General features: G+C 55.3%; 47 protein-coding genes (2 of these 47 running past the window's edge). 34 read left to right on the top strand and 13 right to left on the bottom strand.

Annotated elements, in window-relative coordinates:
- The 3 genes from KF752_15215 to KF752_15205 all read left to right on the top strand — a co-directional run.
- Nucleotides 1–73 carry the 3' portion of a DUF1080 domain-containing protein gene (locus tag KF752_15215; protein ID MBX3422902.1) on the top strand. It extends 581 nt beyond the left edge of the window, so 73 of the gene's 654 nt are visible here — the last part of the coding sequence; its start codon lies beyond the left edge, outside the window; its stop codon occupies nucleotides 71–73.
- 147 nt (nucleotides 74–220) lie between these two features.
- Entirely contained in the window at nucleotides 221–2,434 is a 2,214-nt protein-coding gene (locus KF752_15210; GenBank protein ID MBX3422901.1) for a hypothetical protein, read from the top strand.
- A gap of 102 nt (nucleotides 2,435–2,536) precedes the next feature.
- A complete protein-coding gene (locus tag KF752_15205; protein MBX3422900.1) occupies nucleotides 2,537–3,475 on the top strand; it encodes an ABC transporter ATP-binding protein in 939 nt (312 codons plus the stop codon).
- A gap of 83 nt (nucleotides 3,476–3,558) precedes the next feature.
- On the opposite strand, the gene KF752_15200 is transcribed toward KF752_15205, so the two are convergent.
- The 5 genes from KF752_15200 to KF752_15180 form a co-directional block, all read right to left on the bottom strand.
- Entirely contained in the window at nucleotides 3,559–4,617 is a 1,059-nt protein-coding gene (locus tag KF752_15200) for a PA0069 family radical SAM protein (protein MBX3422899.1), read from the bottom strand.
- A gap of 9 nt (nucleotides 4,618–4,626) precedes the next feature.
- Nucleotides 4,627–5,751, bottom strand: a complete 1,125-nt coding sequence (locus KF752_15195; GenBank protein MBX3422898.1) for a pyridoxal phosphate-dependent aminotransferase — start codon at nucleotides 5,749–5,751, stop codon at nucleotides 4,627–4,629.
- A 281-nt stretch (nucleotides 5,752–6,032) separates the two neighbouring features.
- A complete protein-coding gene (locus KF752_15190) occupies nucleotides 6,033–7,004 on the bottom strand; it encodes a hypothetical protein (protein MBX3422897.1) in 972 nt (323 codons plus the stop codon).
- 128 nt (nucleotides 7,005–7,132) lie between these two features.
- Nucleotides 7,133–9,070, bottom strand: a complete 1,938-nt coding sequence (locus tag KF752_15185) for a hypothetical protein (protein ID MBX3422896.1) — start codon at nucleotides 9,068–9,070, stop codon at nucleotides 7,133–7,135.
- Nucleotides 9,067–10,536: a MotA/TolQ/ExbB proton channel family protein gene (locus KF752_15180; GenBank protein ID MBX3422895.1), complete on the bottom strand. Its 1,470-nt coding sequence runs from the start codon at nucleotides 10,534–10,536 to the stop codon at nucleotides 9,067–9,069. The genes KF752_15185 and KF752_15180 overlap by 4 nt, the downstream gene beginning before the upstream one ends.
- Nucleotides 10,537–10,968: 432 nt before the next feature.
- Between KF752_15180 and KF752_15175 the strand changes: the two genes are divergently transcribed.
- The 6 genes from KF752_15175 to KF752_15150 all read left to right on the top strand — a co-directional run bounded on the left by KF752_15175 (nucleotide 10,969) and on the right by KF752_15150 (nucleotide 20,041).
- Nucleotides 10,969–11,304, top strand: a complete 336-nt coding sequence (locus tag KF752_15175; GenBank protein MBX3422894.1) for a hypothetical protein — start codon at nucleotides 10,969–10,971, stop codon at nucleotides 11,302–11,304.
- A 357-nt stretch (nucleotides 11,305–11,661) separates the two neighbouring features.
- Nucleotides 11,662–13,050, top strand: a complete 1,389-nt coding sequence (locus KF752_15170; protein MBX3422893.1) for a helix-turn-helix domain-containing protein — start codon at nucleotides 11,662–11,664, stop codon at nucleotides 13,048–13,050.
- A gap of 242 nt (nucleotides 13,051–13,292) precedes the next feature.
- A complete protein-coding gene (locus KF752_15165) occupies nucleotides 13,293–13,706 on the top strand; it encodes a hypothetical protein (protein ID MBX3422892.1) in 414 nt (137 codons plus the stop codon).
- A 263-nt stretch (nucleotides 13,707–13,969) separates the two neighbouring features.
- On the top strand, nucleotides 13,970–15,142 hold the full coding sequence (locus KF752_15160; GenBank protein ID MBX3422891.1) for a hypothetical protein: 1,173 nt from the start codon (nucleotides 13,970–13,972) through the stop codon (nucleotides 15,140–15,142).
- Nucleotides 15,143–15,225: 83 nt separating this feature from the next.
- Nucleotides 15,226–18,846, top strand: coding sequence for a cytochrome c biogenesis protein CcsA (gene ccsA, locus KF752_15155; protein ID MBX3422890.1), 3,621 nt, complete (start codon nucleotides 15,226–15,228; stop codon nucleotides 18,844–18,846).
- A 262-nt stretch (nucleotides 18,847–19,108) separates the two neighbouring features.
- Nucleotides 19,109–20,041 carry an EamA family transporter gene (locus KF752_15150; GenBank protein ID MBX3422889.1) on the top strand — a complete coding sequence of 311 codons (933 nt, stop codon included), beginning with the start codon at nucleotides 19,109–19,111 and terminating at the stop codon, nucleotides 20,039–20,041.
- Here KF752_15150 and KF752_15145 read toward each other — a convergent pair.
- Nucleotides 20,001–22,208, bottom strand: a complete 2,208-nt coding sequence (locus KF752_15145; GenBank protein ID MBX3422888.1) for a sodium-translocating pyrophosphatase — start codon at nucleotides 22,206–22,208, stop codon at nucleotides 20,001–20,003. The genes KF752_15150 and KF752_15145 overlap by 41 nt on opposite strands.
- 265 nt (nucleotides 22,209–22,473) lie before the next feature.
- Nucleotides 22,474–22,746: a hypothetical protein gene (locus KF752_15140; GenBank protein ID MBX3422887.1), complete on the bottom strand. Its 273-nt coding sequence runs from the start codon at nucleotides 22,744–22,746 to the stop codon at nucleotides 22,474–22,476.
- Here KF752_15140 and ispH point away from each other — a divergent pair.
- From ispH to KF752_15095, 9 genes are all read left to right on the top strand, one after another.
- The gene (gene ispH, locus KF752_15135; GenBank protein ID MBX3422886.1) at nucleotides 22,736–23,689 is read left to right on the top strand and encodes a 4-hydroxy-3-methylbut-2-enyl diphosphate reductase; all 954 of its coding nucleotides are present in this window, start codon (nucleotides 22,736–22,738) and stop codon (nucleotides 23,687–23,689) included. The genes KF752_15140 and ispH overlap by 11 nt on opposite strands.
- A gap of 120 nt (nucleotides 23,690–23,809) precedes the next feature.
- Nucleotides 23,810–24,811, top strand: coding sequence for an aspartate carbamoyltransferase catalytic subunit (locus KF752_15130; protein ID MBX3422885.1), 1,002 nt, complete (start codon nucleotides 23,810–23,812; stop codon nucleotides 24,809–24,811).
- A 38-nt stretch (nucleotides 24,812–24,849) separates the two neighbouring features.
- The gene (locus KF752_15125; GenBank protein MBX3422884.1) at nucleotides 24,850–26,136 is read left to right on the top strand and encodes a dihydroorotase; all 1,287 of its coding nucleotides are present in this window, start codon (nucleotides 24,850–24,852) and stop codon (nucleotides 26,134–26,136) included.
- Between the two features lie 515 nt (nucleotides 26,137–26,651).
- Entirely contained in the window at nucleotides 26,652–28,577 is a 1,926-nt protein-coding gene (locus KF752_15120; protein MBX3422883.1) for a hypothetical protein, read from the top strand.
- Nucleotides 28,578–28,711: 134 nt separating this feature from the next.
- Nucleotides 28,712–29,077 (top strand): TerB family tellurite resistance protein, encoded by a 366-nt coding sequence (locus KF752_15115; GenBank protein MBX3422882.1) that lies wholly within the window; start codon nucleotides 28,712–28,714, stop codon nucleotides 29,075–29,077.
- A gap of 12 nt (nucleotides 29,078–29,089) precedes the next feature.
- Nucleotides 29,090–29,740, top strand: a complete 651-nt coding sequence (locus KF752_15110; protein MBX3422881.1) for a futalosine hydrolase — start codon at nucleotides 29,090–29,092, stop codon at nucleotides 29,738–29,740.
- Nucleotides 29,741–29,787: 47 nt separating this feature from the next.
- The gene (locus KF752_15105) at nucleotides 29,788–30,645 is read left to right on the top strand and encodes a 1,4-dihydroxy-6-naphthoate synthase (protein MBX3422880.1); all 858 of its coding nucleotides are present in this window, start codon (nucleotides 29,788–29,790) and stop codon (nucleotides 30,643–30,645) included.
- A gap of 366 nt (nucleotides 30,646–31,011) precedes the next feature.
- Nucleotides 31,012–31,308, top strand: coding sequence for a flagellar biosynthesis anti-sigma factor FlgM (gene flgM, locus KF752_15100; GenBank protein MBX3422879.1), 297 nt, complete (start codon nucleotides 31,012–31,014; stop codon nucleotides 31,306–31,308).
- Between the two features lie 184 nt (nucleotides 31,309–31,492).
- A complete protein-coding gene (locus tag KF752_15095; protein MBX3422878.1) occupies nucleotides 31,493–32,014 on the top strand; it encodes a transcriptional repressor in 522 nt (173 codons plus the stop codon).
- Nucleotides 32,015–32,024: 10 nt separating this feature from the next.
- Here KF752_15095 and KF752_15090 read toward each other — a convergent pair whose 3' ends face one another.
- Entirely contained in the window at nucleotides 32,025–32,732 is a 708-nt protein-coding gene (locus KF752_15090) for a hypothetical protein (protein ID MBX3422877.1), read from the bottom strand.
- A 300-nt stretch (nucleotides 32,733–33,032) separates the two neighbouring features.
- Here KF752_15090 and KF752_15085 point away from each other — a divergent pair, with 300 nt between their 5' ends.
- Entirely contained in the window at nucleotides 33,033–34,712 is a 1,680-nt protein-coding gene (locus KF752_15085) for a transglutaminase domain-containing protein (GenBank protein MBX3422876.1), read from the top strand.
- A gap of 158 nt (nucleotides 34,713–34,870) precedes the next feature.
- On the opposite strand, the gene KF752_15080 is transcribed toward KF752_15085, so the two are convergent.
- Nucleotides 34,871–35,293, bottom strand: coding sequence for an NUDIX domain-containing protein (locus tag KF752_15080; GenBank protein MBX3422875.1), 423 nt, complete (start codon nucleotides 35,291–35,293; stop codon nucleotides 34,871–34,873).
- A gap of 163 nt (nucleotides 35,294–35,456) precedes the next feature.
- Here KF752_15080 and KF752_15075 point away from each other — a divergent pair, with 163 nt between their 5' ends.
- From KF752_15075 to KF752_15055, 5 genes are all read left to right on the top strand, one after another.
- Nucleotides 35,457–36,035 (top strand): cob(I)yrinic acid a,c-diamide adenosyltransferase, encoded by a 579-nt coding sequence (locus tag KF752_15075; protein MBX3422874.1) that lies wholly within the window; start codon nucleotides 35,457–35,459, stop codon nucleotides 36,033–36,035.
- Between the two features lie 111 nt (nucleotides 36,036–36,146).
- A complete protein-coding gene (locus KF752_15070; protein ID MBX3422873.1) occupies nucleotides 36,147–36,485 on the top strand; it encodes a P-II family nitrogen regulator in 339 nt (112 codons plus the stop codon).
- A 20-nt stretch (nucleotides 36,486–36,505) separates the two neighbouring features.
- Nucleotides 36,506–39,133: a [protein-PII] uridylyltransferase gene (glnD, locus tag KF752_15065; protein ID MBX3422872.1), complete on the top strand. Its 2,628-nt coding sequence runs from the start codon at nucleotides 36,506–36,508 to the stop codon at nucleotides 39,131–39,133.
- Nucleotides 39,134–39,171: 38 nt separating this feature from the next.
- Entirely contained in the window at nucleotides 39,172–39,804 is a 633-nt protein-coding gene (locus KF752_15060) for an NAD(P)H-dependent oxidoreductase (protein ID MBX3422871.1), read from the top strand.
- An 8-nt stretch (nucleotides 39,805–39,812) separates the two neighbouring features.
- Entirely contained in the window at nucleotides 39,813–41,738 is a 1,926-nt protein-coding gene (locus KF752_15055) for an ABC transporter ATP-binding protein (GenBank protein MBX3422870.1), read from the top strand.
- A gap of 44 nt (nucleotides 41,739–41,782) precedes the next feature.
- On the opposite strand, the gene KF752_15050 is transcribed toward KF752_15055, so the two are convergent.
- Nucleotides 41,783–42,556, bottom strand: coding sequence for an NIPSNAP family protein (locus tag KF752_15050; GenBank protein MBX3422869.1), 774 nt, complete (start codon nucleotides 42,554–42,556; stop codon nucleotides 41,783–41,785).
- Between the two features lie 242 nt (nucleotides 42,557–42,798).
- Here KF752_15050 and KF752_15045 point away from each other — a divergent pair, with 242 nt between their 5' ends.
- The 3 genes from KF752_15045 (at nucleotide 42,799) to KF752_15035 (ending at nucleotide 46,329) form a co-directional block, all read left to right on the top strand.
- Nucleotides 42,799–43,923 carry an exo-alpha-sialidase gene (locus KF752_15045; protein MBX3422868.1) on the top strand — a complete coding sequence of 375 codons (1,125 nt, stop codon included), beginning with the start codon at nucleotides 42,799–42,801 and terminating at the stop codon, nucleotides 43,921–43,923.
- Between the two features lie 557 nt (nucleotides 43,924–44,480).
- Complete coding sequence (gene radC, locus KF752_15040; GenBank protein MBX3422867.1) at nucleotides 44,481–45,428, top strand: DNA repair protein RadC; 948 nt, start codon at nucleotides 44,481–44,483, stop codon at nucleotides 45,426–45,428.
- Nucleotides 45,429–45,615: 187 nt separating this feature from the next.
- Nucleotides 45,616–46,329, top strand: coding sequence for a hypothetical protein (locus tag KF752_15035; protein ID MBX3422866.1), 714 nt, complete (start codon nucleotides 45,616–45,618; stop codon nucleotides 46,327–46,329).
- Nucleotides 46,330–46,594: 265 nt separating this feature from the next.
- Here the strand turns inward: KF752_15035 and KF752_15030 are convergent, their stop codons facing one another.
- Entirely contained in the window at nucleotides 46,595–46,777 is a 183-nt protein-coding gene (locus KF752_15030) for a hypothetical protein (GenBank protein ID MBX3422865.1), read from the bottom strand.
- A 246-nt stretch (nucleotides 46,778–47,023) separates the two neighbouring features.
- On the opposite strand from KF752_15030, the gene KF752_15025 reads away from it, so the two are divergent.
- From KF752_15025 to KF752_15010, 4 genes are read left to right on the top strand one after another with little or no spacing between them, the layout of a single operon-like run.
- Entirely contained in the window at nucleotides 47,024–48,688 is a 1,665-nt protein-coding gene (locus KF752_15025) for an isochorismatase family protein (GenBank protein ID MBX3422864.1), read from the top strand.
- 33 nt (nucleotides 48,689–48,721) lie between these two features.
- The gene (locus KF752_15020; protein MBX3422863.1) at nucleotides 48,722–49,906 is read left to right on the top strand and encodes a molybdopterin molybdotransferase MoeA; all 1,185 of its coding nucleotides are present in this window, start codon (nucleotides 48,722–48,724) and stop codon (nucleotides 49,904–49,906) included.
- Nucleotides 49,907–49,928: 22 nt separating this feature from the next.
- Nucleotides 49,929–50,987, top strand: a complete 1,059-nt coding sequence (locus KF752_15015; GenBank protein MBX3422862.1) for a hypothetical protein — start codon at nucleotides 49,929–49,931, stop codon at nucleotides 50,985–50,987.
- Nucleotides 50,930–51,382, top strand: coding sequence for a hypothetical protein (locus tag KF752_15010; GenBank protein MBX3422861.1), 453 nt, complete (start codon nucleotides 50,930–50,932; stop codon nucleotides 51,380–51,382). Before KF752_15015 ends, KF752_15010 begins: the two co-directional genes overlap by 58 nt.
- A gap of 19 nt (nucleotides 51,383–51,401) precedes the next feature.
- Here the strand turns inward: KF752_15010 and purB are convergent, their stop codons facing one another.
- The gene (gene purB, locus KF752_15005) at nucleotides 51,402–52,823 is read right to left on the bottom strand and encodes an adenylosuccinate lyase (GenBank protein MBX3422860.1); all 1,422 of its coding nucleotides are present in this window, start codon (nucleotides 52,821–52,823) and stop codon (nucleotides 51,402–51,404) included.
- A gap of 509 nt (nucleotides 52,824–53,332) precedes the next feature.
- Here purB and KF752_15000 point away from each other — a divergent pair.
- The 3 genes from KF752_15000 (at nucleotide 53,333) to KF752_14990 (ending at nucleotide 56,880) form a co-directional block, all read left to right on the top strand.
- Nucleotides 53,333–55,288, top strand: coding sequence for a hypothetical protein (locus tag KF752_15000; GenBank protein ID MBX3422859.1), 1,956 nt, complete (start codon nucleotides 53,333–53,335; stop codon nucleotides 55,286–55,288).
- Nucleotides 55,289–55,722: 434 nt separating this feature from the next.
- Nucleotides 55,723–56,112, top strand: a complete 390-nt coding sequence (locus KF752_14995) for a hypothetical protein (GenBank protein ID MBX3422858.1) — start codon at nucleotides 55,723–55,725, stop codon at nucleotides 56,110–56,112.
- Between the two features lie 210 nt (nucleotides 56,113–56,322).
- Nucleotides 56,323–56,880, top strand: a complete 558-nt coding sequence (locus KF752_14990; GenBank protein MBX3422857.1) for a sigma-70 family RNA polymerase sigma factor — start codon at nucleotides 56,323–56,325, stop codon at nucleotides 56,878–56,880.
- A 32-nt stretch (nucleotides 56,881–56,912) separates the two neighbouring features.
- Here KF752_14990 and KF752_14985 read toward each other — a convergent pair whose 3' ends face one another.
- Nucleotides 56,913–57,671, bottom strand: partial view of an ATP-dependent 6-phosphofructokinase gene (locus KF752_14985; GenBank protein ID MBX3422856.1) — the 3' portion only. Its footprint extends 471 nt past the window's final position; the window shows 759 of its 1,230 coding nt (coding positions 472–1,230); its start codon lies off the right edge, out of view — the gene reads right to left on this strand; it ends in the stop codon at nucleotides 56,913–56,915.

The raw sequence follows: 57,671 nt of genomic DNA, 5'->3' as shown, positions 1-57,671 counted from the left end.
GCTACAAGCACACGATCCCAAGAGCGTGGTCTCCTTCCGCAACCTCAAGGTCAAACGGCTGGAAGACCAGTAGCATGCTTGAAATCTGTTATAGTTCAACGATTCAACCGTGAACTACGGACCGCCTACGCCCGCTTCACACACTCGACGAGAACGGTTATCCATCGCTTTCCGCATCGCTAAATCAACGGCTTTCTGGTCGGCGCTTTGTTGCGCCGCGATGTACACCTCTCATCCCACTCTCGCCCGAACCAGCGAGTTGGAGGGCAATCCGTCGCCGACGATTCTGCGCCACCATGTTCCCGCAGACGCGGGGCAGAAACCGACGACAGTCGCAGGCAAACTGCTTGCCATAGAAAGTCTCGGTGTGCATGGAACCTGGAAGCTGGGGCAACCGTGTACAGCTCAGCTGGGATTATCCGATAGCCTGCGAACCCAGGTGGCAACGCTGGAGGTGTCGACTCTCGATGGAAATGGTGTCGAAGTTGTTTATCGGAATGCTGCGGCGGCTGACGCATCGCAACCGATGTCGGTCCCAATCAAAATTGGCCGCCGACCATCAATGCTACGTGCCGTCGTCCGCAGTGCTGATGGCCAACCGCTGGCCAGCGATGAATTGGCGATATCCGAAACAGATGGATTGGAGGCAACTCAGCCACTGGTTTTCGCGATTGGCTCGTCTATGGGGCTAGACCAATTGGTGCGGGCTCAATTGTCAGGGACACACAGCAATTTCACGATTGTCGAAGTTCAACAAGCATCCCATTTGCCCGCCAGTTGGTTGGACTATAGTGCCTGTGATTTGCTCGTGATTGCGGCTGCGTCCACTTCGCTGTTGGCCGAGATTCAAGTTTCTCAGTGGCAAGCCATCGACCAGTGGATCAGGCGCGGTGGCGGTTGTTTGATTTCGCTGGGTGGTGAGATAGAGTGGTGGCAATCAGATCATCCGCTCAATCGTTTTTTGCCGGGACCCATCGTGGATAAGGCTGAGATTCGAGATCCGGCGGCACTGGAGTCGTTGGTTTCGACCGATCAACCATTGCAGCGGCTGGATGCACTGCTGGTGGATTGCCAGCGAGGCCAAGTGCAGGTTGCGCTGACCGACAGTTTGGCCAGACGCGTTCCGTGGTGGATAACATCGACGCATGGATTAGGATCGATCAACGTCGTAGCCTCTGACCTGGATCACCCCAGCCTGGCTCAGTGGAAGCATCGTCGGCTATTGTGGGAGCGTTTGATTGCGAATAATTTTGAGCGCTCAGTATGGGATACTGCTGAATCCAACACTGCGACAACGGGCGATACAGCCTTCTTAGGCTACAGCGACATCACGGGTCAATTGCGATCGACGCTGGAACGATTCTCGGCGGTTCGCACCGTCAGCTTTAGCATGATCGCGGCCCTGCTTATTGGCATTACCATTTTACTGGGACCGCTAGACTATCTGATTTCCGTGCGCTGGCTGAAACGACCACAGTTCAGTTGGTTTCTGGCAGCCTTCGTTTTGTTGGGTTCCTGTGGTGGTCTAGTTGCCTATTACCAACGTCTGCGGCCTGGCCGTATGCTGATTAATACGGTTCGCATTGTCGATGTGGACGCTGATTCAGGACGGGTCGATGGACACCTCTGGAGCCACATCTACAGCGATCACGCCAGGCGGATCCATGTGCGAGCCAAATCGAATTGGCTGGGAGGCGATGTTCACTTGGACTGGCAGGGCTTACCCGGAACCGGCTTAGGAGGTTTGCACTCGCAATATACCCTCGATCGTGGCCTTCCGGCCTACGTGGTAGATCATCGGGCTGGTGGTGCAGAAATTCGCGACCTGGCACTGCCAGCGGCTGGCACAAAGAGCCTGTATGCCGCCTGGGCAAGTCAATTGGCACCGGGCGGACAATCAACGCTCAGCCAATTGGCTAGTGTTGATCAACTGCAAGGACGAGTCGTCAATCCACTGGATGTCGAATTGCGCGACGTTTCGCTGTTTTATCATCGTTGGTATTATCCGTTGGCCAGTCGGATGGGGCCCGGTGGCACAGTGACGATTTCGGCAAATGTGGTGCCTCGCGACTTGTCTCGGCGGCTGAATCGCCAACAAGAGCTGGATGGTAAACTGACATCGGCGCGCTGGAATCCGGCCGGTCGCGATCAACTGGATCGATTGATGGAGCTGATGATGTTTTATCGCGCCGCTTCCGGACGCAATTACGTGCTGCTGACGCATCGCTACCAGCCGATTGTAGATCATAGCCATCTACTGCGTGCTGACAGCGATCGCGCCGTGTTGGTAGGGCGATTGTCATCCGCTCCGGTTGAATTAAATGTAAAGGCCGCAGAGGATACGGATCAGACTGAGGCCCTGCAGGATATAGATCAAACTTGGTGCCGCTTGGTCATTCCAGTGGCTAATGTGCGGACGTCACACAGTAAGTAGAGTGATTTCAGGCAAATCCAGTGCCATTATGCACCAGGCGAATCCGCTAGGCCTGACGATTAGGTGTCGGATAAACAGCTTACATATTAGGAAATCGCCAGCGTGATAAAAACGGTGAACCTGACAAAGAAATATGGCGACATGTACGCCATTCGCGGGATCGAGTTGGATCTGCGACAGGGGGATCTGTTTGGCTTCATCGGACCCAATGGAGCTGGCAAGACGACGACCATGCGCATTATCGCTACGCTGCTGGCACCGACCTACGGCGAGGCCTACGTTTGCGACCATTCGATCTATACACATCCCGAAGAGATTCGACGACTGGTGGGCTTCATGCCCGACTTCTTCGGCGTCTACGACGATATGACGGTGATCGAATACTTGGAGTTTTTCGCTGCCGCCTATCGCATACATGGCCCGGCAAGACGAAAACGCTGTGACGAAATGCTCGAGATCGTCGACTTGAACTTCAAACGCGACGCCTACGCCAATACGTTGTCTCGCGGACAGACGCAACGCCTGGGGCTGGCTCGCGTATTGTTGCATGACCCACAGGTCTTGCTGCTGGACGAACCGCTCAGCGGTCTAGACCCGCGCGCGAGAATCGAAATGCGCAACCTGCTTAAACGGCTTGGTGAAATGGGCAAGACCATCATTGTCAGCAGTCACATCCTGCCCGAACTCGCAGATATTTGTAACAAGGTCGGCATCATCAATCGTGGTGAAATGGGCTTCAACGGACCCATTGCCGAACTCATCAAGGCCGTCCGGCCGCAAACGATTCTAGAGATTCAACCGAGCACTGCCGCAGGATTGTCGCCACTGATGAAATTCTTGTCGGGCAACGCCTTGGTTCAGTCAGTAGAGCAGGTCGGTGAGGTATTAGAAGTCACTCTATGTTGTGAGGTGTCGGATTACGGTCAGTTAGCACAGCAGATTGCCAGCGCAGGGCATCTGTTCAAGAGGTTTGCAGAGAAAGAAACGAATCTCGAGTCCGCGTTTATGGCCTTAACCAAAGCCACTGGCGACAAGATGTAGCTTTGGGTCGTAACGTAGCATAATTGGTCTCAATCGTTGATGTCGCCATCAACTGCAAGATGTTAGCCCCGTTTTCCCAGTCTTCAGAATAGTCTGAGCTGCCCCGACTTCGTTGGTGGCGGTTGGAACTTTGTGATATCGCGCGGGGGTAATTGTGCCTGATAGCCGAACTTGTGGCGGAACACCGAAAACGTATTGCGCAGGCTGTCTGCGATCACTCCTTGCCCTGACATGCGACGTCCGAAGGTAGCATCGTTGAGCCTTCCATCGCGCGTCGAGCGGATTTGGCTGAGCACGGCGTCGGCCTTGAGTGACTGCGTGCGCCGCAGCCACTCCTCAAACACTGGCAAGACACTCAGCGGCAATCGCAGGAGCTGGTAGCTGGCGGTCAGAGCCCCAGCTTGCCTGCCAGCTTCAAGAATTGCGGGGATCTCCGAATCGTTCAAACCCACGATGACTGGTGCCAGCATCAGATGCACGGGTATCCCAGCTTGGGTAAGCTTCTGGATAGCTTTTAGTCTCGCGGTTGGTGTACTGGTGCGCGGCTCCATGTCCGCAGCCAACTGGCGGTTCAACGTCGTGACGCTGATGGCCACATGAATGAGACTCTCCCGAGCCATCGTGGCCAATAAATCCAAATCGCGCAGCACCAGTGCGTTCTTCGTAATGATGCTGATCGGTTGACGACACTCGGCGGCTACCTCGATGCACCCCCGTGTTAGCCGAAACCGGCGCTCGGCTGGTTGAAAGCAGTCTGTGATACCGGAAAACATGATCGGCTCGCATTGCCACCGGTCTCGAGCCAGGAACTGGCGAAAAAGCTCAGCAGCTTGGCGTTTGACGATTATCTTAGTCTCAAATTCCAGGCCGGCACCCAAGCCCAGCAGTTCGTGAGTCGGCCGAGCATAGCAGTAGGCACAGCCATGGATGCAGCCTCGATAGGGGTTCAAGCTATAGCGAAACGGAATGTCCGGCGATTGATTCTCGGAGATGATGGACTGCGACTGATCATCGATGTACTCGATTGGCCGTTGCGGTCCGCCCTCCAACAGCTCGTCGTCCCACTGCAAATGCTCGTAGTCCGGTTGCTGGTGTACCGTCTGAAAGCGATTCGGCGGATCAATGTGCGAGCCATGTCGCATTGCAGCATCCTACGGTCTGGCCAATCGTCTCAGGATCTCTATACCACTCTGGATAGTGTCGTCGGGGGCGGCGTAAGAAATGCGAAAGTGGCTGTCACGCTGGCTGAAAACGTTGCCGGGGATGACAAGTAAATTGTTCTCAATCGCGAGCCGCACCAGTTCACTACCAGTCATGCCCTGAGGTGCTTGAGGGAACAGGTAAAAGGCACCGCCGGGTCGCGTGAATTGGTAATAGCCTTGCAACCCATCAATCAGCATGTCACGTTTGTGCGCGTAGTCGGCCCGATAGCTGGCCATATCGACATCTAGTGCTGCCAGTCCGGCCCACTGCGCAGGCTGCGGCGCGCAGACAAACGAATACTGTTGCATCTTGATCATCGTCTCGATAACTGCCTGCGGCCCATGTACCCACCCCACCCGCCAGCCGGTCATCGCATGGCTCTTGGAAAAGCCGTCGATGACAATTGTCTGCGAATTGAAGTCGGCGGGTGTAATGAGCTGACCGTCGTAAACAAACTGGCTGTAAATCTCATCAGACAACAGTGCGATGCCGTGCTCCCCAGCTAGTTCAGCTAGTGTTCGAGTCTCTTCCAGAGACGGAGTGACACCAGTCGGGTTGGAAGGCGAGTTGAATAGAATCAACTTCGTACGCGGCGTAATCGCCGATCGCACACGGTCGATGTCGATGCGAAAATCGGGATAGGTATCCACGATCACCGGAATGCCACCGGCAATGCGAACCAAAGCCGGATACATCACGAAGTACGGATCAAAAACGATGACTTCGTCCCCGGGATTGACCAGACTTAGCACCGCCAGTACCAATCCGCCACTGGTACCGGACGAAATGAATACTTGCCGATCCTGGTGGCCAAAGCGGTCGGTAACCTGCTGTTGCAGTCGCTCGCGCAGCGGCGCAATGCCTTGAGTCAAGGAGTAGGCGTTCTTGCGGTGTCGGATTGCGTCGATGCAGGCAGCTTTGACCGTTTCCGGCACGTCAAAATCTGGTTGTCCGATGGAAAGGTTAACTGGCTGCTTTAATTTAGCCGCCAGTTCAAAGACTTTGCGAATGCCGCTGCTGTCGAATTGCCGGCTGCGGTCAGATATCCACGATTCGGGAGTGTTGGTTGGCATTGAATGTGATCGTCAGTGTGAGTTACCGAAAAATGAATCTAAACGACGGAGTGCATTCGCCTACTTCCAGACGCTGGACTAGGTAAGTCAGGTACTAGTTCGCGCAAGCCGCACAGCCTATCACAGCTTTTTAAGTCCGCCAGTCGGTTGCACTAGAATTCAACCGGAGAAGGCTAATGAAATCTCAACCCGCTGCGCTAGCCAGGCAATACAAGAGATCTCCGGCTGACACGCAGGGCTGCCAAGGCTCCGATCGCGCAATCTGCCGCCACGTGAATTGTCTACTGGGCGTTGCTGCGCGTGCCGTGGGGCGAGGCACCGATGCGCACCGAGTCGGGCAAGGGCCGCGCGGCCGACAGAAAGCCTTCCGAGAACAGGTGGGCTTTGAGCGATCGGAAGCCGTCGAACGAATCGGGGTAGACCCACACCGTAACCACGGTCTCTCGGGGCTTGCGACTAGCCAGCTCTAAGGCCAGTCGGCTGCTGTCCTGCAAGGCATCTGCCAAAGGCTCCGCATGAACCGCATCGGTCGGCTCCAGTTCGAATCGGTCTAGTTCAAATCCGCCCGGAATGGCTCTCATTCGAAAGCGCATCAAGAATCCACTGATTGGTCCCAGCGTGTCCTCCAAAACTCCACGGGAAGCTTGCCGCTGTGCGGCTAAGGGAACCTGTTGTTTCAATAATTCGACCAGCCGATCCCAGGGAATGACTGTCACGCATCCACCTCGAAGCATCACATGCAGTTCCTTTTGAAACACAGTGTGCGCCATGGGGGTGGGTAGATGCTCCAAGATCACTTCGGGTCGATCGGCTGCTTGAGTCTCTCCCGCCTGGTGAATCACTCGATCGAGCTCGGATTGCAACTTTGCAAGCAACTGCTCCTGTTCCACGCTGTCCCGTTGCTGCTGATCCAGTTGGCCCAGTCGTTCTTGCGCCTGGTTGCGTGCCAGCACAACGCGTTCCAGAAGCGCGTTGCGTTCTAATCGTCGATACTGGCTCTCCAATTCATATTGCTGGAGGGCGATCGCCTGATCTTCCAGCGAACGCTCCAGGGCCAGCGCTTGTTCCAACGGTTGCTCAAGCGTCTGGGAATGATCGGATTGGGCCAGATTGCGTCCGTAAGCTTCCGCTTCAATCTTAGTTTTAGCCCCAACCACAACGACTAAGATAATTAAGATCCCCACTAGATTGGCGATCGTATCCAGAAAAGAATCCTCGCCGACCGACAAGTCATCATCGTTACGTCGTTTCATAGTGGCACCCTGCCTCAACGCGTGTTTGATCGAATCTGCTTACTGACCGGTGCATTGATAGCTACCGTCACCAGACGGTGGGTTATCTGAGGTGCTTCCCGCTGTTGACGGTGGCCACTGGCAAATTGTTATGGTCTCATTACCTTATCGGGCGCTGGAAGCTGCCCGCGCAGCACTACATCGATCCCGCTGCCTTGCATTAGGCGGCTCAGTTGGTCGAATCGCCACTGAGCGTCCGGGGCTACGTCCACCTGTAGTACAGGTGTCCAGTAGCCACTGGCCAACGCCACGCCCCATCCAGCCACTCGTTTTTCCAGAATCGCTACCAACTTTTCGACACGTTGCTCCGGAGTGCCATCGAGCATGATGGTCTCTGCGGGCAGGTTCGTGCCAGCATCGGGCATCACAATCCAGCGATCCAGCAAGCATTGCACTCGGATCGCCCGGATCACGGCGGTTTGCGTTTTGGCAGGTCCGCGCCAGGCCCAGTTGCTGCCGCGCGACTGGGCGATCGGGCGAGCGTTTTCGGAAGACTTGGGTGACAGATCGATATTCAGTGACGGCGACGCCATGCCGCTGGCGGCAGCGTCAGGATCGCCGCTACCGGCTTGGCTGCCAGCACTTTGACCTCCCCCAGCCTGCCTCCCTGCGCTCTGAGCACCTGCGCTCTGAGTACCGGCGCTCTGACTACCGGCGCTCTGACTACCGGCCGAGATCGGCGAAGTTTGTTGCAGCGCCGATCCGCTGGCAGCACCGGTTGCGGTCTGGCTATTAGCACTGGATCCTGTTCCACCCCCGGCAGCTCCCAGCGGCTGTCCACCGACCCCGCTAGCTGAAGGTGGGGTGCTTGACTTGGTAGTGGATATTGAACCTTGCGTGTCGGACCAATCATCGCCGCTGGAGGAGCCACTGGAGGATGGGGCAGCCGATCTGCCGCTGGCAGGTGCTGCCATTGCGCCGGAATCAAATCCGCCTGTTCGTCTTGAACTCAATGGATTGGTGTTCTCGGCGTCTGCATCGACTGCTCGGCCATTGGTTGCGAACTGATTCGAACCAGTTCCGAATAGGCTAGAGGATGACGATCCAGACCCTGATGGTCCGCTTCCACCGTCTGCAGTACCACCTGTAAATTGACCTGAAAAATCCAGCGACGATGCGTCGTAGTACTGAGGCATCGACATGGCCAACGCGAGTTGCCGTTGTCGAGCCACTTCGATCGCGGCCACGATCTTGTCTTTCAATCGCGGCGGTCCCGGCGGAAAACGCAGCGGCAAGTCTTCGCTGACAAGTTCGTAGCCGAATTGGTCATCCCATCCGGACATGGCCGCGCGCGCCATCATGTAATGGCGAATACCGCTGGGGCGAACCACCAGCAACGGATAGGGATGGCTGGTGACCGCGCCATTGGTTGCCGGATACTCAGCGCGAATTGTTCGCAAGGCGGCGTCCAGCGGATTACCGGGGCCATAGGGTGGCTTGAGGTCCACGGGCGAAACCACGACCCCTTCCGGCTGAATGATCACACCTCGATCGGTACACTCCAAATAGACAGGCCGCCGGTGCGTGCCGTTGGGACCATCGTAAGGGATGATCGCAAAAATAGGTTTGTCGCCTGCGGGCTTTTCCAGCTTTTGCTCCAGCTCGCGGGTGGCCTCGGCCAGCTGCTGTTCTAATTGGCTGATGCGCTGCTGGCGCTGACTGACCGTTTGTTGTTGAGTTTGTTGCGACTGATCGACCAGCACGGTTTGCTGCTGCAGGTCGTCCAGCTCTCGTGTCAGCTCGACGATGTGCTGTTCTAGATTCTGCAGTACCAAGCGTTTTTTTTCCAATTCGACACGACTGTGGTCAATCCGTTCCTTCAGGTCCGCGCTGACCAGCTGGATCTTCGTCTCTTGCCACTCCAGCTCCTCCTCGGCCTGCTGAGCAACCGCTTGGATGGACGATTGAGCCCCCGAGACCATCAGCATGAGCATCAGCACCAGCGCACCGATAGTACACAGCAGCACCGCCAAGAACGGAAACAGGGAAGGCGCCAGAGCAGCCCTCTGTCTGCCGGAGCGACTCATGCCGCCTTACCTCGCGGCTGCTTGTTAGAATCGCTGGTAGTCTGGTCTCCAGCTGATCTGAGCGGGAGAATGGCCGAATCGTCCTGCAGGCTGGCTGTTTCGCGGGCCGAGCGCGGACGTTGTGGCGCGGCACGCAGTAGTCCTGATCGCTCCAGACTAGTAGCCAGTTTGGCAACCGCCTCCGTCATGCACTCGGTGGCTTGCTGGATGCGCGTGGCCGTTTGATCGAACTGACCGACGGCTTGCAGCGTTTGTAAATTCTGTCCGATAGCTTCTTCTAGCTTCTTCAAGTCGGTCGTGGCTTCGACCAATTGCTGTAACGTTGCTGACTGCTGGACTAATTCTTTCTGGTGGCTGTGCAGGGCTCGCGTCTGCTCGCTGAGTGTCGTTTGCCACTGTTGGAGCCGGCACTCAACTTGTCGAGCCCCTGACTCTTGCAGTGTCTCCAAGGTGGCCAAGTGTCGGGATAGCGCTTGGCCGATTGAGCTGGCCAATTGTAAATCGACTTCACTGGCAGCACGATCGGTCCACTGCGCCCATTGTTGTTGGCTTTCAGCGATCGATCGCGACCAAACCGTGGCTTGTTCGACCACCAGTTCCCGCACACAGCCGATCAGATCGTTAGCCATTTGGCGAACGGGGACTAACAATGTATCTTGAGCATCGAAGGGATCGACGGCCAGAAAGCCCACCAGTGCAGATTCCAATTCTCGACTGATGCGATCCAGCAAACTCAACTCGCTGCGATTCACGGCAAACTGCACAAACATACTGGCTACTGTCAACATCAAAGCGATAGCGGTGGTATCAAAGGCCACGTATAGACCGCTGGACAATTCAGCCATCGCCTCTTGTTGCTGAGTGGCTAGTTTTTGCGTGTCCAGTTGACCCAGCGTCAACGAGATGCCCAACACGGTACCGAGAAATCCCAGCATGGGCATGGCCCAGTGAATAATACGTAGGAGCGAGTAGCTTTCGTGCTGTTGATCAGCGGCTTGTTCGGATAGCGATTTCAGGTCATTCTCCAACTGATGACGACGTCCGCGACTTTGTTGCAATAGCAGAACTTGCCAGACTCGCGAGCCCAGCCAACTATCAGAAACAGTTCTGGGTTCTGACTGCCAACTTGCCAACAACCAGTCCACGCGGTTTGATGGCGACTGCGTTTGACCCTCGTCGGTCAGACGACCCAGCGCCGCGCTGGTTCGCCCCAGCCATCGCCACTGGTATTGCGTGCGAAACCATTTGCAGACCAAGCCCACCATGCCAATCGAAAACAGAAACACGGTCGCGATTGCCACTGGGTGACTCAGGCAATAGCGTCTCAACATCGCGATGTCCAACGGCCCGGCCAGTATCAGTCCGTAGAATCCGCTGGCTAGAGCGGATCCGATCAGCACAATCGGCAACAGTGGTAGGCTGTAGGGTGATGACTCGGATTGCTGCTTGCGCTTGGATTGATTCACGGTAATCCATTCCCCTGATAGTCGATCGGAAATAAAACCTGATCCTGATTGGGATCTAGGTAGCTACGCTGGCCAGCACGTGGATTTCCCTGGGCACTACACTCGATGTTCTGATCAGCGTAGCTCCAATCAGAATTCCGCGCGGATTGTGAACGACGCTGCTACCTGCGTCCAGGTGAATTCTGATTTGCTACAGGTCTATGCCAGCATTGCGAGGAACGCTCCGGTTAACACAAGCGATCTTGTCGCGCCAGCTGCTGAGCGAGTAATAGTTGACGTTCGCTGCCACGCACACCAAGAACGCTCCACAAATTGAGATTCGATTTTCCTGAAGCCGTTTGGTGCTTTCCGCTTCAATCGTCCCATCGCACCCTCTGTTCGATTACACCCCACCACGACCTATCAATTCAATTCACTAAGGCCACGAAACCGATGACTAATAGATGGCTCACTAGGCTTGTTTGGGTAGCTAGCACTGCGCTGGTCTTGTGGTTGGCCAGCACACCTGGAAATCTGCTCAGCCAGACCGCGATCGTCCCCAGCCGAGCCGAGGGCGGTGGCAGATTACAGATGCACTCCAGCCAGACGGCTCAGGGGACACAGCTCATCATCCTGGACGATTCGGTTCGAAGCCTGGCGGTTTATCAAGTCGATGGAGGCGGGAATCTGCAATTGCGCTGCGTACGAGCTCTGTCGGGTGACCTGCGGATGGAGGAATATAACGGCTCGCCGCCACTGCCCAGCGAAATTCGCCGAGCCCAGCCATAGCGCAAGCGGCCCGCAAGGATATGCCGATAGCCATCGGTAGCAGGAGGAGTAGAAACCCCGGTTTGCCAACCGCCTGGCGACGGTAGCTGCGGTTACTCTGCTGGCCATAGGGCCCGGATCCGAAAAGTCCTCACAATCTGACTATCCAGCCTAATCGAAGGCCATAAAATTGAAGAATCGCGGTTCAGATTCTGGCTCCCAGTAGTTACTATGGGGTCAGTTTCTCTAGCGTTTCTGGGCGGATGAGTGTCTGTTCACAGGACGCAGGATTGACCGAGAGCAGCTCAGCGGAGGGGCGGTGCAGCGAAGGATTGCCGGCAAGAGCATTACGTTTTGGCCTGGGAGCCCCCTGCAAGCATGTCGAATTTTGTCTCGTTGGAAGATGCCGCTAAGCGGTTGGGACTGAGCGCCGATCAGTTAATCGAAATGCGTTCGCGCGGGGATATTTTTGGATACCGCGACGGTGCAAGCTGGAAATTCAGGCCCGAGGAGATCGAGCGCGTCGCCAGCGAACTGTTGGGTGACGTCTTGGACGAAGATCCAGCCGGCTCGTCGATTCTGAGTCTCGACCCGGATGCCAGCTCCGCGTCCAGTGGATTGTCCTCTTCGTCCAGCGGTAGTTTGGCCCGAGGTTCTGGCAGCGACGTTTCGTTGCAAGTTGATCCGGCTAGCAGCGATTTGAAATTGGTGGCCAACTCCGATTTGGGACTAACCGATCCCGATGCAGGCAGTGGCATTTCGCACGTTGACTTGGACGGATTGCAACTAGCCGACAGCGATGATGATGAAGACGAAATCTCGCTTGGGGCCGATGATGATGATGAGATCGAAGGCGAAGTTGTACCACCTCCTTCTGGCAAGAAGTTTTCTACACCGGCCTATTCACCTGACAAACCAGTTTCTCCAGCTAGCGGCTCTAGTTCCGGCAGTGAACTGAATCTGTTGGATGAAACACAGTTGGCCACCACATCTGTCCCCAAAGCCACTCCACCGGCTAGCCAGGACAAGTCGGCCGCATCGGATTTGAAGCTTGCCGACGACGGCCTGATTCAGGGCGACAGCGATCCAGCCATCCTCAGTGGCTCGGGGTCTTCCGGCCACGGTTCAGACTTGGTATTGGATGACGAATTGTCGCTGGAGGACGAGCTCGTGTTGGGCAGTTCCAGCGACGTAGCATTAGGTGCCAACAGTGGAATTGACCTAAAGAGCCCGGCAGACAGCGGCATCTCACTGGAAGGTGAGCCCTTGGATCTGGCCGCTAGCGGCATCAGCGGGCTAGACTTGAGCGATGAAGCTTCCAGTAGCGGTAGCGGTCCAGGCGGCAGCGGCGGTAGCTTGGGTGGCAGTGGTGTTGACTTTCAGCAGGACGAAGAGTTTCAGCTCTCCCCGTCAGGTGGACTGGAAGTTGACGACGACAGCGGATCACAAGTCATCGAACTGGAGGACTCTGGCGAGCTAGCCGATTTAGGCAACGCCCCGGCCGACGCCTTCGATGCATTCTCTGAAGTAGGTGAGGGTGGTGACGTATTTGGCGGTGCCGCACCAGCCATGGGCACGGCTGCAGTTGGAACACCAGAGGTTCCGTATTCAACGCTGCAAGTCATACTGCTGCTAGGAATCTTGCTGATTATGTCTTTTAGCGGCATTTTATTGACGGATGTCGTTCGCAATTTGTGGGCCTGGTCCGGCAACGAAAATGCCCTCACCAGTGGCTTCACCGACATGCTGGTCGGCATCTTCAAGTAGACTTCGCAGCCGGCCAGTAGTGACCGCCGCTGTCGTAGCCTGTGGTCGCCAGACGGTGGACAACCCCCTAGCTGCAGTGTGGACTGGGCATGAGCGGTCGTCCAATAGCTAGCATGGACCGACCGGGTAGTGACCAAAAATCCCTCTACCCGCAGGTGGCATATCTTGTTAGTGTTCATCGCAGGCGGGGCGAAACGAGATTATGGGGAGTCTTTTCGCGGAGCGAAAACAGACAATAACTTGTGGAAAGGAAGCCTGCGGTGTTCTCCAGGCCGATTCGTGTCTTGATGCTGTGTTTGGCCGGAGGCGGCGTGCTGCCTGCGGCCACTGGCTGCAATGTGTTTACCGGCAAGAAGCAGTTACAACAGTTGGAGACCGAAAATAACCGACTGCTGTCGGAATACCGCGCCGAACGCCAACGGCGTGAAACTGCCGAACGCACCGCCCAGCAGCTCGAAGTCCGCCTGGCGGAAAGTGAAAAACTACTAGCTCGACAAATTCAAGATTCGGCCACCAGCCGTCTGTCCAGTCTGCCGGATATGCTGCGAAGCGACTTGTCAGCCCCATCTTTGTCGTCGCCACAGCGCGATTCAGAGGGGACTTCGAGCGGTCTTAGGACGCCCAGCGAGTTTCGTTGGCAGCGGCGGACGAACTGACGCAGCCGTAGCTGCTACATCAACTGTGTGACCGTGGCCATTGGGGGCATTCAGCAGCCTTCACCGTCTGGCCGACGACAGCGGCTACTGAGAGCATTCTGCAGACTACACCTTCTGGGTGGCGGTAGTAGTAGGGTGTGATGCAGCCCCAACCTCTGGGCGACACAAGCTACTAGGCAATTTGCGGTGCCAAGAATGGGGCAGGGGACCTAAAATGAAGGTCAGACTTCTAAGATGCCAACTACCCAGGATCAATTCACTTGATGTCTTCCATCACATACCGACGATTACTTGCTGCCAGTTGCCTCACGCTGCTGGTCTGCGGTTGCGGCGAAGATACGGCGATTCGCAGCTACACGGTCGCCAAGAAAACGCCTAGCGTCGAGCAACCTTCACAGGCCATGCAAGCTTCACCGGCCCGGCCAACTCAAATGCTGGGCATGATTGTGCCTCACAAGCAGAGCGCATGGTTCCTGAAGCTGACTGACGATCCCGAACGCGTTCAGGGGCTGGTCGACCAGTTCCGACAGATCGGTAGTTCCCTTTCCTTCAGCGACGATGGGTCGCCGCACTGGAAATTGGGCGAAGGCTGGAGCGAAAAAGTAATGCGCCAAATTACCTATGCTCAATTCTCTCACTCGAGCGGTGCCACCGCGACCTTGACTCAATTGGGAGCCAACACAGGGGACGCCCAGCAGTGGCAGTCCTACCTCAAAGACAACATTAATCGCTGGCGGCAGCAACTGAGTCTGTCGCCCCAGGAGTGGTCAGAGATGCAGGGTGATGTAGAAGAAGTACCCAGTCATTCCAGTCCGACCGCCAAAGCCTATTTCGTCAGCTTGCACGGCCAGCAGGCTGCGAGCGGTGCCGGAGGTATGGGAGGCATGGGGCGAGCACCGTTTTTAGAGCAAATGCAGGCCCAGGCCGCCGCTGCAGCAGGTGCACCGGCTACTTCAACTCCGGCGCAATCCAGTGACAATCCGTCTAGCGGTCCTGCGACCGGACCGGTTATTCCACCCGCCGAGCGACAAAAATTAAACTACACTGTGCCCGATGGATGGAAGGAGCAGCCCGCCACCGGCATCCGCTTGGCAATGTTCGAGATTGTCGAGGGCGACTTGCAAGCCACAATCACGGTATCGACCGCAGGTGGCCAGATCGAGCAGTCGGTCGGCATGTGGCTGCAACAGGTCGGCGCCGAGGCGACTCCCGAGCGCGTCCAGCAAGTACTGCAAGCGGCGGCGACCGGACAGGTCCAGCAGGCGGAGTACCGTTGCTTTACCATAGTAGGTGACGATCCACAATCGGCCATTCGAGTGGCTGTGATTCCGCTTGGCCAGCAAGAGAGTCTGTTTGTCAAAATGACCGGGGCTCGATCGCTAATCGAATCGCACGGGGCAGCGCTGGACCAGTTTGTCGGTTCGTTGTCGTGGTGAGAGCGATGTCCATCGAGTAGTTAGCTGCTATGTAAACGGGTTTGAGTTTTTCGGTCTATCAAAGAAGCCAAGGAGCCATCGACATGTCAACGGGAACTTGGACCAGTGTTGGTTCAACCAGCCAGGCGCGGACGGTCACTTGGTCCGGTCCATATGCGTTACTGAAGGCCCTTGGGTCGCTGAAAATAACTGTTGTGCTGTTCACCTTGGGCATCTTCATTGTCCTGTTTGGCACGTTGGCCCAAGACGAAGAGACGTTGGTGCAGGTCAAGCGCCAATATTTCAACTCCTGGCTGGCCTGGATACCGCTGGATGTGTTCGTGCCTCAAACAATCCACGAACACAAACCGCTGACAGGTGGGTTTCCGTTTCCGGGCGGTGCGGCCATTGGTTTGGCGCTGATGATCAATTTGATCGCTGCCAAGACGACGCGCTTTTCAATTCATGCCACAGGCGCACGATTAACATCAGGACTAGTGGTGAGCCTGTTAGGCGCTGGACTGGTGACGGCGGTCATCATGTCGGGGCATGCGTCAGAAGGCTTACAAGGGCGACCACCGATCAGTTACGATCAGTTATGGTCGCTGCTGAGAATCGGGTTGGTCATATTGACTGTTGCGGCGGGTGTGTACGCGTTTGTTGCCAGCCATCTGCCGGCGCTGGTGCGCTGGTGCCTGTGGGGTGGCGTGGCGATTCTAGCCGCGCTGACCGCTATCGTGCTGCTGGGTGGCCAGTCGGCGCGCATGGACGATCCTGGATTGCGTATCGTCTGGCAATTATTGCAGGCCACCATCGCCAGTTACGTTGTGCTGGCTGGCCTGAATCTGTTGTTTGGCAAGCGCGGCGGCAACATGCTGATTCATGTCGGCGTGGCTTTATTGATGGTCGGTCAATTCGTGTTCGGTGATCGACAAGTCGAGCAACGGATGACGTTGATCGAAGGCGAGCAGACCAATATGGCCTATCGCATGGAAGAAACCGAAATCGCCTTCATTGATACCAGCAATCCCGAAGAAGATCGCGTGCAGGCCATTCCCTATGCGCTGATTCGCCGCGCTCTGCGCCGTGATGGCGTAATCGACGATCCGCAGTTACCGTGCATCGTGCGCATCGATCGCTGGATGGCCAATAGCAATTTGAAACCGATCAAGCCAGGTAGCGCTAATTTGGCTACTGTCGGCTTGGGGCTGGAGTATGAAGCCGTCGAAACACAGACCAGCGGTGGCGCTTCGTCCAGCGTTAATCTGGTGTCGGCTTATGTGACGCTGCTTGATCGCCAGTCACGCCAGCCGATCGGTTCCGTCCTGCTTACACAGTATCGCAATGATGCTCAACAAATCTTCAATGGCGGTGTTGATGAACACGAACGCCTGAGCATCGGCGGTGTGCCTTTCGAGCTATCGCTGCGATTTCGCCGCGACTACAAGGATTACTATGTCCATTTAAAAGACGTCGTGCGTGAGAATTACAGCGGCAGCGAGACGGCTCGCGATTATTCATCGCTCATTCATATCAAGAATCCGCGCACTGGCGAGGAGATCACTGAGAAGACATGGATGAACAATCCAATTCGCTTTGGCGGCGAGACGTTCTACCAGAGCGAATACAATCCGCAAATGTTTCGTGATGGTCGCATGGGTGAAGGTACCGGTCTGCAGGTCGTTCGCAATGCTGGCTGGATGATCCCTTACGTGTGCTGCATGATGGTCATGATTGGCATGTTGCATCACTTCAGTGGCACGTTTCTGCGGTTTGCTGGTCGCGCGGCTCGCGAGCAAAACGTCTTGGCTGGTCAAGAGTATCGGTCGCTGGGTGCTTGGCTGGCGATCGGACTGGGAGTGCTGATTGCGGCATTGGCTGGAGGCTACAGTTTGCGCCAGCCCACATCGGGTGTGTCCGACATAGACTGGACAGCAGTTGCCAGGCTGCCGGTACAACATGAAGGCCGCATCAAGCCCGCCGATACAGTGGCAGCCAATTTGCTGCAGACGCTCAGTGAACCCATCTTTGGCGGTAGCAGCTACATAAAGGACGCCGACGGTAATCGGCGGCATCGCGTCGAGTGGCTCATGGCCATGCTGGTGGATTTGCCTTGGACTCGCGATGCACAGATCATCCGCGTTTATACCAAAGAGGTCCGCGATCTGTTGAAACTGGAGGAGCGCGCCAGCTATCGTTATAGCTACAACGAAATCAATGCCAATCGGGAGGAATTTTTTAAGCAGATTGACGTACTGCGCGAGAAATCCAAGAAGCAAGAACCGCTCAATTTTCGCGAGCAAAAAATTTCGGAAATGTATCAGAAGTTTACCACCTACGAACTGCTGACCGCAGCGTACGAGACACCGTCGCTGCCCAAGATCGACAACGCCAACGACCCAGAAGGGGTCAGACGCGTGATGGCAGAATTGGACCAACTGAACCAGCGTTATCGGATTGTCCAGTCGATGCACCCGCCGGCGTTCCTGCCGCCTGCGGATGGACCTGCGGTCACCGGACCGTCCTTGGAATCTGCACCCAATCAACCCGCTAGTCCAGAGTCCGCTTGGTCGGCCTTCGGCCCTGCGCGATTCCAGTCGATTCTGGACATGGTACGTGGCAAGCCGACGACGCCTGTCGTCGAAGCGTTTGAGCAGGTGTTGGCTGCGATGCACGCACAGAAACCGCAAGAGATCAATAGTGCGGTACGCAAGTACCAGCAGACGATTGCTAATACAGTAGCCGGGTCGCACTTGGCCAAGGCTTCGGCTGAGAGTCGTCTCAATCAGGTTAATCCAACAGCCTTAGGGATCGGTTTATATCTTCTGGCATTGGTACTGACCTTCGTTTCTTTTGGATATCCGAAGTACAACATTCGACACGTTTCATTCGGCTTACTGTTGGGTGTCTTTGTCATTCACACTCTGATGCTGGTGGCTCGCATGTACATTTCCGGGCGTGCGCCTATTACGAATCTATATTCGACAGCGATCTTTATCGGCTGGGCCTGCGTGCTGGTGTGCCTGGTACTGGAGCTGATCTATCGCATCGGCGTGGCTAATATTGTGGCCGCGCTAATCGGAGTCATCACACTGGCCATCGCTCGCAGCCTAGATCGTGGCGATACGCTGCATGTGTTGATGGCGGTGCTGGATACCCAGTTTTGGCTGTCAACTCACGTGGTGGCCATTAACGCGGGTTACGCCGCTACGTTCCTCGGTGGTTTTTTTGGAGCCGCCGCCCTCGTTCATATGATGGTTCGCCACCGTCAGGAGCTGAGCGTATCGCAGCAGTCGCAGTCCGCGCAGTTCCAACAGCAGATGTACCGCATGGGCTACTTTTCGATCTGCTTTGGCATCTTGTTCAGCTTTGTGGGCACAGTGCTCGGCGGCCTGTGGGCCGATGATAGCTGGGGCCGGTTCTGGGGTTGGGATCCCAAAGAGAATGGGGCGCTGATGATCGTGATGTGGAATGCGGTTGTGCTACACGCCCGCTGGGACAAGCTGGTTGGACTGCGAGGGTTTTCGATTCTGGCACTACTGGGCAACATCGTCACAGCTTGGTCCTGGTTCGGCACCAACCTGTTGGGTATCGGTCTACATACTTACGGATTTAATAAGAGCGTGGTGTATGCGCTGATTGTGACGGTGACGGTGCATCTGCTGTTAATCTTGGTCGCACTGTTGGTAACTCGATCTACTTCACCACGAGTAAGCGGTGAGTAAGCACTCATGCACAAGTTTTCGACAAAAATGAATGAACATTGATGGACCGGAGATTGCATGTCGCTGATAGAAGCACTTGTGTGCGTGAGTCGGTTGTATTCGAGTTGCGGATTGCCGGTGCCCAACTCACTGATGACTTCGAACGGACAACCGATGGTTTACTCAGTGATTTCTTCACCCTGGATTTGGGAACGACGATCATCCTGTAAGTGCTGTAGATCCATGTTTGATTCTTCAGTTGTACCAAACTATTTGGGTACAGATGCTTAAAACCGCCCGCGACGCAGATGCCAAGCCAGCGAACGCCCAGTCGATGTGGCGCGGCCGGCTGCTGATTGTAGCTGCGGCGCTACTGTGGAGTACTGGCGGACTATTTGCCAAGTCGCCGTGGTTTGATGGCTGGCCAGCAGAAATGCGCGGTTTGATGCTGGCTTTTTGGCGCAGCCTGTTTGCAGCGCTGGTGTTGGTGCCGTGGGTTCGCAGGCCACAGTGGCATCGGGGTTTGCCCACGATGTGCTTGAGCTTTGCACTGATGGTGTGGGCCTTTCTGTCAGCCATGGTGCACGGCCCGGCCGCCAACGCTATTTGGCTTCAATATCTGGCACCGGCATGGGTTATGCTGGCTGGCGTGTGCTGGTTTGGCGAACGGGTGACGCCGCCCGACCTGCGGATGTTCGGATGCTGTCTGGCGGGTGTGATGTTAATCTTGATTATGGAGCTGAGTGGCGGTAGCGCGCTGCGTGCAACGTTACTGGGAATACTGGCCGGAGTAGCCTTTGCCGGAGTGGTATTGCACCTGAGAATTCTGCGGGTACTTGATTCAGCTTGGCTGATGATGCTCAATCAAGCGGCTACGGTGCTGCTGTTGCTGCCGTGGGTGTGGGGGCAGAAGTGGGAGGCAGAATCCATGGGAGTACCGTTACAGACCTACGTCGTGCTGGTGCTGTTTGGAGCGGTGCAGATTGGACTGCCCTACATTCTGTTTGCTCGCGGCTTGCGAACGGTCAGCAGTCCAGAGGCCTCGATCATTACGCTGTTGGAACCAATCCTGTTACCAGTGTGGGTCTACCTTGCCTGGCACAATCATGCTGGCTATCAAGCCCCGCCCTGGTGGACATGGGCCGGAGGCGGCATGATCTTGTGCGGATTGTTAGTTAGATACTGGCCCACCACAACTTCAGAATTGGCGCGATGACCAGAGCCACAACGGACATCAGCTTCAGCAGAATGTTCAGCGATGGACCCGATGTATCTTTGAAGGGATCACCCACGGTGTCGCCTACCACTGCTGCCTTGTGCGGATCAGACCCCTTGTAGTAAGTCTGACCTTGGATTTCCACGCCCTCTTCAAACATTTTCTTGGCGTTATCCCAAGCACCGCCCGCGTTGGATTGAAATAGAGCTAACAGCACGCCACAGACAGTTACACCGGCCAATAGACCGCCCAGCATTTCGGGGCCGCCAGTGAAGCCAACAAACACCGGGGCTATTACGGCCAATAGTCCGGGCACGATCATTTCACGAATCGAAGCCTTAGTCGAAATGGCCACGCACTTGCCGTATTCCGCCTTGCCATCAGCGGCATCGAATGTGCGTCGATCAACTTCACTCCAGTCTTCGACGTTCTTGCCATCGTTGCGCCGCATGACTTCCAAAGCAGCCTTCAGTTCAGGAATGTTTGCAAATTGCCGGCGGACTTCCTGAATCATATCCATCGCGGCGCGACCGACGGCGGCCATGGCCAACGACGAGAACAAGAACGGCAACATACCACCGATCAATAGACCGGCAGTCACGCGTGGCTGGGCTATATCGATTGTGGTAATGCCGGCGCTGGCCATATAGGCGGCGAACAACGCCAATGCGGTTAGGGCGGCTGAACCGATGGCAAACCCCTTGCCGATCGCGGCGGTGGTATTACCAACGGCATCCAGTTTGTCGGTCCGCTTGCGGACTTCCTTGGGCAGTTTGCTCATCTCCGCGATGCCACCGGCGTTATCGGAAATGGGGCCGTACGCGTCGATGGCCAGTTGAATACCGGTATTGGACAACATGCCCACAGCCGCGATGGCGATTCCGTATAGGCCTGCGAACTCGTAGGCACCGATGATTGCGGCAGCCAGAATCAAAATGGGGATGGCTGTAGACTGCATGCCCACGCCCAGGCCAGAGATGATATTGGTGGCTGTGCCAGTCAACGACTGATTGACGATGCCGCGCACCGGCTTTGTGCCGGTGCCGGTATAGAACTCAGTGACATAGCCAATTGCCAGGCCGGAAGCTAACCCCAGGATGACCGCAAAGAACGCACCCATCGAAGAATAGGTAGTCACTAAGTCTGGATTGGTGGTTGATTTTACTTGCCACGAGCTTGGCAACAACCACCACGTCAGCACCAGCGTAGCAACCAGCATTAACGCTGCGGCGACCAATTCACCACGGTTAAGCGCCTTGTGAGGATCACCGCCTTCATCTACGCGGACAAATCGCGTGCCGATGATGCTGGTCAAAATTCCAATGCCCGCCAGTAGTAGCGGGAGGATAACCGCATTTAGTCCTCCCCAGGTGTTATTGGTCTCGAATCCTGGTGTGCCGATGAACAATGCGCCCAAGACCATCGTGCCGACGATGGCGCCAACATAGGACTCGAACAGGTCTGCGCCCATACCGGCTACGTCGCCAACGTTGTCACCAACATTGTCAGCGATGGTGGCGGGGTTCAGTGGGTGGTCTTCGGGAATGCCCGCTTCTACCTTGCCCACAAGGTCCGCTCCCACATCGGCGGCCTTGGTGTAAATCCCACCTCCGACGCGTGCAAACAGAGCAATCGACGAGGCACCGAATGAGAACCCGGTCAGAACTGTGATGACGCGATTGATGTCCCAGCCGAAGTTTTTGTAGACAATAAACAAGATGCTCAGACCCAATACACCCAGACCCACTACGGCCATTCCCATGACCGATCCACCGGAGAAGGCGACTTGCAAAGCGCCACCCAAACTAGTGCGGGCCGCGTTGGCGGTTCGTACGTTTGCCTTGGTGGCAATCTTCATACCGATGAAGCCAGCCAGTCCTGAACAAAGCGCGCCCATAACAAACGACAGCCCCAGCAGTGGAGACGAATTCACGGGATCGCGGCTACCCATATAGGCCAGCAGTCCGGCTACGATGGCTACAAAGACCACCAACACGCTGTATTCGGCTTTCAGGAAAGCCATGGCACCCTCGGCAACGCTCTTGCCGATGCGCTTCATCCGTTCGTCGCCGTCATCCTGTTGTCCTACCCACACCGCTTTTTGGTACATAAAAACCAGAGCGGCTACCCCCAAAACGGGAATCAAATAAGTGATGATTTGGCCCATGGCGATTAAAATTCAGTATCGGTTAGGGTGATTGTGAAAAGTTGGCTTTACGAGCTGGCTAGCATACACAGCCACCCCTGGTTTGAGTAGTCGTGTGGTCAATAAAATTCCTCAAAACAGCTTTTGTGGCGTATCGCCTACCTTAGGGGTGGGTCGAACGGGTTTTGCCGCCCCATCGTCCAACGCGATATATGCAGGTATAGTGGCTGTCGTACCAATGTTCCTACGACAGTGGCTAGATGGAGCCCAAGTGCGGCTGACTGAATCAATTGCCAGAGGGTGCTGCCCACGCGGTTAAATGCTCAAGTGGTCGGCAATTCGGATTCACTTGCTCGCCCAAGCGGCTAAGATAGGCTTCCAAGGTTGTCCAGGCTTTTTTGAGCAATTCTAAAGCCGGATCGCGGGCTCGACCGCTTCCGATAACGAGATCAGTGACAGGCGCGAGAAGAATGCCACCTGGATTACCCAGCGGAGACTTCCATTTCAAGCGGAAACTCAATGGAGCCGGCCAGTAGCCGGAATAGGTGATGGAAATCATTCTGGCGGCACCCCGAGGCTTCTGTGCCGGGGTCCACATGGCGGTCACCAGCTTGGAGATAGCCATCCAACAGCTGCCAGGTCCGATCTACGTTTACCACGAGATCGTCCACAACCAGTACGTGGTCCGTCGATTTCAGTCCAAAGGCGCCATTTTTGTGGATTCGTTAGATCAAGTACCCGAGGGGGCCACCGTTTTGTTCTCTGCTCACGGTGTCTCGCCGCAAATCCGCGACATGGCCAAGCAGCGGCGGCTGACGGCCATCGACGCTACCTGCCCGCTGGTCACAAAGGTCCATTTGGAAGCCATCAAGTACGCCAAGCAGGGATACAACATCATTCTGATTGGTCATGAAGGGCATGATGAAGTCATTGGTACGATGGGTGAAGCACCTCAGGCCATCGTGCTGGTCGAGGACGAGCACGACGTCGACCGATTGGACTTTGCACCAACAACCAAGCTGGCCTATTTGACTCAAACAACTCTCAGTGTGGACGATGCCAATCGAGTTATTGCTCGACTGCGCAGCCGCTTTCCTTGGATTGCCAGTCCTCCTAAGGACGACATTTGTTACGCCACGCAGAATCGACAGGAGGCAGTTCGCCTCCTCAGCCAGCAGGCCGATGTCGTGCTGGTGCTGGGCAGCCAGAATAGCAGCAACAGTCAGCGTCTGCGCGAGCTGGCCCAGGATCGTGGCCAGCCTGCGTATTTGATCGACGGCCCCGACGACCTGCAGCGCGCATGGTTCCGCCCGTCCGATTGCGTGTTGATTACGGCTGGAGCCAGCGCTCCGGAGTCGGTTGTGCAGGCGACAATTGCTTGGTTGCAGCGAGAGTTTAGCGCTAGCCTAAGCGAGCAATCCGTGCGCAGTGAAGATGTTTACTTTCCGCTGCCCAAGCCACTGCGGGGTTACGCTCAGGCCAGCGGCACCTCGCAGACATGAGTGGTTTGACGTACAATAGCTGCCGAACTGTTTGAGCATGATTCGCTGACACGCGACGCCTGACACCCAGCACTGCGTGAAGACCTTTTGACTCGTAAGCCAACCGATCTGCGACCTGGCATGTCTCCTTGCACCACTGTGCCGCTTCCACGTTACCCAGAGCACTGGCAGCGTCGGCATTTGCTGGATTTGGAAAGCTTGTCGGCTCAGGAGATCGTGACGGTGCTGGACACCGCCGAGCAGCTCAGCCAAGCTCATGCGGCGGCGGGTCAAAAGCTGTCGCTCCTGTCTGGCAGAACGATCGCCAATCTGTTTTACGAAAACAGCACGCGTACGCGAAATAGTTTTTCTTTGGCCGCCAAGAGACTAGGGGCCGATACAATCGAGTTCTCGTCCAGTGGCTCTAGCGTTTCTAAGGGTGAGACATACATTGACACCGCCAAAACGATCGAGGCCATGGGCGTGGACGCGGTGGTGACGCGCCATGCTACGCCAGGTACCTCCCATTTGTTGGCACAGCATCTCAGTTGTTGCGTGGTCAACGCAGGCGACGGGTCCCACGAGCATCCCACGCAGGGGTTATTAGACATCCTGACGATTCGCCAGCAGCGTGGAAGTTTGGACGGCTTAACCGTGGCTCTGGTCGGCGATATCGCGCATAGCCGTACCGCCCGCTCGAACATCTGGGGATTGCTGAAACTAGGCGCTCGAGTGATCGTCTGTGGTCCAGCGACTCTGGTGTCCAAGAAATGGGAAACGTTTGGCGTTGAAGTGGCTCACAATTTGGACGCAATTTTGCCGCGCTGCGACGTGTTGAATTTGCTGCGAATTCAATTCGAGCGACAAGACACGCGGCCTTTTCCGTCGGTCAGAGAATATGCGTTACTGTATGCCATGAACTCCGAACGCATGAAGCGCAGCAAGCCTGATATTTTGATTATGGCACCTGGGCCGATCAATCGCGGCGTGGAGATCGCTCCCGATGTCGCCGATGGTCCACATTCGGTCATTCTGCAACAAGTGACCAACGGCATCGCCATCCGCATGGCTGCGCTATGGTTGCTATTGGGTCAGTCAGTCAGACAGGCTGTCGATGGCCGCACAGCACGGGGAGGCACATGATGCCTGATCCTCAGACAGACACCCAGCGCGAGCCTCGAATCAGCAGTTGGTTGATTGACCATGGCCGATTGATTTGCCCAGTAAGCGGATTGGATCGCGTCGGTCGATTGCTGATTCATCAAGGCGTTGTAGCGGCCATTGATCCAACCGATGAATCAGTTCCAGCCGGCGCACAGCAGGTCGATGCACGCGGCTGGATCGTCGCACCGGGATTGATCGACTTGTCGACCGAAATTGGCGAACCCGGCAATGAGGAAGACGAGACCATCCAGTCGGTAACACGCGCCGCACTGGCCGGTGGCTTCACGTCGATCGCTTGTGCCGCTAATACCGATCCCCCCATCGATACCGCTACGGCAGTTGAATTCATTCGGCAAAAGGCGGTCAAGGCGGATCGCTGTCGAGTGCATGTGATTGGCTGTGTGAGCAAGGGCCGGGCAGGGGAGGAGTTGGCGGAGATCGGCTCGCTGGTGGAAGCTGGAGCTGTAGCCCTCAGCGATGACCCTTCGCCGCTCAGCAGCGCAGCCTTGCTCCGCCGAGCGCTTGAGTATTGTCTGATGTTCGATCGCTGTCTCTTAGATCGGCCAGAAATTCCTGGGTTGACTCGCGGTGGGCTGATGCATGAAGGCCTAACGCAATTGGTGCTGGCCCTGGCGCCGATGCCAGCCGAAGCCGAGGACTTGGCCACTGCCCGCGATTTGCGACTCCTGGAAGCCACTGGAGGGCGGTTGCATTTGAGCAGTATATCGACGGCGGGCAGTGTAGAACTGGTTCGTCGCAGCAAGTCGCGTGACAGTGGAGTCAGTGCCGGGATACGAATTGCGAATTTGTGTTTCGACGATCAAATGATGCGATCGTTCGACGCCAATTTGAAAGTCAGTCCACCGCTGCGGAGTCAGGAGCATTTGGAGGCCTGCTGGGAAGCACTGGCCGATGGCACGATCGATGTCTTGACTTCAGGTCATCAGCCCAAAGCTCTGGAAAAGAAGATGCAGGAGTTGTCCGCTGTGCCATTCGGCATGTCCACGCTGGATACCGCGCTGGCCCAAGTGATTACCTATCTGATTCGTCCCGGAAAACTAGATTGGTGCCGGGCTATTGAAGCGCTGACCATCAAGCCAGCGGCGGTGTTGGGAATTCCAGCCGGAACATTGCAAGTCGGAAGTGCAGCCGACGTAGTCTTAATTGATCCCGATGCGCAGTGGACGGTTGACACCAACCACTTCTATTCACTCAGCCACAATACGCCGCTGAACGGACAGTCGTTGTATGGCCGAGTCGAGATGGCTTGGGTTGATGGCCAACGCAAATTCTGTCGGCAGTGAAATGAAAAAAGCCGCTAGGAGGTTAATCCTAGCGGCCATTTTCGAGCCTTTGGCTGTTGGCGGCAAAAAGCGGAGCCGCTGCGAGACTGGCGAAAATCGGGCGTGCTTCTGCACTTGCCACTGGTTGATTTTGGCCAACGCGTAAAATTGGTCCCTCTGCCGAAAAGACAGCCAAAAGTTCATTGAGTTGTAGGCTCTTCAGCGCCTACAGCGTTTATCATAGGTCACCGCGAGCCGGCAGCAAGGTAAATCGACCGATCCTGCCAGGAATCGTCGATGATTCCTCAAAAAATTACCGACTTTCTTTGGCACAGACTTTGCCGTAGACTGCTTGACAAGAATGGCGTGTAGTTGCTGACGCCTGTGGTTCGCCGGCGCAGGGCCACGCCAATTTGCATTTTTATGAACTTGGTCACCGGCAATATGCGTGTGGCTTGAGCTGCCATTTGACTGGGCACTGGTTGTCACAGCCGACTTCAGATGGCCGCTGTGTCGCACTATGGTAACATCCTTCCATGACGCACTCAGCTCTACCAATTACGCCACTGACCCTGGGCAAACACATAACCTGCTTGCCGGTCATCCATGGCAGCGGAGTTTGCGCGTTGGCGGTTCGCCGCTGGTTGTTAGAGCATGGCTGCGATCTGCTGGCTGTCATCTTGCCAGATTCTTATCGCTACAGTGTCTTGGAGGGCGTCGAGGCGCTGCCGGCTCCATCGTTGGTCCTCCAGCGCCCGTTGCAATTCGGAAATTCGTGGTCGTCATTCAAACCGAATGATGATCTGTCGGAGGACGATTCTGAAGCTGGTCTATCGCCTGTGCTTCAACCGGCTTGGTGGAGTTACGTTCCGGTGGATCCCTGCCAACCGGTCATCGCAGCTTTGCGAGTGGCCTTAGGTGAGCGCTGGGATATCGAATTCTGCGATCTTGAGACCGATGTTTTTCAGCCGCAATCTTCAGTCCTTCCCGATGCTTACGCCTTGCGTAAAGTTCCACTGGAGCGTTTTGCTACAGCGATCTTGCCAGGCATCAAGCGGCCACAGCAGCCGCAAGTCATCCAGCGGCTGCAGTATGTCGCCCGCCGGCTTAAACAACTCGAGCGCAGCCAGCGACGGATTGTGATCGTTTGTTCTATTCTAGAATGGCCTTGGCTGCGCGAAGCTTTTCGCGAGCCAGAAGACAGTCCACCGCTGGCTGACGAAGTCCAATTGCCTGCGCGCTATGCCGTTCAGTCGAATTCGTTGCTGTTCATGTTTGGCGAATTGCCCTATATCACGGGACTGTACGAACGCGCTCGGGCTGAGTTGGAAGAAGACGAAAATCTAACCATTGACGGCGTCAAGCAGTTGTTGCTTTCGGCGCGTTCCAGTTATCTGCAAGATTTCGGCAAACGCGCGCGGCGGATTACTCCGCTGATGTTGTCGCAGTGTCTGAAATACATCCGCAACTTGACACTCATGGAGCGGCGGATGTCGCCCGACATGTACAACATGGCCGTGGCAGCGCAGCAGATTTTAGGTGACCAATACACCATCCATTTGATCGAGGCCGCGCGCAGCTATCCCTACGATTCTCAGCCCGACTTGATGGAAATCACCATGGGCATCGACCAGCTGCGTACGCCCGATGGTGAACGGATTAAGGCTCACAGCCGATTACCCGGTCAACCGTTGCAATGGCGTTCATTAGAATTGAACAAAAAACCCGCGCTCCAAGACAAACAGCGCTGGTTGGCTCGCTGGAATCCCTATGGACAATGTTCGTGGCCACCGGAGGACACGTTGATCGAAAGCTTTCGCACGCGCGTCGCTGATCGCGCCCAGGCGCTCATCGGAGCCGATTTGGCTCGCAGCGAGAAGTTTTCCTCCAGCATCAAAGATGGAATCGACATTCGCGAGACGCTCAGGCATTGGTACGACGGCGATATCTACGTCAAAGTTCTGCCGCCCAGCGTTGGCAGTTTGGACTGCGTAGTGATGTTGTTCGATACCCCGGCCGATCCGCGCGAATACCCGTGGCGGACCACGTGGTTTGCCGAGCATCAAAATGAGTCAACGCTGGCGTTTTTTGCTACCGATTTTGGTCAAGAGATGGTGGGGCCAGGAATTGCGCTGGCAACCTATGGCGGAGCCATGTTCTTGTTTCCACCAGTGGCCATCGCCGATATTTGGAGCGACCCTCGTCTGCAACACGCAGAGGATTTGGAAGAGCGGTTATTGGCGGCGGCCTGTTTGCATTCTCGCGAAAGTCGCATTGCCCTGTTAAGCCCCAAGTCTCCAGGCGCTCGTTGGCGACGCATCGCCCGCCACTATCGTCGACAACTGGTTCATATCCCCCTGAGCCATTTCAACGATGCCATGGTACAGCAAATGCGGATGGTTCACGTGCTCAACGGCAAACAGGTCCGTTCGTATGCCGAGCATTTTATCAGGAAGGCATAGCTCACTTGTCCATTGCACTTTGCTGTAAACTGAAGGACAATGGTCATCAGTCCGAGAGGGTTGCTATGTTCGCCAGAACTTGGGAGGCGATAGGTTAGATTACGATTGTGAAACGAAAGTAAGGGAGCGGTCGCTTGAAGAACTTGGATTTGCTTAGAAATTTGGTCATTATGAGCGCCGCCGACGGCAGTTTTTCGGCAGAAGAAATTGCGATGCTGCTTGATCGTTGCAAGAAACTTGGCATGCGCGAACAAGATTTGCAACAGTCGATCAATGAGGTGTTGGCCGGCACGGCCCAATTGACGTTGGCAAATACTACTGGGGAGCAAGAGCAGATACTGGAGGATTTGCTGCGAATGATGGCGGCTGATGGCTCCTTGAGCAATTCAGAAAAACGGCTGTTCGCGGTAGCCGCCGCCAAGATGGGCTTTGACGGAGATCAACTGGATGCCCTGATCGATCGCCTGGTCAAGTCGGTTGACGCCAAGCACAGCGCCTGAAAGAAGCTCGTCGTGACTCGTGGCTGTGATTTGATTTTGATTCCTACCGAGATGGAACGCAGTCTATGCCAGCCTCAGTTGAGTCGGCTAACGAGGCGCGGTGTGGCGCGGGTTGAGCTATGCGGGTTGGGTCTGGTACACTCAGCTGCCTTCTCGGCCGCTTGGATCGCTCAACTGCGGCCGCACCAGGTGTGGCTGTTGGGAATCGCCGGTAGCTACCACGATCAACTGCCGTTGGGAACCGCCTGTGAATTCACTGAGGTTGCATGTTACGGTATTGGAGTTGGTGGCGGAGCAGATTGGGTTTCGGCCGAGCGACTCGGATGGCTTGAGTTGTTTTCAGGGCCAACCTGTCCCGGTGACGTGATTGACCTAACTGGCGATTGCGCGGACAGCCAGCGGCAATTGTTGACCGTCTGTGCGGCCTCGGCGAATTCCCAGGAAGTGCAGCTGAAACGCCAATATTTTCCAGCGGCCCAAGCTGAGGACATGGAGTCGTATTCGGTCGCCGCAGTTTGTCAGCAGTTCAAGGTTCCGCTACGGGTTATCCGTGGCCTGTCCAATCGCGCCGGTGATCGTGCATTCGACACATGGCAATCGCGGTCAGCTATGATGGCGGCTGTCCAGTTGGCTGAAAGTTCGGGATGCGGCTCATTGAGGTAATCAGACAATCGACCTGCGAAGGCGGGAAGTGAACAGATTCAATAGCGATGCTGAATTCAATGGCAACGAAGATCAAACTTGGTATATCGACCTGTCCAAATGATACCTTTGCGTTTCACGGTCTGCTGGAGCGTTTGGTCGATTGGCGCGGATTGGAATTCCAAATTGAGTTGTTAGATATTCAAGAGCTGAATCGCGGCCTGCGACTGGGACAGTTTGATGTAGCCAAAGGCAGTTACTTTGCGGCACTGAAGTTAGCCAATAAAATCGTGGTATTGCCCAGTGGCTCGGCGTTGGGATTCGGGGTCGGTCCGCTGTTGTTGGCGGCTCAACCCGATAGTTGGCCGACGAGTTCTCACCAAGTAGTTTTGTGTCCCGGTGAAGATACGACTGCCTCGCTGCTATTTCAGTTGTTCTATCCTCGCACGGTTCGAAGCCAGCAGACGCTGTTTTCCGACATCATGCCTGCGCTGCAGCGCGGTGAGGCCGATTTTGGAGTCTGCATACATGAAGGGCGGTTCACATGGCAGACTTCTGGGCTGCATTTAGTCGAGGATTTGGGCACGCGCTGGGAAACAGAAACCAATTGTCCGCTCCCGCTGGGAGGCATCTTTGCGAATAAGTCGCTGGGTGATGAAAGGTTAGGCCGAGTGCACGCAGCGATCGAAGACTCTGTGCGATTGGCGAGGCAGAATCCACAACTCGCATTGCCAACCATGCGTCGCTATGCGCAGGAGATGGATGACCAAGTGTTGATGCAGCATGTTCAGTTGTACGTCAACGATTGGACAGTAGACTTAGGGCCGGTGGGCTGCAAAGCGGTGGACGAGTTGGCTCGACGGGCGATGGAGGTCGGCCAATTGGATTCGGCTGTCGTGCCGTTGTCCATCTGGCAGGCTCGGTAGCAACTGCCGTCGCTGTCGCGATTCACGCCAGAGAGCAGATGCCAGCCCTGGTCCACAGGCTGGTAATCGTAGCAGCCTAGCAGCATGTCTACTGTCAGGCTAGAATTGCACACCTATCATTCGCCAGCCCGTTACAAACCGAAATGCTGGCAAAACCTGTATTTTACGGGAAACACGCGGGTGGCCTGGGCCAACAGTCGATAAGTGCTGTACAGAATTCTGCGCTCGCGCTGGTCTCCTAAGGTTGCTATGGACAGGCACATTCGATTCCGACACGGAATGCGACGCTCTGATTGGACTTGACCTCGTATAGTCCACTGTCCTATAAGTCACTTACACGCGAACTCTCAGGGGAGAACCTACTTCATGCAAATCAACAGTTTGCAGTCGGCGACATCCATTCAACACGCAGCTCGAACCGCCGGGGCCTCGTCCGCCAAACCTGTGCAGGCACCGGTGCCGGTCGGATTGCCGCAGGACCAATTGGAATTGTCGGCGGAAGCACAGCAATTGTTGGCCTCTCAGGCTGCCGGCTCTCCTACCGGGAGCGACATCAGAGCCGAGCGGGTTGCAGAAATCCGTAACGCCATCGCTCAGGGTACCTATGAGACTCCGGAAAAACTGTCGGTCGCCTTAGATCGTCTGTTGGATTCCTTGGGTTGATCGAACACAATACTGACGTAACTACGCAGCTTGGATCGTCATTCAAGCGGTCATTGGCCGATGGCCAATGCCGACGTACCAGTAGCTACCGTTGCCGGACAGTGAGAGAGCGGTTCGCCCACCGTCTGGCGACGATAGCTGCCAATAGGCCGCTGGTCTAATTCTGTCGTTGGACTAGAGTGTCATGCCCAATCAATCGACTGCCCAGCCGGCCAGCGGGCTCGAAGCTGTTCAGGTCTCACAGACCCCCAACGAACGTTTCGAGGAGTATCTGGCCTCACGCGGCCTGAGAAAGACCGAACAGCGGCGGTACTTGGTCGAACAGGTATTTCAGCGGCATGAGCATTTTGATGCCGACCAGTTGATGGAACAACTGCCCAAACGCGGGCAGCCCAACTACGTCAGTCGTCCAACTGTCTACCGGACCCTCAAGGAGTTTGTGGACGCAGGCCTGTTACGTAGGTTTGAGCTAAATGGCCGCAGCGTTTATGAGCACGACTACGGTTACCCCGAACATGATCATTTGTACTGCACCGGCTGTCATCGGTTGATCGAGTTTCAGACGCCGCAGTTGGTGCAGCTTCGCGACGAAATCGCTCGTAGCCATCGCTTTCGCGTGCGCAGTCACCGGTTGATCATTCAGGGGGTATGCGAAAACTGCAGCCAGGCTCGCAAGTCCCAGCGGCATCGCCAGGACCGTGTGTAATGCCATTCGACTAGCAGGTTGCGGCGTCGTCGCCTTCAGCTTCCATTCCTAGTCGCGTTGCCAGCGACAGGAACTGGTCGTACATCTTTTCGCTGCTGGTGTGCACATGTTCGGCCTCGGTGATGAATCGGATGCCTTTGTCGATGTAGACATCGTGCTTGATGAGTACTCGCTCGAACGATTCCAGCGGCGAACCGTAGGCGATAATCAGCTTGTGTTCGTCGAACTGAACTTCTTGCTGCCTTTTGGGATTCAATACAGCGAGGCCTGCACAACCATCGTTCATCAGTAAGTCTTCGAACTCGTACAGAATGCTCTTTAGCACTGGCAGGTCAATGTGCTCGCGGTAATAGTCTTGATGCCCGCTGTCATGATGGTGACTGGTCTCTAGCACAACGTCGACGACGGAGCCAAGAGTGTCTAGCATGTCGATGAACAGATCGAACAACCGCTCACGCGAGGCTGCGGCCATAATGACCGGAACCTTGGCATTGTTGTTAGGATCGACATACATATCATGGCGAAAGCCTTGACGAGGTATGACTTGCAAATCAACTGAGGGGCGAATTGCATCCGTCAATTCAAACACGCCGTACTGACAAACTTCCAGGTGTGCTTCAAGTTGTTGTTCGGTCAGTCCACCAAATGCCATCGACGAGTTCACTGAGGGCGTACTCACGGACGGATTGGCGACGGGCGGAGTTTGCCGAGAGGCCATTATCAAGTCTTTCAGGGATTCGTGGAGAACTAGCCAAAACATCAGGCTGTTTTGCGACAACCAAAATTAGGTTACTGGCGCAGCGCAAACTCCAAATCGCTCGAAAGTAGCCAGCTTTCCTAGAGATTCCCAACGGAAAGAATCCCTGTAATCGTTACAATCTGAGAGTGTCCTAGGGCGCTGTTGCCGCTTGGAAACCGGACTGTGATACAATTGATGTTTTCGAGCATCATCGCCCGCGTTGTGGGCTCGAAGGATCACTTTTGTTACCCGGTTGATCGAATTGGCAGGCAACGTCACATGTCCCTGGTTTCTGTATCCTTGAAAATGCAGCGAGTACCTCTAAATCGTGCTCTAAGGTTGGCCTGTGCCATCGGTTGCTGCTGGATCACGTCGGGTTGTCAACGTAGTCAGCCTTTGTCAGACGAAGTTCGTCAACAACTCTTGGATCCTGTGGCTGGCTTGAAGACCGATCAACCGGTCCAACCACTAGAGGATGACATCCAGCAGATTCGTCTGGCGGGGCAAATTTCTAGCCAAGACTGGATTGCGCCGGACCGCTTGCCCTGGCAGACCGCCGAGGTCCAGTATCGAGGATCGGTTCGCGTCGGCTATTCGCGAATTTCGGTCCAGCAGGGCGAACTGACCAAATCCGGCCAACTGAGGCTGCGCCGCGAGGACTTCATTGAACGCCACTTTAGCGGAGCCGCCATCGAGCCACGGCACGTGGTATACGAAGAGATTCAGCGATCCAATGGGGAGCTATCCAGTTTCCGTTTTTCGTCCAAGGCAGGCGAGGCTGTCGAGCTGGAGACCGAAGGTCGCTTGGTTTTTGGCGAGCTGCAGGTGACGCGCCGCGAGGGCAATGCTGCCCCGACCACCAAAAAAATACCTTGGCCCAAGGGTACCTGGGGCTCAATGGGGCTGCAAATGATGCTGATGCGTGCGCCCATGGCTCCCGGGAAGATCATCGAGGGCCAGATTTTCATTCCGCAAATGAGTGATTTCTTGCCAGTTCGCTTGGAAGCCAAGGGGCCAGACATTACGACCTTAGCCGATGGCAAGGCGGCCAAGTTGCTACAGATTCAAGCCACCATCGGCCCGCCGGAAGCCAACGTCTTATCACACATCTGGACCGATGAGTATGGAGTCATTGCCAAGTCGGTTACGCTGACGGGTGAGCCAACGTTGCAATTGCGCGTCGATACAGAAACCGTCGATCGCTTGTCCGACCAGACGCGGTTTGCTGTGGAGATACAAAAAGAATTTCAATTGACCGCCGACGGAGTGGCGCTGCCTCAAACAGACCCGCTACGGCTGCGGGTGTTTTCGCTGGACCTGGATCTGGAGCAGCAGTTTATTTCTAGCCAGCGGCAACAACTGCGTTTGCTCAATGCCAGCACCGGCGAACTATCGCTAGGGACACTCACATCTGGGGGTACCGCCAGCGGTGCCAGTTCTGCACCGCTACCGGACGATTTAGCTGCGACAGCGCTGGTGCCCGCCAGCAATTCACTTATTGCCCAGATGACTCAAGAATTTTTAGCCGATCAGTCCAGCGACGATCTCCGGCAACGCGCATTAGTCCTGCAAGCTCAATTGAATAACGTCTGGCAACTGCAACCGCGAATTGGTGAGATCAAGAGCACTATCGAATCGGCCCGCCATCGTAGCGGCGGAAACATTGAATGTGCGTGTGTGCTGGCCGCGCTATTGAGGCAGCAGCAGATCCCTGCGCGGTTGATGGGCGGATTGTTGATCGACGCGGCCACAGCCAACGCCAGGTTCCACGTATGGACTCAAGCCTGGGTGGACGACCATTGGCTGGACTTGGACGCGACGCAGTCGGAGCCTGTTTCGCGACTGCACGTGGCCATGCGAGCTGTCTCCAGCGTTGGCGAAAACCCCTACCGGCCGTGGCGCGAGCTGTTAAACGCGGTTAGCAAGATTTCTGATATCAGCGTGACGATCAAACCCTGAGCGCATTTGTCCAGGATAGCCCCGTCTAGTCAGCCTTGGTTGCTGAGCAAAACGCAACTGCTGCGCCAGTCAGCGAACACTGCGTTTTCTCGCCAACTCATGAAGCTTGCGCAAGTCAATAGATTGCGGCTGTATGTGGTCTTGAGCAGTGGCCCATGCTAATTGTCGTGGTTCAGATAGCGCGTTAATGCTTGCAACAATGGGTCGATAGTTGCCGCTTGAATACTTCCGCGGGCTGGCCAACCGAACCATTGATATCCAATGTGTTCAGTCAAGTGGATCGGTTTGACGCTATCCACATAGCCCAGGAAATAGGTGACGCGCTTGTGGTAGGCACCTCGCTTGGAAGATTGCACCGGATATTCGATCACGAATCGGAACTGGTCGTCCACTTCAACTTGTTGACTGCCAATACCGGTTTCTTCTTCGGTCTCGCGCAGGGCGGCCGTCAGCAGATCTTCGCCGGGATCGATGTGACCTTTAGGCAAATCCCAGCGATTGTTGTGTTTGAGCAATAAGAACTGCGCCGGCTGGGACCTGGTCAGGATGAACATGCCAGCGGCTTCTACAATATCTCCCATTGTCGTATCCGATTCGTACAATACTGTCCGTCAAAACACATTCCGACCCGCAGTGCAACTGCTAACCGCGCAGTCAATAAACCGTTATCCAGGCCGCAGGCACTGGCCAACTCGCCTGCGTTACCCCGCCACGACCGCTGAACTCGATGAGGAACCGTCGCTAGTGAAAATCTATACCAAAACAGGAGATGCCGGAACTACCGGCTTGTTTGCTGGCCCCAGAGTATTCAAGGACGATTCGCGCATAGTCGCCTACGGTAGCGTCGACGAACTAAACGCTCTACTGGGCGTGGTTCAAGCCATGTTGCCGGAACCGTTGCGCGACCAAGCATTGGTGGATAAGTCTTGGTCGGAGTCGTTTCATGAAATGCAATCCGATTTGTTCGCCATGGGGGCGGAGCTGGCCACGCCCGACCCCGATGGGAATTCAATGCGTTTGCTGAGCCCAGGGCGCGTCTTGGCATTGGAGGCGATAATCGACCGAGCAGAGCATGATCTACCGCCGCTGGCGAATTTTATCATGCCGGGCGGGGTTCCCGTGGCGGCTTATCTGCATTTAGCACGTACGGTGTGCCGCCGCGCCGAGCGCGAATTGGTAGGTTTAATCCGTCAGCCGGACACAGCCGATTACAGCTTGGCCTTGATCTATCTGAATCGACTTGGCGATTTGCTGTTTGTCTTGGCTCGACTGGCTAACAGCCGTTGCGGTGGTAGCGAGTCGATTTGGCGGCGTCCAGAGTAACCAGGCTAGACTCGGATTCCTGCAAACGCCAGTCCAGGTTAGACTTAAGGCAGTTGGTAGGCGATTAATCTGGGTTTAGAACTGGGGCGTTACTGCTGGAAAGGCGGATTCATGAAGAAGGTAGAGGCGATCGTTCGCCATTTTAAGCTAGAGGACGTGAAGAATGCGCTGACTGAACAAGGCGTGCACGGGATGACTGTTACGGAAGTGCGCGGATATGGTCGCCAGAAGGGACATACCGAAATCTACCGTGGAACCGAATATGCCGTCGATTTCGTTCCCAAAGTCAAGATCGAGATCATCTGCAACGATACCGATTACCGAGCGGTGGTCGAAACAATCTTGCGAGTCGCTCCTACCGGCCAAATTGGTGATGGCAAAATCTTCGTGTCTGAGCTGTCCGACGTGATTCGCATTCGCACCGGTGAATCGGGCGAAGAAGCCATCTAGCGGCACGAAACGTTAACGCTATGAGCAGCTCCACATCGGGCTTTTCCGCCGAAGTTGTCCAGTCGCGAAAGCGCTACAAAGAAGGGCTGTTGTCTCTTCATGCGCTGCATGATAGCGGCGGTTCTGCGCTTGAGGTCAGTCACGGCCTGGCCGACTTGTGGGACGATGTGGTTTTGGGGCTGTTTGACGAAGCGCTGAATCAGGCACAACTTGACCACCCCGAAAACATGCTGGCACTGGTAGCGCACGGTGGTTATGGGCGCCGCGACGTGTCGCCTTATTCGGATGCGGATTTAATGTTACTGCACGCTCCGGAATATGAACAAGCTGCTGGACAAGTCGCCAAGAGTCTCTGCCAGTGGATTGGCGACACCGGGATGCTGTTAGGGTTTTCGCTCCGCACTGCGCCGCAGGCTCTCAAGCTGGCTTGGAGCGATGCGACCGTATTTACGACGCTGGTGGAGAGTCGCCAGTTGGCCGGTAGCCAGTCGCTATTTGAAAGTTTTTTTCGCGCCTTCCGCGAGGGGACTCGCAAGCGCAGCAAGCGGCTGATTGCCCTCATCGAAAAGTCGCGCCGCGAGGAACGTCGTAAATACGGCGAAACGGTGTTCTTGCTGGAGCCCAATATCAAGCGCTCCCGAGGAGGCCTGCGCGACGTGCAGTTGGTACGCTGGCTGGGTTTCGCACAGTATGGCGAAGCTGACTTGAGCAAACTCGAGTCTCAGGGGCATCTATCGCAAGAGGACTTTCAGTCGCTGCGGGATGCCCATCTGTTCTTGCTGAGACTGCGCCATCAAATGCACTTTGTGGCCGGTAAAACGCAAGATCAACTGGATCGGGCTCTACAAATGCAAATGGCGCAGTGGGCCGGCTATACTGGCGCCGAAGGCATTCTGCCGGTCGAGCAGTTCATGCAAGAGTATTTCGCACACACCAGCGAAATTCGATATAGTAGCGCGCATGTGCTGGAATCGGCCAAATATAGTTCCTTGTTCGTGCAGTCGCTGGAACACACAATGGCGATTCGCGTGCAGCGCGACTACCGTGTTGGTATCCGGCATGTATGGGCCACGCCTGCCGGACTGGATCGACTGACACGCGACACGGCGGCAGTGCTGGAACTAATGTCGATTTCCAGTCGCTATGGTAAACCCATCGAACATGAAACGTGGCGGCAAATTCGTATCGCCATGCGCAATCGACCTGTCGGACAGATCGATCCGGTGACTATCCGCCGTTTCTGGGAACTGATGTCCAGTACCACGGGGCTGGCCGGTCAGTTGCGAAGACTACATGAACTGCGTGTGCTCGAGCAGGTCATTCCTGAAATGACTCACGCCCGCTGCTTGCTGCAGTTCAATCAGTATCACAAGTATACCGTCGATGCGCATTCGATTCGGGCTGTTGAGTGCGTGACGGAACTGGAGTCTAATCCATCACTGCTGGGAGTCATCTATCGCGGCCTTAAGCACAAAGCGATTCTGCATCTCGCGCTGCTGATTCACGATCTGGGCAAAGGCTACCCGGAAGATCACAGCGAAGTTGGGCGCCGCATCGCGTTGAATGTGGCGGATCGGCTCCAGTTGAGTCCACAAGATCAAGAGACATTAGCATTTTTAGTTCACCAACACCTGTTGTTAGCGCTCACCGCGTTTCGCTATGACCTCAGTGATCGTGCGGCGGCCGTACGGTTTGCTGCAGTGGTAGGCTCCAGCGAACGTCTGCAACTGCTGTTACTGCTGACCTACGCCGATCTGGCCAGCGTCGGTCCGGATGTGGTAAATCAGTGGAAGATCGACTTGCTGCTGCAGCTCTACTATCAGACCGATGCTCACTTTCGCGATGATAAACCTGGAGAAGGCTTTCGCGCCGAGATTGCTTCTCGCCGCCAAGCTGTGCTGGATGCGGTAACCGGTGACGCCGATCAGGATTGGTGGCAACAGCAGGTAGAGGCATTACCCATCGGCTATTTGATGCGTTCCTCGCCTAAAGAGCTCGTGGGCGAATTGGAGCAGTTCAAACTGCTGGACCAACAACCGTGTTTGGCTTGGGGGAAATACATCGAATCGCAAAAGGCTATTGAATTCACGATTGCCACACAGCAGCACGGCCGGCTTATCGGCACGTTTCATCGCATTACTGGAGCGCTGACTAGCCAGGAAATGCAGATTCTAAACGCCGACATACATACGCAACCGGGCAATATTGCCTGGGACCGGTTCTTGGTTGAAGATCCACAGTCGGACGGTCGACCTTCCGATTCGCGCATCGAAGCCGTCTGTCAAGCAATTCGCAGAGCCTTAGATCCGGACAATCCTGCGACACCGACGTTTGCCAAAAAATGGAATAAGTATAGTGGACAGGCAGCGGCAAACCTGAAGACACAGCCGACACTGGTTCGCTTCGATAACAGTACGTCAGACCATCACACGATCATTACGCTGTTCGCCTACGACCGCATGGGGTTGCTGTACGACGTCTCTAAGGTACTGTTCGACATGGAACTGGTCTTGCATGTCGCCAAGATCAGTACGCACCTGGATCAAGTCGTCGACGTGTTCTACGTCAGCGATCTTGAAGGCAAAAAGGTTGAGGAAAGCACGGCACTTTATCTGATTCGCCAGCGTCTCTTGTTAGCCGTCAAGTAGTCAGGCAGTTTTGTTCACTTTGTGTTGAGCGCCAGGCCATGGATACACAGAAACTATTGCTGCAATTGAATTGGCGATATGCTGTCAAAAAATTCGATCCACAACGTCAAATCGACTTGGCGACTTGGCAAGTCCTGGAGCAAGCTCTAGTGCTGAGCCCCAGCAGTTATGGATTACAGCCCTGGCGATTCGTGGTCATCACCAGTCCCGAGATCAAAGCCCAGCTTCCCGCGATTTCGTGGAACCAGCGACAACCGGCTGATTGCTCGCACATGGTCGTACTGACCGCCAAGGAGCAGCTGGATGAAGCCTATATCGACCAACACGTTCAGCAGACCGCCGATGCGCGCGGGGTATTGCCAGCTGCGCTGGCCGGGTATCGACGCATGCTGCTGTCGGCGATTGCACAGTCTGAATCGCATTTGGATTGGAACAGTCGTCAGGTCTATTTGGCCCTGGGGCAATTGCTCACAGCCGCTGCCATACTTGGCGTTGATGCTTGTCCATTGGAAGGTATTCAACTGGACGCCTACGATAAGCTTTTGGGGCTCGAGGCGCTCGGCTATCGCTCGGTGGTGGGCTGCGCGCTCGGCTATCGAGACCCAAGTGATGTTGATGCGACTAAACACAAAGTGCGTTTCGCTACCCAGCAGATCATTCAGCGAGTGTAGTCCCAGCGATGTCATCCACCAGCAGTCGCCAGCGTTTTCGAGAGTACCGCCAGGAGGTAGCTCAGCGTCATCGCTCTGGGCAGCGGCCTGGTCGGTTCCATAGTGAGCGATCCGACACCGATGCATCTACGGCGAGCCACCGCAGCTTCTGGGTTCTGCTGGTGCAATTCTGGCGCGAATTAGGGACACATCGCCTGAAAGTCGTCGTTGCACTGACGACACTCACGGTATCTACGCTGCTGGGCCTGATCCCGCCGGCTGGAACCAAACTGGCCATCGACTACGTGCTTACTGAGCCCAGGTTGGAACTGCCCAATTGGCTGGCTAGTCGTCTCGGTTATCCGACGCCGATGCAGTTGTTGTGGATGATTGCCGCTGCGGTAGTCGTCGTGACGTTGCTGCGCACCGTAGTTCACATCTGGGGTCGTAAGTACGCTACGCAGGCGGTGCAATTGATGCAGGCTGATCTGCGTCGGCGCGTTTTCGAGCATGCTATGCGTCTACCCCTGCATCGCATTCAAATGCTCAAGAGCGGTGGAGCCACCAGCCTCATTCGCGAAGATGCCGGTGGTGTGGCCGATCTGATTTTTAATATGATTTACAACCCCTGGCAAGCAATCGTGCAATTGGTCGGCAGCTTCATCGTCTTGTTGTTAGTCGACTGGCGGTTGCTGGTTGGTGGATTGCTATTGCTGCCGGCTGTGTGGCTAACGCATAGAACCTGGATATACCGAGTCCGTCCGCTCTACAAGGACATCCGCAAACGCCGTCAACACGTGGACGCCAGCACTACCGAAACGTTCGGTGGCATTCGTGTCGTTCGCACATTCGCTCGCGGAAAAAGTGAGTCCAATCGCTTCGTCAAGTCCACGCACCTCATCGCCCGACAGCAGATGATGGTCTGGTGGGCCACGCGATTGTTGGAGATCGTTTGGGAAGTCATTATTCCATTGGCCTCGACCGGCCTGCTTTTGTACGGTGGCTGGCAAATACTGAACGGTCGAATGTCGCTGGGTGATTTGATGATGTTTCTGGTTTACTTGACGATGCTACTTGGACCTATTGCATCCATCGCCTCCAGCGCTATGAGCTTTCAAAACAATCTGGCTGGACTCGATCGAGTCCTCGATTTGCTGCAAGAGCAAACGGAGACTGCCCAACAGCCTGGTACTCGCCCAGTAGTGCGCAGCGACGTGGCTGGAGCTATACAGATGAACGGCGTCTGCTTCAGCTATCCAGGATCCGATCGTCTAGTGCTCGCCGATATCAATTTTACCGCTCCCGCTGGTTCCACAATCGCCCTGGTCGGTCGCAGCGGAGCCGGCAAGACGACCTTATGTAACTTGGTCGCACGCTTCTATAATCCAACTCATGGTACCATTGAGTTAGATGGCCGCAATGTCACCGAGATTTCACTTGAGTCCTATCGCAAGATCCTTGGTGTCGTAGAGCAAGAGGTGTTCCTATTTGATGGAACGATATTCGAAAACGTGGCCTACGGTCGTCAGGGGGCTAGCGTGGATGAGGTGACTGCGGCCGCCCAGGCCGCTGCGGCCTTGCAATTTATCCAGCAACTGCCGCAAGGGTTCAAGACCGTGATTGGTGAACGCGGTTTCAAACTTAGTGGTGGTCAGCGTCAGCGTCTGGCCATCGCCCGAGCCATTCTGGCTGATCCAAAAATCTTGATCTTGGACGAAGCCACCAGCAACCTGGATAGCGAAAGCGAGCGGCTCATACAAAGTAGTCTCGCCAAACTCCTCACAGGTCGCACCGCCTTTGTCATCGCTCACCGGTTGAGCACCATCATGCACGCTGATCAGATTTTGGTGCTCGACGAAGGCCGCATCGTTGAACGCGGCACCCATCAGCAACTCATGGACCACGGTGGTCTTTATCAGCGCATGGTCCTGCTCCAAACTCAACCCGCCAACTAACATTCGCGTGCCCGCACTGCGGGAAAATATGTCGGCTGATGGTTTCAGCGAATAGGCGAATAATCGGTGGCGACAAGAAATTCAGAGAGCACGCCGTTTTCGGTGGCGGTCAATGATCCGCCGGCACGCTCTTCCGACGCAGAACGCACTGCCAGCCATACTGGATCTTGGCGAAAATTGGTGAAAGACGTTTGAGCCGCCTCGCGCGACGGGTGGGCCAAAATGTACAGCAGCTTGTCGCTCCATCTCTTCTGATCGGCAACGGGTGTCCAGTAGGCGATATTGGTCATGCCGTGCTTTGCGAATAACTTGACGGTGTGCTCGCGAAAGCGCTGGTGCAACGCATCGATATTGCCCGCAGTAGCTGTGTATGTCCGCAATTCGAAGACGCGATCACCTTTGACATGAGCAACAATCTTGGGTGAATAGTCGCTGGCCGAAAAATATGCGGTTTCAACTTTGCGGACTAACCGTCCGTCGACTTCGCTGGCCTTGTAGGCGGACTGCCACTCGGGGTCGGCCATAAAAGCCTTCCAGGAGTTGTCGCGCGCATCGCGATCAGGATATGCCAGAAAGTAGATCAGCCTGGAATCCGTATTGTCGATCGGCGTCCAGTAACCGACATTTTCCATGCCATGCTTTTCAAACAGTCTTACAGTATGGTTACGGAAACGCTCGTGCAGCGCGTCTAGTTTTCCAGGGGCGGCATAATACACACGCATCTCGTATAGACGTGAATCGTCCTGCGACGTTGCTTGAGTCTCCATCGCTATCCACCACGTTCCAGCAGCCACAATGATCGTTAGCCAGCGCACCATCGTATAGTCTCCGTGCATTGCCATGGGTATGTTGAAGTGAGTGCACAGCGCTCGATCAGAATATCAACCGCGTAGAGCGCAGTGTTATGGTAAACTGTAGTGGCTGTCGCGTACAGCAGTCGGTAGTCCATCCCGCGTTCTGGCGAATGTAACTAGCCCAACCGAAGTGAACGCCGTGTGCAGCTGCCGTCGCCAGACAGCGTCGTTCTCTGAAGAACATCGTTAACAAGTGAGCGCGATCGATGAAATCATTAGCTGGGTTGCTGTGGATTGCCGGATTATTGTGTGTGCCAGTTCAGGGCCAGAATCCCACGGGCGGCAAGACGATCGTGACAGTCGCGGCTAGTACGCCAGAGCTTACGCGCAAGGGTGAAGGCGACGTGATCGAGCTGGATGATGGGCGTTTGCTGGTGGTTTACATGGAGTTTTCCGGAACTGGCAGTGATTTCGCTCAGACTCGTCTGGTGGCGCAGTGGTCCGGCGATGGCGGGTTGAATTGGTCGGGGCATCGTGTGGTTGCAGAAACAGCGCCTGGTGACATCAACGTCTATTCACCCAATCTACTGCCTGCACACGATGGCGCGGTGCTGCTGCTGTTCATGCGGCAGCACCACACCAACCCGATAACATCCACAATCTATACCTGGCGATCCAGCGATAGCGGCGCAAGCTTTCAGCCGGTCGGTCAAGTTTCAAACGGGTATTACGGATTGTGCAATGCGGTGGTCAAACGTACCTCGTCGGGAAGATTATTATTGCCTGTGACGGTGATCGACAAGCAGGGTACGACGGCGCATGGTGAGACGTATGCGGCTATTGTGCTACTGAGCGACGATGATGGGCGCTCGTGGCGCGAAAGCAACGGTCGCATTCAGTTGCCAATGCGTGGCGTGATGGAACCACATGTTCAAGAGTGCCGCGATGGGCGCATGTTAATGGTCATGCGCAGTCAACTGGGTGCACTATTTCTGTCACAGTCGACCGATGACGGACAAACCTGGTCCAAGCCACAAACCAGCGGTCTAAGTTCACCGGAATCATGCCCCGAGCTGACACAAATACCGTCGACCGGCGATCTGTTGATGATTTGGAACAACAGTCCGTATGATCCGGCATTCCGATCGCACTTTGGCAAACGCAGTCCGCTTACGGCAGCTATTTCGAGCGACGATGGGCGTACCTGGAAAGTCGTGGATGATATCGAATCGGACCCAGACCGAGCTTTCTCCAATCCAGGTTGCCGGTTTACTCGCAGCGGTCACGCGATCATCAATTACTGGACCTGCCAGTATTTGCCGAATTGGGCCATGCAGGACGTAATCGACCTGCGTCTGGCCATCATCGACTCGAAATGGTTTTACCGCTAGAGTTGGTCACGCCATACTCTACCCAGCGCAAGCGGTGGGCGTCTGAATCGCGTGAACATGGATTAGTGCACGTCTCCGTAACATGTAGGTGATTATTAGCTCGTCACTCGGGGGTAACCCGGCCTCAATATGCATACACGTCAGCACAGCCCACGGCGTTCCAAGAACGCGCAGCAAACTAGTATTGCCCACCAACGTTTTGGCGATATCTGTGGCACCGAAACGCTGTTGGCTGCGCCATTTGCCCGACAGAACGCTCTGTTCAATTCGTAGCGAATCATCAGCGTACCATTCATGCTACAATGCAGATCGTTGAATAAAAGCCAACATCTTGGTGGCAAACGACGAGACGTTCCAATGACGGCATGAGCCAATATGTGAAACGATTGCAAGCGTGCTGCATCTAGCTGCTGGTCAATGAGCGTTCGTAATAATCAACTTACCGTGTCTGATCGATATTCAGAGAACCAACCGCCTCGGTACTGGCTGCAGGCCAGCAATCTACTGCCTGAAAGAGTGATGAGTACTTAACCTCCGTTGTCATCGGCTTGGTGATTATGAGGAAGAAACAAGACCAACAGCGCCGCTCCAAACTACGCGAAGTATTGTCGCTGATTTCCGAGCGCCCCAAGTTCCGCCGCCAAGAGATTCAGTTCTTGTGTCGCGAAGCTTCGCCCGCGTTTGTCACGAAAGTGCTCAAACAATTGCACGCCGAAGGCGTGTTGCAGCAAAATAACAGTCAGGGACAGGTGAGTTATGAATGGAACGACCAGACGTTTCATGCCGAGCAGTGGATCGATCGGCAAATTGTTGGCGATCAGGTCACACAGTTGCCTGCCGAAGAGCGACCTCGAGAGAGATTGTTGGCAGTTGGAGCTGCTCAACTGAAGAACAGTGAACTACTGGCTGTACTGATTCGTTCGGGACGTCCCGGCGAATCGGCCATGCAGGCCGGACAGCGGCTGGCGCAGAAGTTCGTGGAGCGAATTGGCGAGTTGCCACGCTGTTCAATGCAAGAACTGCGGGACATCAGCCAGTCGGTATCCGTAGCGGCCTACTGTCAGATTATGGCAGGCATCGAGCTTGGCCGCCGAGTTGCTCAAGCGCTGGACCAGCGGGCTGAGCGGCCCAAAATCATCAGCACTCAGGCGGCTATCGAGTATTGTCGCAATCATTTTCAGCGATTGGCAACCGATGCTCTGCAAGAGGAGTTTCACATCGTGACATTGGATACCAAACTACAACCGATCCGTAGCCATCGGATTACTGTGGGAACATTGGATGCCAGTTTGGTGCATCCGCGCGAAGTTTTTAAGGCCGCAGTTCGCGATTCGGCTTCGTCCATTCTGTTGGTTCACAATCATCCCTCAGGCGATCCAACCCCTAGCCGTCACGACCGTGAAATCACTCAGCGTCTCAGGCAAGTCGGCGAAGTCATGGGCATACAGGTTGTAGATCATATCATCGTCGCTCGCGATCGCACCGTAAGTCTTGCAGAATGTTAGCCGTACTTCGAGATTGAGTGACCTCTAGTTTCGTTCCGCCACAGCACACCCTACCGTGGCCACAATTTGGATCAATAGTCGAGTCGAAGTCACCACGCACCGTGGTCCGGAAACCCGTCCCTGGACTAAAATGCACGAATAGCCGATAATGCGGTCAGCTAATGTCACGCAGCAACCGGAGCACTAGGTGTCTGAAAAACCCGACCGAATCGCCGTTGCCTGCGAAGGATGTAAACGAGAAGCCTCATTGGCGGCAATCCACCGTGCGCAGGGGGCTTGTCCCAACTGCGGACATGCGGCTTGGCATGTGCAAGCGGCCTTCTTGGCTCGCAGCGACAACAGCGACGCTACCAGTTTGACACTCAATGCGTTGGGCCTGAGCCTGTTAACCAATTCGGGTATTCATTTTGCTTCACCGGTTCCTGGTGAGAAACGTCCCGTAAACGGAATTGACATTCATGATGTACCGGCCGACGAAATGTTGAGAATTGCTTCGCCAGAGGTCGATCCGCAGATCAAATTGTTGGCCTTTGTGCAGTTCAAACGCAACCAGCAATTCTCGCGACATCGTCAGGCCATGCAACTGCACGGCAATCATTGTGATCAGTGCGGTGTATTATTCGTAGTCAACGACCAAAAGCCCTGGACGGTTATCGGCTGCTGCAGCAAAGTCTGCTGCGCCGCCAAGCTCGGTGCTGTGGACTATGCGCTGATCGAGGATCAGGTTCTAGAACAAGCTCAACAACATCTCCCGCAGCTCAAACAACTTCATCGCCAATCACAAGTCATTCAAGTTATCTGCCCAAGCTGCAACCACAATTTTGAACTACCACGTATCTATGTCGGTCTACAGCGAAAATGTCCCGTCTGCGCCCATAAAGTACGCGTGCCTGATGGTTGATATACCGGCATTCTCACTCTTCATGTCGCAAATCTCAGATTCGACTCTTGTCACCAAGCTCCTGCGTAGTGACGCACGTCATTGAAACTCTGCTTCGCCTTGTGGGCTGAAACACGCTAATTCACTTCATGGAAATGAATCTAGTCGCCCGACGATGCGGAAAATTCCCGGGAGCGAGTCAAAGGCAGTAAGTACTCGGCTTGTGTCACCCAGAGTCGCATACTGAGGCAGTGGCCTGCGTGAGAGTAGTTTTTGGGGGTGAGGGCTAGGTGCCGCGGAAATTGCCTTCCTCGTCGTAGCGGATGTAGGCAAACCAAAAGAATACGAAAAAACAGATGGGGTAGGTCACGTAGAAAATGGGACTGACCCAGGCCATGACGCTGCCGACTATCAGCAGCAGTATCCATAACCACCAAGTTTCTTTTAGCAGGGATTTGTAGCGTTGCATAGTCTAACAGCCTACTGGTGTTGTCTGCCAAGGCTAGCCCAAATGCGCTATGGCAATCATTGTGGCCAAAGGGTGTTTGTTCTTCGCACGCTCAGCAGCTAGAATCCTGACTAACATTATGGTACTCCAGCTAAATGTCAGTCTAAGACTTCTGCCAAGCGACTGAGGCAGGGAGGGCCTGGCTGGCGGTTGTGAGAGTCTAACGGCAAACTTTTGGCAAGTTGACCCAGGGGGATATCGAAAGAAATGTGGCAACGAATCGGATCAGTGATTGCCGGGCTGTTACTGTGGTGCAGCACCACGAGCTGGAGCAGAGGAGAACAATCATTGCAGCTGGCGCTGCGCTATCAGCAGCCGACATCGGAGGGGTCGGGAAGGTATCATCGGCTCGAGCGCAACGAGCAGTGGCAGGCGAGCCAAACTGCGGTAATTATTTGCGATCTGTGGGATTCACATCACAGTGTCAACGCTGTGCGGCGTGTCGCCGAATTGGCACCCAGAATCGATACGTTTGTCAAGGCACTACGGGAGAAGGGGGCAACGGTCATCCATGCTCCCAGCGAATGCATGAAGCACTACGCCGATCATCCGGCTCGTCTGCGGGCAATGCAAATTCCCCAAGCTGGCACGTTGCCACCCGACATAACCGATTGGTGCGATCAAATTCCGGCTGAACAACAGGCGGCCTATCCGCTGGACCAGTCCGATGGTGGAGAAGACGATGATCCGGCCGAATTGATAAGCTGGGCCCAGCAATTGCGTCAACAGGGACGCAATCCGCGTGCGCCTTGGCTGAGCCAAACAGATGTCGTACAGATTGATGATCAGCGCGACTTCATCAGCGATTCGGGCATTGAAGTATGGAGCATTCTAGCCAGCCGCAAGGTTACCAAGGTGATGTTGGTGGGAGTGCATACCAATATGTGCGTACTTGGTCGTCCATTTGGGTTGCGGCGTTTGGCGACGGCTGGATTGAACGTCGTGTTGGTGCGAGATTTAACCGATACCATGTACAATCCTCGATCGTGGCCGTACGCAAATCATTTTACGGGTACGGACATCATGGTCAGCCATATCGAGCGCTGGGTTTGCCCAACGATCTCTAGCCAACAGATACTAAGCGGCAACGAATTTCGATTTTCCAAGGACCATCGACCTCAATTGACTATGCTGATTGCTGACGACGAGTACCAGACCGAGCGCACGCTGCCGGAATTTGCGGCGCGACATCTCAGCGGTAGCTTTCGAGTCACCATCGCCTATGGCAGTGAGACCAAGCGTCATAGCATTGTGTCATTGGACGATGTGCGCACTGCCGATGTGCTGTTGATCAGCGCTCGCCGCCGCCTGCTGCCCGAGGCCGATTTGCAGCTCATTAAACAGTTCGTGCGGTCGGGGCGGCCGATGATCGGCATTCGCACGGCCAGTCATGCATTTTCGCTGCGTCGAGGAACTCCCGAATCGGGCTTAGCAGACTGGCCAGAACTGGATACTCAGGTCTGGGGTGGTAATTACACCAATCACTACGGAAATGATCTCCAGGCCGAACTGTCGTTGGCCCAGTCGGCTGCCGCGCATCCGATTGTCCGGGCCCTGGGAGGAGCGCTGACCATGCGTCCCGGTGGGTCCCTGTACAAGACAGCACCACTGGCCCCAGGAACTATGTTGCTGATGACAGGTCAAGTGCCCAACGAGCCGCCTCAACCGGTAGCATGGACGTTTGTAAGGGCCGACGGAGGTAGATCGTTTTATACATCCTTGGGACATCCAGCGGATTTTGATCAGGTCCAATTTCAGACGCTACTGTCGGCTGGAATTCACTGGGCATGCGATCTGCCGTTGCCAACCATGGAACTGCTGGTCGATCAAAATCAGCGTTACGCGGCTGGGCAGGGCAGGCAACGCAAGTGATTTGAAGTCTTGATTGGCAGTGTTTGATTTCTTATGGAATTACCACAACTGAATGTCGTCGACGCAGCGATTGCTCGCGCAGCTCAAGGACTCACGCCGGTGGCCGAAGAACTTGTGCCCATCGACGAGGCGTGTGGTCGCGTGCTTTCGCAGGCGTTGATTGCCGATCGCGATTCACCAGCTCTGAACGTGTCGGCCATGGATGGTTACGCTGTACGCATCGCTGATGTCGGTCAAGCGCCGCTATCGGTAGCTGCTGTCTCGCCCGCAGGTCGACCACCAGTCGAACTGCCTGCGGGACAAGCGGTACAACTGTTCACAGGTGCGCCGGTACCTGACGGTGCAGACTGCGTGGTGCGTCGCGAGGATACCCACGAGAGTCCGGGCCAGGTAGTGATTCGGCACAGGTCCGAGGAACTTCGCATCGGTCAGAACATCCGCTATCGCGGCGAGAACATTCGCCAGGGACAGCCGGTACTCCCTGCGGGAACACAAGTGACTGCGGCGACGATGGGCGCTTTGGTTGCGTTCGGTGGTCGCCATATCTCGGTGCGCCGGTTGATTAGCGTGAGTCTGTTGGCGTCGGGTGATGAATTGGTTGAGCCGGGCCAGGCGGTTCAGCCTTGGCAAATTCGCAATTCCAATGCGCCTACACTGCGCAGCTGGTTGGCGCGATTGTCGTGGACTCGGGTTGTAAGTCAGGGCAAAGTAGCAGATTCGCTGGCGGCTTCACAAACGGCGATTGCCAGCGCACTGGAACAGAGCGATGTGCTGATTTTGACTGGCGGGGTATCTGCCGGTGATACTGACTACATTCCATCGGCAATCGAGTCGCTGGGCGGTCACATTCTATTTCATCGACTGCCGATTCGTCCCGGTAAGCCGGTGCTGGTAGGGACATTGGCAGGTAAGCTGATTCTCGGATTGCCCGGTAACCCGGTCAGTGCGGCTGTCACCGCGCTGCGGATTGCCCAGCCGCTGCTGGGGCGATTGGCGGGACGTTTGCCCGAGCCTGAGTTGCATTGTCAGTTGACCCAGTACGATGCTAAGCGGCTAGATTTAACCTGGTATCGGCTGGTCGCGTGGCATCAAGCTGGATTGCAGCTAGTCGAGTCGCAGGGGTCGGGCGATCTAGTGTCGCTGGCGCTCAGTCACGGTTTTATCGAAGTTCCTCCAGGTGGCAGCGGTAGCGGTCCATGGCGAACTTGGTTGTGGTAGATCAGTTAGGAGAGGCTGCCTAATGGCGCGATGGTTTCGCCTGTGGGGAAAGAAACGCGGTTCGCGAATGAGTGGCTGGTGGGTCGCCGGTCGCGTGAGCGAGGCGGCATTCTTCGGCACCTTGTTGTTGTTGGGGATTGTTTCACTCACGACGGTGGTCACCTGGCAATTGTTTTGGCCAGAATCCAGTATGTTTAAGATCGGCTTTGGATTCTGGCTGATGGTCATCGCCAGCTCGTCATTCGTAATTATTGGTCTGACCGGATTCACTTTTAACGTGACGCGCACCTTAGCGTCGCCGGAACGCCGCAACGCCCTGGCATCGCAAGTCAAACGCGATCATCAGCGGCGGTCGCAAGGCATTGCGCAGGTCACGCCCGGAAGTCTGCCCAGCGTCAAACCATTGACCGACAGCCCCGGCGTTAAGCTGGCGTATCGTCTGGCCGATCAGAGCGACGATCGACTTCCCATCGTGCTGAGCGCACTGTTTAGTGTGGCTTGGAACTCGCTGGTGGCGGTGTTGGTTGTAATCGCAGTCCAAAATATGGTCAGCGGTACGCCGCTGTGGTTTCTTAACCTTCTCATCCTGCCATTTGGGGCGGTCAGCTTTTTTTCAACGCGCTGGTTTTTCCGGTTGTTCAGAACTCACGCCGGGATTGGCCCAACAGCCATGGAAATCAGCGATCTACCGCTCTTGCCCGGCCAGGGCTATCAATTGTATGTTTGCCAATATGGTAAGGCCGAGTTCAGCAAGCTGGCTATTCGTCTGGTGGGCTACGAGGAAGCCATTTATCAGCAAGGCACTGACGTTCGCACTGAACAGGTCCAGTTTGCTAGCTATCCGGCCCAGGCAGTTGAATCGGCTTCGACCGGGGTCCGTACCGAGGGAGTGCTGCGTGCGGATCCGGAGGAACCTTTGGAACTGATCTGCCAAATTCAGGTTCCAGCCGATATCATGCACTCTTTCCACGGCGTGAATCATAGCGTCCGATGGAAGATCGAGCTTGAAGGAGAATCGCCGCAGTGGCCCGAATTTCGTCGAAGTTTCCCAGTAGTCGTCTATCCACACGACGCACGGTAGCCGTTCGGGCAGAGCCGGCGCTGGGGCTTCGTCTGTTGGCTCTGCAACCGACATTTCAGGCCGGCGATACGTTAGAGTTTGAGTATTCGATTCAGCGTATCTCGGCACAACTTATCGATCGGCTAGAAGTTTCTGTCGTCTGGTCTACCGAGGGTAAGGGCAGCGATGAACTAGGCGTGATTCACTTCGAGAGCCATGTGCGAAGCGATCTGGCCAAGAGGCCGCTCAGTCAACCTCGTCGCGTATCGACGCTGCTGCCGTCGACGCCTCACAGCTTTGAAGGTCGGTTGTTCAAAATACGGTGGTGTATCCGGCTCAGGCTGTTTCTGGGAGATGGCCGCGAGATTGCGGCTGAACAGACTTTCTATTTGGGGCAGGCCACTACGGCTGTGTGAGTGCGATCAACGCTACAAGCTAAGAGCCGCTGTCAATCCCAGGGAGATTTCCGAGCGGTTGTGCGGACGGCGAGGACAGTTGTTGGGCTTGTTGAGCGGCGTTACCAATGTAAGTGTCAGGCGTGAGCGCCAGTAGCGATTGCTTGGCGGCTTCCGGGATTTCAAGTTGAACGATGAACTGGCGCATTGTTTCGGCCGTGATCGCTCGGCCGCGAGTTAACTCTTTAAGCCTTTCATACGGCTCGGCAATGCCGTAACGCCGCATGACTGTTTGAATGGGCTCAGCCAGTACTTCCCAAGCCACCGCTAAATCCTGTTGCAGGCGGCCACGGTCCAGTTCCAGTTTGCCTAGACCTTTGCGCAGCGATTGATAGGCGATTAAGCTGTAGCCTATGCCAACGCCCATGTTTCGCAGCACGGTCGAGTCCGTCAAATCGCGTTGCCACCGCGAAATCGGCAACTTCTCGGCCATGTGGCCAAAAACAGCGTTGGCTAGCCCTAAATTTCCTTCAGCGTTTTCAAAGTCAATTGGATTGACCTTGTGAGGCATGGTGGACGAACCGACTTCACCGGCCACAGTCTTTTGTTTAAAGTAGCCCAGAGCGATATACCCCCAGATATCACGGGCCAAATCCACCAGCACAGTGTTAAGCCGCGACCAGGTGTTAAACAGTTCGGCCATGTAGTCGTGTGGCTCGATCTGCGTCGTGTATGGATTCCATGTCAGTCCCAGCGACTCGACAAATCGCTGAGTCGATCGTAGCCAGTCAATCTCAGGATAAGCGGCAATGTGTGCGTTGTAGTTTCCGACGGCACCGTTGAACTTGCCGAGCAGCGGAACGCTGGTGAGCTGCTGAAGCTGCCGCTGGATGCGATAGGCCACGTTGGCCAATTCCTTGCCAACAGTGGTTGGCGATGCTGGCTGACCATGCGTACGCGCAAGCATGGGAACATCAGCTAGGGATTCAGCCATGCCGGCCAGTTGATCTACGATTGGCAGGATGGCTGCGGTCGTTATGTGCTCGCGAGCCGCTTGCAACATCAAAGCGTGTGCCAGATTGTTGATGTCTTCCGAAGTACAGGCAAAATGTACGAGTTCGGTAATCTTTTGCAGCTCAGCATGTCCCGACATGTGCCGCTTCAAGAAGTACTCAACCGCTTTGACATCGTGGTTCGTCGTCCGTTCGATTTCTTTGATGGCCTGGGCATGAGTCAAGCTAAACTGGTCGCACAGTTGATTTAACCTGGCCCGCGCTTCCCCACTCAGCGGAGGAACTTCAGCAATTTGCGGGTCGGCGGCTAGCCATTCCAGCCACCGCACTTCAACCAGAACCCGAAACCGCATCAGTCCAAACTCGCTCATCAATTCGCGCAGCGGGGCGGTTTTGTCCGCGTACCGACCATCGATCGGGGAAATAGCCGTCAAAGCAGACAGTTCCATGTCAGTCAATTTTTACCTTTCGGTGCCCTAGGATCGATCGTGGTCAGGCACATAGGGGACAGCAGTTAGATTCGAGGGACAGCGGTGGAATGGTGTTACCGTCCGCAATACTATAAACGAATATGGGTCGGAGCGAGTTTGCCTAATATGGCGATTGTGACTGTAGTTGTTGACAAAGCCTGGCGGGCGTCAAGACGTTGGCCGGACGATCGTTACGGATTGCCAGCAAATGTCAAGCTTTCTTGAAAATCCTGTTCTCCGGTGAATAACCGCGCGACGAATATCAGTAGTGCACTCGCCGAGTAATTAGGGCAGAATGGAATCGATAGGTCGGACCACCCGAAAAACGGAAAATTGGCCCAGATTTTTGCCCGCACGACGTGACAACGCACGAACACCACTTCCCGCAGAAAACCGAATTGGGGTAAGATGCGCTCCAATTTTCGCGACCCGGGGCGCCGGGGCCTGCGCACTTGCAAGGATGTAAGATCCGAGGAGAAACTGCTGCAATGTTTCGCACTTTTCTAAGCCTTTCCAGCACACTGGCTTTGCTGGTTTCCGTAGTCAAACCGGTGGCAGGTCAGCAGGCCACTGTCTACGAGCTTTTGCCCGACTCGGTACAGGCTGTTGTGTGGATTCCGGACTCCAAGGATTTGACAGATCGTTGGGACCGTACGTTGCTACACGAGCTGGGAAATCAACCAGCTCTGAAGCCGTTCTTCTCTGACCAGCAAGAAATGATTCAAAACCGACTGATGGAAGCTGGCTGGCGGCTGGGAGTCAAACCTCAGGAATTAACCGAATTCTTCAAAGGGCAATTGACTGTAGCTTGGTTGGAATTGCTGGCGGAGCGCAAGCCGTTCGCGCTGGTGATGATTGCCGACGTCGGCGCAGACCAAAAGGTTCATGCCGATATGCTGACCAAGATCGACAATGCGTTAGCCCAGCACAAAGCTGCCAAGAAGCAACTGCAGCATTTGAATCAAGAGATCACCCAATACACACTGCCGCGACGCACCGGCCAGTTGCTGGACGAAAATACATTTCTGGCCACCGCTTCAGGCAAGTTGCTAGTCAGTGACGACTTGCCACAAATGCAGAATTTGATCGCTAAGCTGCAGGGACAGGCTGGCTCAGAAAAGGCTCTGCAAGATGATGCCGACTTCTTGAAGACCAGGCAAGAATTGCGCATCTCCGGTAAGGCGCAGATCGAGTACTTTGTCCGCCCTTTGGGAATCGCACGTGTCATTCGAGCTATCAGCGGCAAGCGTTCCAAGAACAGTGCTGACATTCTGGCGGTTCTGAAGAATCAAGGCTTTACTGCAGTTCGTAGCATCGCCGGGGAAATTTGGGTAGCCGCCGAGGGAGCTGACATGGCGCATCGCGGCTTCGTCTTGGCTGATTTTCCATTGCCTCGCTCGGCCGGTGTGCTGGAATTTCCCAATGCAGCCATGGCTGATGTGCCCAGCTTCGTAGGCGAAAATGCGTCGTCGTTCATGGCTCTCAACTGGGATGCTCAGACCGCCTTCTGGAAGGCTCGCGAGCTGGTAGACGAACTGGTGGGCAATCAAGGCGTATTTGACGAAGTCATCAATGGAATCAAGAACGACGTCAATGGTCCGCAAGTTGATATTCGCAACGAATTCTTACCATTGTTGACCAATGATATCCTGGCTGTCACTGACGCCAAAAGTGGTCCTGTGGACGTTGATTCTCGCCGCAACCTGATCGCTCTCAAAGTTAATGATGGAGCCAAAGCGGCTGCCATTTTGAATCGGGTGATGAAGGCCGAAGCGAACGCCGAGCTGTTGGAGATCGACGGCGTTGCCGTCTGGAAGGTCACCAACGCCAAGGATGATAATAACAGTGAAGAGTTTGCTGAATTCGGTGCTTTTGACGATTCCGAGGAAGAGACAGAAGAGCCTTGGCTGAATCAATGGGCCATTTGCGTACTGGATGGATATTTCGTATTTGCTTCACACACCGAAATGATTGAAGAGGCAGTCGCTCAGTCGCGTCGTGGTCAACAAACGGGATTATCGGCACAGGCAGACTACCAGCGCATTCGCCGAGCTGTCGTGGGTTTGATGGACGAGCAGACACCGTGCGCCTGGAAGATTTCTCGCAATCATTTGGCGTTTCGAGTGCAGTACGAACTGTTTCGCCAAGGCAAGCTGCAAGAATCGGAAAGCATGTTATCGACGTTGCTCAATCGTGTAGTCCAGCAATCCGAAGAGGCAGCTGGCGGCGAGGCAAAAGCGATCGATGGCCATTCACTTCCGCCGTTTGAAGAGATCAGCCACTACCTTCAGCCCAGTGGCCTAAAGGTTTTGACAACCCATACTGGCTGGGAGTTTGGTGGGATTTGGCTGGGTAGGCCGGAGGCAGAGCCCACTGAGCTGACTAGCAACTACGAAGCTGAAACAGCTCGCATCGTCGACTCCGCCAGTGAAGCCAAACGCTAAACAGGATGTCTAGTTTCGAGACCAGCGCAATCGAAACGACATCAGGTGGATGTCAAGACCAGCGTTGTTCACGTGCATTTCTGGTGGCAAGTCACTGGTTGCACTCTGTGGACTGCCGAATTCGACAGCGGCTAGTTCTGCGGCATGTATGGGTCTGGGATCAACGGTCGGTCTCGCGGTTGTGTTCAGCGTTCTCTTCTTGGACCAAGAAAACTCTGAGCTAACGCACGGCGACAGTTCAACTTGGGGCCCTGTCTAACCAAGTTTCTTCAACGGTTCCTGCTCGCTGAAATACCCAATCTGTCCAGTCCAATTCAGGTGCCATAAGTTTTGACCAATTTAGAAACCATTTGGTACGAAAATTGAGCTGAATAAGATTGTCCCCGGGTGGGGTTGCGTTTCAGTGGGTCAATTTTTGTGGAGCGGTTCGAGCAATGAAGAATCGAGTCAGGATTGGATTGAGGGCGTTGGCGGCCGTGTTGTTGACTGTCGGCTTGGCCGGGTCAGCCAGTGCGCAATGGGGCGGAGCCGGGTGTCAGCATGGCCACTATCATGGCGCTTATCGTGCGGGATATGGTCCGACGCTGGGCTATTCGCGTTCCAGTTACTATGGGCCAAATTACTACGCTCCTAGATACTACGCGTCGCCCGGAGTTTACGGTGCAGGATATTACGGGAATCCTGGCATGAATTGGAGTCAGCGCGTGGTGGTACCAACGGCCGTTTATCCCAGCTATCGCCCAGTCATGGTTGTGCCGTCGCCAGTGGGCCCGGCCTGGGGCATGGGGTATGGGCCCGGTGTGGGGCTGCGAATTGGCTTCTAGCCACCTCAGCATTGGCTAGGCAATGATTCTCGAGTTGCCAGTTTGCCTGCGACCGCTCGGAGAGCACTTTTCGAGTGGTCGTTTTGTTAATGGTTAGTGGATAGGTATAATACAGCTCACTACACGCTCAAAGGCGGTCCGTGCGGCGGATCAGACCCTTGTCCACTGAAGCGATTTTTTCGAACCCGTGAGAAATTCGAGCACCGGAGCGTGATATCTGAACAGGAATTGATCCGACAGTCATTGGCGGGTGACCATGATGCCTTTCGAGAACTGGTAGATCGGTTTTCAGGGAGGTTGTACAGTTCAATGCTGCATGTTGTCGGATCACATGACCTGGCAGAGGATGTGGTGCAAGAAACCTTTGTTCAGGCCTTCGTCAAACTCAGTACCTTTCAGGGGCACAGTCAATTTTTTACTTGGTTGTATCGCATCGCTTTCAACAACACGCTTAGCCGTCGTCGCCGCAGATCACACGTGTCATTGGACTCACTGGGGGATACGGCGCTCAACGAACCGCGAGACAGCGTGGAAATGCCGGATGCGAGAATGTTGCGTGACGAACAAATCAGCTTGATTCATCGGGCCTTGCAGGCGCTGACCGATGAGCATCGCAACATTCTTGTGTTGCGTGAGATGCAGGATTTGCCTTACGAAGAAATCGCTGTGGTGTTAGATATTAATATCGGGACGGTCCGCAGTCGCCTATCGCGGGCTCGCTCACAGCTCAAGTCCGTGTTGACGCAGATGCAGGCCGAGCAGACATGAAGTCGCATATCTCAGCTGGAGTTGATATTACGCTACACTCCCGTGGCATTCATACTGGGCGACGCCCAAAGTTTGTTCCCAAAAACAGCCCCCGCTCCGGACCCACCGGTGGCGATTCCTAGCATCGCATCATAATCGGCTTGAATCGGCGAAAATGGTCCTTGCTCAGCTCTATCACCAAAGCTAATTCCCAAGGCCCGGGCGGCTTGCACTGAGCTGCAAGTGGCATGCACTTGCTTGAGCCGATTCACGGCATCAGCGATCGGTACACTGTTAATTGCTGGGGGATGGCTGCAGACCATTTCTCCGAAGCGACCTTGTATGATCAGTCGAATTGCATGAGCACCGAATTGAGTGGCCAGCAGGCGATCGAAAGTCGAAGGAGGTCCACCGCGCTGCAAGTGCCCCAAGACCATGGTTCGTGTCTCGCGCCCGATCCGCTTTTCTATTTCATAGGCTACCATCCCAGCGATACCGCCCAATTTTGTCTGCCGAGATTCTTGACGACGCTCAGTGGTCACCAAGCTACCATCGGGCAAGTGCGCTCCCTCTGCCACCACAATTAGCGTGTATTTCTTGCCCGCCTTTTCGCGTTCCAGGATTTTAGCGCACACTTCTTCAAATGACCATGGAATCTCGGGCAACAAAATGACATCGCCCCCGCCAGCAATTCCGGAATACAGCGCGATCCAGCCGGCATGGCGTCCCATAACTTCTAAAACCATGATTCGTTCGTGGCTAGCAGCCGTCGTAGCCAAGCGATCCAGCGCGTCGGTTGCGCAATTGACGGC

The sequence above is a fragment of the Pirellulaceae bacterium genome, from assembly GCA_019636385.1.
GTDB lineage: Bacteria > Planctomycetota > Planctomycetia > Pirellulales > Pirellulaceae > Aureliella.
This window is presented reverse-complemented; position numbering and strand designations above follow the sequence as displayed.

Excerpts from the sequence above, each read along its gene's own strand:
- KF752_15210 (MBX3422901.1), top strand. The coding sequence starts at position 221 with ATGTACACCTCTCATCCCACTCTCGCCCGAACCAGCGAGTTGGAGGGC.
- KF752_15200 (MBX3422899.1), bottom strand. The coding sequence starts at position 4,617 with ATGCGACATGGCTCGCACATTGATCCGCCGAATCGCTTTCAGACGGTA.
- KF752_15195 (MBX3422898.1), bottom strand. The coding sequence starts at position 5,751 with ATGCCAACCAACACTCCCGAATCGTGGATATCTGACCGCAGCCGGCAA.
- KF752_15190 (MBX3422897.1), bottom strand. The coding sequence starts at position 7,004 with ATGAAACGACGTAACGATGATGACTTGTCGGTCGGCGAGGATTCTTTT.
- KF752_15185 (MBX3422896.1), bottom strand. The coding sequence starts at position 9,070 with ATGAGTCGCTCCGGCAGACAGAGGGCTGCTCTGGCGCCTTCCCTGTTT.
- KF752_15175 (MBX3422894.1), top strand. The coding sequence starts at position 10,969 with ATGACTAATAGATGGCTCACTAGGCTTGTTTGGGTAGCTAGCACTGCG.
- KF752_15170 (MBX3422893.1), top strand. The coding sequence starts at position 11,662 with ATGTCGAATTTTGTCTCGTTGGAAGATGCCGCTAAGCGGTTGGGACTG.
- KF752_15160 (MBX3422891.1), top strand. The coding sequence starts at position 13,970 with ATGTCTTCCATCACATACCGACGATTACTTGCTGCCAGTTGCCTCACG.
- ccsA (MBX3422890.1), top strand. The coding sequence starts at position 15,226 with ATGTCAACGGGAACTTGGACCAGTGTTGGTTCAACCAGCCAGGCGCGG.
- KF752_15150 (MBX3422889.1), top strand. The coding sequence starts at position 19,109 with ATGCTTAAAACCGCCCGCGACGCAGATGCCAAGCCAGCGAACGCCCAG.
- KF752_15145 (MBX3422888.1), bottom strand. The coding sequence starts at position 22,208 with ATGGGCCAAATCATCACTTATTTGATTCCCGTTTTGGGGGTAGCCGCT.
- ispH (MBX3422886.1), top strand. The coding sequence starts at position 22,736 with ATGGAAATCATTCTGGCGGCACCCCGAGGCTTCTGTGCCGGGGTCCAC.
- KF752_15140 (MBX3422887.1), bottom strand. The coding sequence starts at position 22,746 with ATGATTTCCATCACCTATTCCGGCTACTGGCCGGCTCCATTGAGTTTC.
- KF752_15130 (MBX3422885.1), top strand. The coding sequence starts at position 23,810 with ATGTCTCCTTGCACCACTGTGCCGCTTCCACGTTACCCAGAGCACTGG.
- KF752_15120 (MBX3422883.1), top strand. The coding sequence starts at position 26,652 with ATGACGCACTCAGCTCTACCAATTACGCCACTGACCCTGGGCAAACAC.
- KF752_15105 (MBX3422880.1), top strand. The coding sequence starts at position 29,788 with ATGCTGAATTCAATGGCAACGAAGATCAAACTTGGTATATCGACCTGT.
- flgM (MBX3422879.1), top strand. The coding sequence starts at position 31,012 with ATGCAAATCAACAGTTTGCAGTCGGCGACATCCATTCAACACGCAGCT.
- KF752_15095 (MBX3422878.1), top strand. The coding sequence starts at position 31,493 with ATGCCCAATCAATCGACTGCCCAGCCGGCCAGCGGGCTCGAAGCTGTT.
- KF752_15090 (MBX3422877.1), bottom strand. The coding sequence starts at position 32,732 with ATGGCCTCTCGGCAAACTCCGCCCGTCGCCAATCCGTCCGTGAGTACG.
- KF752_15085 (MBX3422876.1), top strand. The coding sequence starts at position 33,033 with ATGTCCCTGGTTTCTGTATCCTTGAAAATGCAGCGAGTACCTCTAAAT.
- KF752_15080 (MBX3422875.1), bottom strand. The coding sequence starts at position 35,293 with ATGGGAGATATTGTAGAAGCCGCTGGCATGTTCATCCTGACCAGGTCC.
- KF752_15070 (MBX3422873.1), top strand. The coding sequence starts at position 36,147 with ATGAAGAAGGTAGAGGCGATCGTTCGCCATTTTAAGCTAGAGGACGTG.
- glnD (MBX3422872.1), top strand. The coding sequence starts at position 36,506 with ATGAGCAGCTCCACATCGGGCTTTTCCGCCGAAGTTGTCCAGTCGCGA.
- KF752_15060 (MBX3422871.1), top strand. The coding sequence starts at position 39,172 with ATGGATACACAGAAACTATTGCTGCAATTGAATTGGCGATATGCTGTC.
- KF752_15055 (MBX3422870.1), top strand. The coding sequence starts at position 39,813 with ATGTCATCCACCAGCAGTCGCCAGCGTTTTCGAGAGTACCGCCAGGAG.
- KF752_15050 (MBX3422869.1), bottom strand. The coding sequence starts at position 42,556 with ATGGTGCGCTGGCTAACGATCATTGTGGCTGCTGGAACGTGGTGGATA.
- KF752_15045 (MBX3422868.1), top strand. The coding sequence starts at position 42,799 with ATGAAATCATTAGCTGGGTTGCTGTGGATTGCCGGATTATTGTGTGTG.
- radC (MBX3422867.1), top strand. The coding sequence starts at position 44,481 with ATGAGGAAGAAACAAGACCAACAGCGCCGCTCCAAACTACGCGAAGTA.
- KF752_15030 (MBX3422865.1), bottom strand. The coding sequence starts at position 46,777 with ATGCAACGCTACAAATCCCTGCTAAAAGAAACTTGGTGGTTATGGATA.
- KF752_15025 (MBX3422864.1), top strand. The coding sequence starts at position 47,024 with ATGTGGCAACGAATCGGATCAGTGATTGCCGGGCTGTTACTGTGGTGC.
- KF752_15020 (MBX3422863.1), top strand. The coding sequence starts at position 48,722 with ATGGAATTACCACAACTGAATGTCGTCGACGCAGCGATTGCTCGCGCA.
- KF752_15015 (MBX3422862.1), top strand. The coding sequence starts at position 49,929 with ATGGCGCGATGGTTTCGCCTGTGGGGAAAGAAACGCGGTTCGCGAATG.
- purB (MBX3422860.1), bottom strand. The coding sequence starts at position 52,823 with ATGGAACTGTCTGCTTTGACGGCTATTTCCCCGATCGATGGTCGGTAC.
- KF752_15000 (MBX3422859.1), top strand. The coding sequence starts at position 53,333 with ATGTTTCGCACTTTTCTAAGCCTTTCCAGCACACTGGCTTTGCTGGTT.
- KF752_14995 (MBX3422858.1), top strand. The coding sequence starts at position 55,723 with ATGAAGAATCGAGTCAGGATTGGATTGAGGGCGTTGGCGGCCGTGTTG.